The following is a 48,317-nucleotide window of genomic DNA, read 5'->3' as shown; positions in this document are numbered from 1 at the left end:
TCGTCAGGCTCATAACCTGAAGGTCACAGGTTCAAATCCTGTCCCCGCAACCATCTTCCGTTCGCGTTTATCCGTATTCCCCTGCGTCTTTCGTGGGGGCTTTTTTGCGTCCGGAACGTAAGCGATTTCAGGACTCGCCAATGAGTGCCGAGCTGGATCCTCACGATGGTCGCCAAAGTTGCGCTGAGCGCCTGCGAGATCAGCCATCGTCTGCGGCTCTGGTCGCTTCACCAAGACTGCGGTGCAGATTCGGGAGAGCGCGGGCAAGCCCGTGATCAGGCTATCCGGCCAGGTCGCGGGCGCGGCGCTGCTCGCTGTGCGGCCGACCAGCTGGGCGGGTGCGGCGGGAGCGACAAGCTCGGCGCGGCGATTCACACCTACCACCGATCCGCGACCTCCACCGCGAGGGCGGCAACACCGCGCCGTCGCTAATTGCGGGCCAATTGCGGGCGGCCAGCTCGCCCTCAGCGGCTTGGATCGAGGAGGTACTTGGCCCCGGTCGCCTTGCGCGCATAGGCCTCCACCGTCGCCGGCTCCAGCGCCTCGGCGAGCGAGATCGTGTGGGTGTAGTGGCTGGCGAAGGTAGTCGTGAGCTCGCGCGCCACGCGGTCCTTGAGCGCCTGCACCGCGTCGCCTCCGATCTTGCCCAGGAACGGCGTGAGCAGGAAGCCGCACACGCCCCAGGACAGCCCGAAACCGCGGTCGATGATCGTCGGCCCCACGTCCAATGAGCCGTAGATATAGACCTGCTTGAACGTCGCCGACCCATAGCGGCTATAGGCGCCGGCCGTGCGATTGGCGGCCGCCTCCATCGCATGAAGGATCGTGTTGGCGAGCTTGCCGCCGCCGATCGCGTCGAAGGCGATTGTCGCGCCCGTCTCCGCCACCGCGTCGGTCAACGCCTCGCGGAAGTTCTCGGCCGTGCTGTCGACGACGTGCTTCGCGCCGATCTCGCGCAGGATCGCCGCCTGTTCGACGCTGCGCACGATGTTCACCAGCTGTACCCCGTCGACTAAGCAGATACGGTTGAGCATCCGCCCCAGGTTCGACGCGGCGGCCGTGTGGATCAACGCGGTGTGTCCCTCGGCACGCATCGTCTCGACCATCGCCAGCGCGGTCAGCGGGTTGACGAACATCGACGCGCCATCGGCCGCGCTCGCGCCATTGGGCAGGACGATACAGTCGCGCGCTCGCAGCTTGCGAAATTGCGTATACATGCCCCCGCCGAGCATCCCGACGCGCTTGCCGATCAGCGCTTGGCTGTCGGGACCTGCCGCGATCACCGTGCCCGCGCCTTCGTTGCCGACCGCCATCGGCTCGTCGAGCCGGGGCTTCATCATCCCCATCCGCTGCGGCGGGATCGTCGCGGTCAGCGTCGGCCGGTCGCCGGAGCGGCCCGCCGTCATCGTCGCGAGGTCGGCGGGCCCGAGCAGCAGGCCCAGATCCGACGGGTTGATCGGCGCGGCCTCGACCCGCACCAGCAGCTCGCTCGGCCCGGGCTCGCCGACCGCGACCTCCTGCAGGTCGAGCACCAGCCGTCCGTCGGCAAACACCGTCGAGCGTAGTTCCAGGCTTTGGTGTGGCTGATCGGACATGAATTCCTCCCCGTGCGGCGGACTCGCCGTTTCGCCGGGGAGCCTAACGCCAGGCCCCCATGTTTGTCATGCTTCATGCAGACCCGGTTTTATATGATCTATCTGCTTTGTATCGGCGGCGGTCGCCGCTATCTTCGCGTCATGCATGAAATGCGACGGTGGTTCTCGACGGCTAAGGAGCGACGCGAATGAGCGGTGACGCCCAAGGCGGCCTGCGTTCCCGCGCATGGTTCGACGATCCGACCAACCCCGACATGACCGCGCTTTATGTCGAGCGTTACCTCAATTTCGGCCTGTCGTTAGAGCAGCTCCAGGGTGGCCGCCCGATCATCGGCATCGCGCAGTCGGGCAGCGACTTAGTCCCCTGCAACCGCCATCACCTCGTGCTCGCCGAGCGCGTAAAGGCGGGGATCATCGAAGCGGGCGGGATCCCGCTCGAATTCCCGACGCATCCCCTTCAGGAAACGGGCAAGCGCCCGACCGCCGGGCTCGACCGCAACCTCGCCTATCTGGGGCTGGTCGAGATACTGCACGGCTATCCGCTCGACGGCGTGGTGCTGACGATCGGCTGTGACAAGACGACGCCGTCGGCGCTGATGGCCGCGGCGACCGTGAACATTCCCGCGATCGCGCTGTCGGTCGGGCCGATGCTCAACGGCTGGTACAAGGGCGAGCGGACGGGCTCGGGCACCATCGTCTGGCGCGCGCGCCAGATGCTCGCGGCGGGCGAGATCGACGCGCGCGGCTTCATCGAGCTGGTGGCGTCCTCCTCGCCATCGACGGGCTTCTGCAACACCATGGGCACCGCGACGACGATGAACTCGCTCTGCGAGGCGCTCGGCATGTCGCTCCCGGGATCGGCGGCGATCCCCGCGCCCTACCGCGACCGCCAGCAGGCGGCGTGGGAAACGGGTCGCCGTATCGTCGAGATGGTCCGCGCCGACCGCAAGCCGTCCGACATCCTGACGCGCGACGCCTTCCTGAACGCCGTGCGCGTCAACTCGGCGATCGGCGGATCGACCAACGCCCCCATCCACCTGAATGCGATCGCGCGCCATATCGGTGTCGAGCTGACGCTGGAGGATTGGGAGCGGCACGGGGCCGATGTTCCGCTGCTCGTCAACCTGCAGCCCGCGGGCGAGTATCTGGGTGAGGATTATTATCGTGCGGGCGGCGTCCCCGCCGTCATGGGCGCGCTGATCGACGAGGGGCTGATCGAGGGCGGAGCGCTGTGCGCCAACGGCCTGACGGTCGCCGAGAACTATACGGGTAAGCGGAGCACGGACGAGGACGTGATCCGCCCGTTCGACCGGCCGCTTAAAGAGCATGCCGGGTTGACCGTGCTGCGCGGCAATTTGTTCGACGCGGCGGTGATGAAGCTCTCCGTCGTCTCTCCCGAATTCCGTGAGCGGTACCTGTCCGACCCCGCCAGCCCCGACGCGTTCGAGGGCTCCGTGGTCGTGTTCGACGGGCCGGAGGATTATCACAGCCGTATCGACAGCCCCGAACTCGGCATCGACGAGCGCACGATCCTCGTGATGCGCGGCGCGGGGCCGATCGGCTATCCGGGCGGCGCGGAGGTGGTCAACATGCGCCCGCCCGCCGCGCTGATCCAGGCGGGCGTCCATGCGCTGCCATGCCTGGGCGATGGGCGGCAATCGGGGACGAGTGGCAGCCCGTCGATCCTGAACGCCTCGCCCGAGGCGGCGGTGGACGGCGGCCTTGCGCTGCTCGTCACGGGCGACCGGGTGCGGATCGACCTGAACACCCGGCGGGTCGACCTGCTGGCGGACGAGGCCGAGATCACACGCCGCCGCGCCGCGCTGGCGGAGGCGGGCGGCTACGTCTCCCTCGCCTCGCAGACGCCGTGGCAGGAAATCCAGCGCGGGATCGTCGGCCAGTTCGAGACGGGCGCGGTGCTCGAGCCCGCGGTCAAGTACCAGCGCATCGCCCAGAAGGGGCTGCCGCGCGACAGTCATTGATAAACGGCACGGGCGATTTGAACGCCCGGCCGGGACGGGAGATTAGGATGACGGGCAGGTTTCTTCTCGGGTTGCTGGTGGGAGTGGGGGCCATGATCGCGACTCCGGCGGCGGCGGCGACCGCCAAACGGTCCAGCTTCGGCCGGCTGCCCGACGGGCGCGAGGTCGCGGCGGTGACGCTCGCCAACGGCCAGGGCATGTCCGCGACTTTGATCGCCTACGGCGCGGCGATCCAGTCGGTGATCCTCCCCGACCGCACGGGCAAGCCCGCCGACATCGCCATCGGCCATGCGACGATCGCTGCCTATCTCGCCAAGCCGCAATATTTCGGCGCAACCGTCGGCCGCTTCGCCAATCGCCTCGCGCTCGGGCGCTTCACGCTCGACGGGCGGACGTATCAGACGCCCGTCAATAACGGCCCGAACGCGCTGCATGGCGGCACGCAAGGCTTCGACAAGGTGCTGTGGACGGTGCGCGACTTGAAGTCGGGTTCGACCGCATCGGTCACCATGCGCCATGTCAGCCCCGACGGCGACCAGGGCTATCCCGGCGCGATGACCGTGGACGCGACCTACAGCCTCGACGAGCGCAACCAGCTCACCATCGAATATCGTGCCACGACGACCAAGCCGACGATCGCCAACATCACCAACCACGCATACTGGAACCTGGCCGGTGAGGGCGCGGAGAGCGGCGCGATGGGGCATGTCGTGACCATCCCCGCCGACAGCTTCCTCCCCACCGACGCGGGCGCGATCCCGACCGGTGAGCGCAAGTCGGTCGCGGGTACGGTGTTCGACTTCCGCCGCCCGACCGCGATCGGCGCGCGCGTTCGCGACGCGTCCGACGAGCAGATCGTGTTCGGCCGCGGCTACGACCATAACTGGATAATCGGGCGGGAGGTGACGCGCGACCTGCACCTGATGGCGCGGGTCGAGGACCCGGTATCGGGGCGCGGTTACGAGCTGCACTCCAATCAACCCGGGCTGCAGTTCTATTCGGGCAACTTCTTCGACGGGACCAGCATCGGCAAGAACCGCCGCCTCCACCGCATGGGCGACGCGATCGTCATGGAGCCTCAGCTGTTCCCCGACACGCCCAACCAGCCCGGTTTTCCGTCGGCGCGGCTCGCCCCCGGCCAGACGTATCGCAACGTCATGGTCTATCGCTTCACGACCGGCCGCTGATCCGTCGTTCCCAGGAGTATTCGCGCATGAACAAGCTTTCCCTCGCGCTCGCCGCCGCGACGTTGACGATCGTCGCCTCGCCCGCGCAGGCGCGCGACCAGTGGACCAAGGGGACCGCGAACGACTGGTACGCCGGCCAGCCCTGGCTCGTCGGCGCGAACTACGCCCCCGCCACCGCGATCAACCAGTTCGAGATGTGGCAGGCCGAGACCTGGGATCCCGCGACGATCGACAAGGAGCTCGGCCTGGCGCGCGGCATCGGCATGAACACGATGCGCGTCTATCTTCACAACATGCTCTGGGAGAACGACCCGGAGGGGCTGAAGCGCCGCATGGACCAGTTCCTGACGATCGCGGCCAAGCACGGCATCCGACCGATGTTCGTGCTGTTCGACAGCTGCTGGGACCCGAACCCCGTCGCCGGACCGCAGCATCCGCCGATCCCGGGCGTCCATAACAGCGGCTGGATGCAGGCACCGGGTGCCGCGCGTCTCGCCGACCGGAGCGGCCACGCCAAGCTGGAGGCCTACGTCAAGGACATCGTCGGCCACTTCAGGAACGATCGCCGCATCGTCGCCTGGGACGTGTGGAACGAGCCCAACAACGACGGCGGCGGCAACTACGCGCCGACCCCGAACAAGAAACAGCTCGTCGCCGCCCTGCTCGGCCGCATGTTCGACGCCGCGCAATCCGCCGACCCGATCCAGCCGTTGACCTCGGGCCTGTGGATCGGCGAGAACTGGGATCAGCAGTCCAAGCTCGACGCGGTGGAACGAGTCCAGGTCGCGCGCTCGGATATCATGTCGTTTCACGACTATAACTGGCCCGAGCAGTTCGAGCGCCGCGCGCGCCAGATGCAGACCTACGGCCGCCCCGTGCTCTGCACCGAATATATGGCGCGCGGCAACGGATCGACCTTCGACGGGTCGCTGCCGATCGGCAAACGCATGAACATCGCCATGATCAACTGGGGCTTCGTCGACGGCAAGTCGCAGACGCGCCTGCCCTGGGACTCGTGGAAGAAGCCCTATACGATGGACGAGCCCACCATCTGGTTCCACGAGGTCTTCCGCGCCGACGGCACCCCCTACCGCACCGCCGAGACCGACCTGATCCGCCGCCTGAGTGCCGCGCCCAAGGGCGTGGTGCCGCCCGCGCCGACAATGGCGGTGGCGGGCAGGGCGGCGCGCCGCTAGTCCCTAACGTTTTGGGGAGACGGCGATTGCTCAAGCGGATGATGCTGGCGGCAGCGCTTGGCTGCTGCGCGCGGGGAGCGCACGCGGACGAACTGCAGGACCGGGTGCTGGCGGGCGCGCGCGCGACGCGGGCGGACTCCCACCTGTTCCGCCGCACCCTGGCGATCGAACGGACGGGCGCGCCGCGCCAGGTGCGCATCGAGGAACACGACCCGCGCCGACCCACCGCCCAGCGCTGGTCGCTCGTCAGCATCGACGGGCGGGCGCCCACCGCTAAGGAACTGGCCGATGCGCGCAGGCAGCGGCGCGGGCCCGTTCCCTCCTACGCCGACATCGCCCGCTGGTTCGGCGCGCCGGCCGTGCGCGTCGCCGCCGCGCCGGGTTACGCCGCCTACCGGTTCGCGCGCCTGCCCAAGGGGGCGCTGAAGCTCGGTCCCTTCGACGCGTCGGAGAATGTGACGGCGGAGGCGGTCGTCAACGTCCAGGGTTCTCGCCCGTTCGTGGAACGGGTGCGCTGGACGGCGACCAAGCCGTTCCGGATGATGCTGGTCGCGTCGGTACGGAACATGGCGGTCAACGCGCGCTACCGCTTGTTGCCGGACGGCTATCCGGTTCCGCAGGATCTGAGCAGCGACACCTCCGGCTCGATGCTCGGCAGGTCCGGGCGGTTGCGGACGGCCGCGACCTACGCCGACTTCCGACCGGCGCGGTAGCGCGTCGCCCCCCGGCGTCAGCCGCGCAGCTTCTGCGCGATCAGCGCGCGCATGGAGGTCGGCGTCCGGCCCAACAGCCGCGCGAGCGTCGGGTCGGCGGGTGCGAACTCGCCCGCCCGGCTCGCGGTGTGGAGCCCCGACACCATGGCGACCGCGCCCTCCGGTGCGCCGCGCGCTGTCATCTTCGCGCGCAGCAGTTCTTCCGTGATCGTCTCCCGGCGGACGGGACGGCCCAGCAGGTCCGACGCGATCCCGGCCATGTCGCCCAGGTCGAGCGCCTCCGCCCCGGTGAGCGGCGGGGTTGGCCCCTCGAACCGTTCCCCACCCGCCAGAACGATCGCGGCGGCCTCGGCCAGGTCGGCATGCGCGGTCCAGGCGACCTTGCCGTCCGCCGGAGCCTCGATCACCCCCGTCTCCAGCGCGTCGCCCATCAGCGCGATCCCGCTCGCCGCGTAGAATCCGTTGCGTAGCGCAGTCCATGCCGTCCCGCACGCCGCCAGCATCCCCTCGGTCGCGGCGTGGTCGAGCATCGGCGGAAAGGCGGATGTCCCATTCGCGGCCATGTGGCTAGTATAGATGATCCGCCGGACGCCGACGGCGCGCGCCGCCTCGACCGCCGACCGGTGCTGCGCCAGCGGATCGCCCCCGGACGCGCGCGCGTTGGAGGAGACGATCAGCAGCTGTTCCGTACCCTCGAAGGCGTGTGGGAGGCTGTCCGGGTCGCCGAAGTCGCCGCGCCGCACCCGGACGCCGAGCGCTTCCAGCTCCCTCGCCTTGCCCGGATCGCGGACGCTCGCGCCGACCTGGGCCGCCGGGACCAGGCCGACGAGCTTTTGGACGATGGCGCGGCCGAGTTCGCCCGTGGCTCCCGTAACGACGATCATGAACGGCTCCCACGGTCCCGGCTCCGGGCATAGCGACATCGGCCGGATCGGTGAATATGACGTCTCGCAACGAGCGGGCGATATGCGCGACGCACGTTCATCCCGCCTCCTCCTCTGCGCGCGCCATCAGTGCGAGCACGTCGGCGATGATCTTGCGCATCGCGCCGCGTGCCGCGTCGGCGTCGCGCGCTTCGATCGCGCCCAGCACCGCGCGGTGGTCGGCGATGTTCGCCGAATGACCCGTCAGCCGGTTGGTGAAACGGATGGAGGTGCGCAGCGCGGTCGTCACCACCTCGCGGAACTGCCGATAGAACGGATTGCCCGACGCGCGCAGGATCGCAACGTGGAACTCGATGTCGGCCTCCAATATCTCGTCCTCGCCGCGGTCGGCCGCCGTCATCCGGTCGAACCCGGCCTGGATGGCGTCCATGTCGTCTGCACCCGCATGGCGCGCGGCGAGCGCGGCGGCCTCCGGCTCGATCGCGATGCGCAGTTCGTTGAAATGCTGGAGCAGCTCGACCGAGAATTTCCGCTCGAGCAGCCAGCGCAGCACGTCGGTGTCGAACAGGTTCCACGACGTGGTCGCCTGAATGATCGTGCCCTGGCGCGGACGCGCGCTCAGCAATCCTTTGGCGGTCAGCATCTTCACCGCTTCGCGCGTGACCGAACGGCTGACGCCATGCTGCTTGGCGAGCTCACCCTCCGTAGGGAAGCCGCGCGCCTCGAAGCGGCCATGCACGATCGCGCGCCCCAGACTGTCGAGCAGGCCGTAGGTCAGGTTGCGGCCCAGCTGCGTACGCACACCGCCCGGGTCGGGCCGGTATCCCTCTTCGCTCATGATCCTCCGGTCGCGATCCCCATTCGACACAGGGGTTTAACGACGGTCGACGTACGGGCAAGTCGGATCGATAGACGTTAGTCAGATTGATCGCACTTGCCTGCATTTGGCGGCAGGACGTACCATGTCGGGGTTCCGATTGGAGTTCACGATGATGATCGTGCGCGCGCTGCTGCTCCTCGCCGCCCTCCCGCTACTCGCCTTCGCCCCGCCGCAAGCGCGCCCCGAACCGCGTAACCCCGTGATCGTCGGCGCGGACCCGCATCTGGCGATCGTGTGCGATACCTATTGGCTATACCCCACGAACGCGACCGATCCGTCGGACGGCTTCCAAGCAACACGCTTCTACGGATATGCATCGCGCAATCTGCGGCGCTGGACGCGGTCCGGCCCGCTCCTCGACATGGCCGACATCCGCTGGATCGACGATGACGGCGCAGCCAAACACTACCTGTGGGCACCTGCGCTCGCCCAGGCGAACGGCCGCTATTACCTTTACTACTCGGTCGGGCCGCAAAACCCGACGCCTAGCCGCATCGGCGTCGCGGTCGCCGATCGCCCCGGCGGCCCGTTCCGCGACAGCGGTCGCCCGCTCCTGACCGGCGGGCAAGGGTTCGAGGCGATAGATCCGGAGGTGTTCGTCGACCCCGCGAGCCGCAAGCCGTACCTTTATGCCGGCGGCAGCGCGGGCGCGAAGCTCCGCGTGTTCGAGCTCGCACCGACCATGACCGACATCCTGCGCGAGGTGCCCACGGAGATGCCCAGGCTCTTCACCGAAGGCCCGTTCGTCCATCTCCGGAACAACGTCTACTATCTATCCTACAGCCACGGCCGCTGGAACGATGCGAGCTATTCGGTCCATTACGCGACCGGCCGCTCGCCCGAGGGTCCTTGGACCTACCGCGGCCCGATCCTGAAAAGCGACCGGATGCGCAAGGGTCCCGGCCACCACTCGATCGTCCGCAATCCGACCAGCGGCGACTGGTTCGTCGCCTATCACCGGTGGGACCGCCCGGCGGGCGCGGGCCCGTTCCGGGGCGTCCGCGTCACGGCCGTCCAGCGATTGGAGCATGACGAGCGGAACGGCCTCCGGACCATACGCATGACCGACGCGCCGCCGCCGCCCGCGCCGATCGACGCGCGCCCCTGCTGACCATCGTGGGTGCCGGTAGGTCGCGACCGTTGCGAAAAAGTTACAACATCTAATTTATGCGATAAATCTGTTATCCTATGACTTGATGCTCTATGCCGACCTTGCTCTAGGTAAGCGACGATGAACCGAGCGGGTTCTAACCCGCCGTCGATAGACCGGGAGGACGTCATGAAGGCCACTACGCGGCTACGCGCCACCAGCTCCGTCGTCGCCCTGCTTCTGGGTGCCGCGCCGGCCCTGGCCCAAACCACCGCTTCCGACCTGCCGACCCGGACCCCGGCGCCCGAGACTCCCGCGACGACGACTCCCGCGACCGTGCCCGACACGGCCCAGGGCACCCCTGTCGATGCGACCGATCCTGTCGGCGACGACGCGGTGGGTGAGGACATCGTCGTCACCGGCATCCGCGCCAGCTTGGCATCGTCGCAGAACCTGAAGCGCAACGCCCCGCAGATCGTCGACGCCGTCGTGGCCGAGGATATCGGCAAGCTTCCCGATATCGCCGTGTCCGACACCGCCGCGCGCATCCCCGGCGTCCAGGTCGTGCGGCTCGGCGGCGAAGCGGCGCAGGTGCTGATCCGCGGGCTTCCCGAGGCATTCTTCGGAACGCTCTATAACGGCCGTGAAATCTTCACCGCCGAACGCCGGGAGGTCGCGCTCCAGGATTTCCCGTCCGCCGGTATCGCCGCGCTTGAGGTATTCAAGGCGAGCACCGCCAACCTCGTCGAACCGGGCGTCGCGGGTCTTACCAACGTTCGGTCGCGCCGGCCGTTCGACTTCACCGGCTTCGAGCTGTCGGGCACCGTTTACGGTCTCCACACCGTTCAGGCGGGCGAGGTCACGCCCAACGGCAATCTCCTCGTCTCCAACCGATGGGACACGGGAATCGGCGAGATCGGACTGCTTGTGAACGGCTCCTATACCGAGCTCCAGTTCCTCGACTCCGAGCCGTCCAACACCGACTTCGTCGCCGATCCCGTCATCAACGGGCAGCGCGTCCGCTTTCCCGACATCCAGCGGCTATTCTACCGGTCGGGCAACCGCTCGCGTCCGTCGGGCAACGCCTCGCTGCAATGGCGGCCCAGCCCCGATCTCGAATTCTACGCCGAGGGTTTGTATCAGGGCTTCCGCAACCGCATCGACGACCGGCTGATCGAGGCGACGTTGTTCGGCAACGCCGCAAGCAACACGAGCTACGGCAACCTCGTCCTCCGCCCGGGCACCAACCTGCTCGAAAGCGGCACGGTGACCAACTCCGCCGGTGCGCTGTTCGCGGTCCAGGGCGGCACCTTCAACAAAACCGACACTTATCAGTTCGCGGTCGGCGGCATCTACGATGCAGGGCCGCTCCGGATCACCGCCGACCTGGCGCGCACGAAATCGACCTTCACCGGTTCGACCGAGTCGGTCGACCGCACGCTCGCGGGTGGGCAGACGGTGAACTTTGATCTCCGCACCCCGCAATTCAGCATCCCAAGCTTCAACGCCGCCGATCCCGCGAACTATTTTTTCGACGGGTTTTATGAGGAGGCACAGGAGTCCAAGGGCGACGACTACCAGGCGCGGGTTGACGCCGAGTACAAGCTCGAATCGGGCTTCATCCGCAGCCTGCAGGTGGGCGGACGCTATACGACCCGCGACGCCCGCCGCGAGTTCGGCAACCGGTTCGCCGGCTTCCGCGGCCAAGGCATTCCGCAAAGCGCGCTGCCGCTCGATTTTCGTTCGGTCCCGTCCGGCTTCAAGGGCACGGACGTCCAGGGCTTCCGGACCTTTCTCGCGCAGACCTACGACAGCATCCGCGCGAACCGCACTGACCTGCGTCAGTTCGTGCGCGCGCGCGGTGCCGCTGCCTTCACCGACGAGGCGGTCGCGGCCAATCCGTTCGAGACGTTCGACGCGACGCTCGAGACGATCGCGGGCTACGGCCAGGTCGGTTATGCGGTCGGCGATGTGCTGGATGGCGTGGTCGGCATCCGCGCCGTCCGTTCGACGATCGGGATCGATGGAACCTCGTTCGTCGATCCGACCGGAGAAGGCGCGGCTGCGGCGACGCCCGTGTCACTCGACGACCGGTTCACCGATTATCTGCCCAACGCCAGCCTCCGCTGGCGGATCACTCCCGAACTGCAGCTTCGCCTGTCGGCGACGCAGACGCGCACGCTGCCCAGCTTCGCGCAGCTCAACCCGTCCCAAAGCCTCGGGCGGCCCGGCACCCAGCCGCCGAGCGCGTCCAACCCGTACATCAATGCGCGCGTCGGCCGGGGCGGTAATCCCGCCCTTCAGCGTGTCGAGTCGAACAACTACGACGCGTCGCTCGAATATTTCTTCTCGCGGGCGGGCTTCGTGTCGGTGGCGGTGTTCCGACGCGACGTGGACAATTTCATCCAGACGCAGACCAACCGCTTCATCGACCCGGCGCTCGGCCCCGTCATCATCACCGATCGGCCGATCAATACGGATAACGGACGCATCGACGGCGCCGAGGCGCAACTGTCGACCTTCTTCGATTTCGACTTCGTCCCCGAATTCGTCCGCAGCTTCGGGGTGCAGCTCAACTACACCTACCTCGACGCCAAGACCGATTTCCCGGTCCAGAACGATGCGGGCGCGGTGACGATCGTCCGCGACCGGATCCAGGAGGTCTCCAAGCACACCTATAATATCGTCGGTCTGTTCGAGCGTGGGCCGGTGTCGGCGCGGGTCACCTACAACAAGCGCAGCCGCTATCTCGACCGCCGCGACGTGCGCGGTGACGAGGAGGGCGGGCTCTTCCGCGAGTTCGCCGAGCCCGCCGGACGCCTGGACCTGTCGACCAACCTGCGCGTCACCGAGCGCGCGACGGTGTTCTTCGACGCCACCAATCTGACGGGCGATCCGTTCAGGGTGACCTTCAGCTCGGCCCGTGCCGGCGCGCCGCGCGCCGAGTTCGTGCGCTTCCTGCGCTTCGACGAGCAGACCTTCTCGCTCGGCCTGCGTTTCCGGATCTGATGCGGCGTTGACCAAGCCCCGCGTGATCCCGCGCGGCGGCCAGCGCGACCGGCTCGGCGAGGGGCTGTTCTGGTCCGCGCGCGAAGGCGCGCTCTACTGGACCGACATCCTCGCCCCCGCGCTGAACCGGCTCTCGCTTGAGGACGGCGCGGTCACGCGCTGGCCGATGCCCGACATGATCGGCTGGGTCATTGAGCGCGCGCACGCCCCCGGGTTCATCGCGGGTTTCCGCGGCGGGTTCGCCGAGCTCACGCTCGACCCGCTCGTCATCACCCCGATCACCGGCCCCGAGCCCGACCTGCCCGGCAACCGCCTGAACGACGCCAAGGCCGACAGGCACGGCCGCATCTGGGCGGGCACCATGCCCATCGGCGCGGACCGGCCGAGCGGCTCGCTCCACCGTCTCGACCCCGACCGCACCACCGGCCGGGTCGACACCGGCTACACCGTCGCCAACGGCCCGGCGATCAGCCCGGACGGCGCATGGCTCTACCATACCGACACCGTACCCGGTCGCGTGTACCGTTTCGCGCTGGACGAGGCGGGCGTGCGCGACCGTGAGCTGTTCATCCAGTTCGAGAGCGGCTGGGGCCGACCCGACGGGATGACCATCGACGTCGACGGCGGGTTGTGGATCGCGCATTGGGGCGGGGGCCGCGTCAGCCGGTTCACCCCCAACGGCGCGCTCGATCGATCGATCGCGCTTCCCGCCTCGCAGATCACCAACGTCTGCTTCGCGGGCGAGGCGTACGACCGAATGTTCGTCACCTCCGCCGCCGACGGCGCGGAAGCCGAACCGCACGCCGGCGCGCTATTCGAACTCGACCCCGGGATCCGCGGCCTCCCGCCCCACCTATTCGGCGGCTGACCCCGCCACCGCGGTGGGAGAGGGCGCTCCCCGCTCGTACCGCTTGAACCACGCCAGGATCGCTCGCGCCTTGGCACCCGACTGCGACGGCCGCGCCGCCAGCCCGCCGTGGCTCGCGCCCGGCACCTTGATCAGCGCGGTCGGCACCCCGCGCAACTGGAGCGCGGTGTAATACTGCTCCGCCTCGCTTACGGGCGTGCGGTAATCCTCCGATCCGACCACCACGAGCGTCGGCGTCGTGACGTTCCCGACCAGCGATAGCGGCGAGCGCGCCCAATAGGCCTGCGGGTCCTCCCACGGGAACTTGCCGAACCAGTAGCGCGAGAAATAGGCCGGATTGTCCGCGACCAGCACTTGGCTCGTCATGTTGACCACCGGCTTCTGCGTCGCCGCCGCCTTGAACCGGTTCGTCTTGCCGACGATCCAGCTCGTCAGCACGCCCCCGCCCGATCCGCCGGTGACGAACAGCCGGTCGGGATCGGCGACGCCCGACGCGATCACCGCGTCGACCGCGCTGATCAGGTCGGCATAATCGTCGCCGGGATATTGGTGATGGATCAAATTGGCGAACTCCGCGCCATAGCTCGTCGACCCGCGCGGATTGACCGACAGCACCGCATAGCCGTCGGCGGCGTAGAGTTGGTTGTCCGTCGAGAAATGCGGGCCGTAGGCGGCATGCGGCCCGCCATGGATCTCCAGGATCAACGGCACGCGCGCGCCCTCCGCATATCCGGGCGGCAGCGTCAGCCAAGCGTCGATCGCCCGGCCGTCGTGGCTCGACTTGGCCGACACGCGCCGCACTTCGCCCATGCGCTTGCCCGCGCGCAGGCTGTCGTTCAGCCGCGTCAGCATCCGCCTCGCGGTCCCCCGCGCCAGTCCTACATCCGCCGGAGCCGACGCGTCGCCGCCGGTGAACGCGACCGCGCCGTCCCTCGCCACCGAGAACTCGCCGCCGCTATACGGCCGGTCGAGTGGCGCGCCCGTCAGCCCCTCGGCCACGGTACGTACCGATCCGTCGAGCCCAACGCGCGCCACGCGTACCTCGCCCTTGTCGGCGTACGACACGTACACGCTGCGCCCATCCGCCGCCCAGACCGGCCGCTCGACGCTGCGGTCGAGCGCGGTCGTCAGTGCGCGTGGGGAAGCGCCGTCGCGGTCCATCACGTAGAGGACGACGTTATGATAGCCCAAGTCGCGGTCGTCGAACCCCGTATAGGCGATCCGCGCGCCGTCGGGCGACACGACCGGCTCGCCGTCCGGCCCTTTGCGCGACGTCAACGTCCAGATCGCGCCCGTCGCCACATCCAGCGCATGCACCTCCGACTCCTGCGCGTTCCGCTCCCACCCGGGCGTTCGGTCGGCGGAAAAGTGGATCGTCCGTCCGTCGGGCGACCAGGATAGCGGCCCGTCGTCGTGATACCGCCCGAACGTCAGCTGCCGTGCCGCGCCGCCGTCGGCAGGTACGATGAAGATCTTGGAATAACCGGGTTTCAGCACCCCGCGCCCATCCGACCGGAATGTCACTTGGCTTGTGATCTGCAGCGGATCGGCCCATTTCGCGCCTTCGGGCTTGGGGTCGGCCGCGCCGAGCTTGGGCCCCTCATCCGGCACGAACAGCGTATAGGCGATCCGCCGCCCGTCGGGCGACCAGGACAGCGAGCCGGGCGTATCGGGCAGGTTCGTCACCCGCGCCGCCTCGCCGCCGTCGATCTGGCGCACGAACAGCTGCGCCGACGCGCCCCCGTCCGTCATTGGGGTCGCGGAGACGTAAGCCAGACGACGGCCGTCGGGCGACCAGCGCGGCGACGTGTGCGCGCCCGGCCCGGCGACCAGCGGCGTGTGCTCGCCGGTGCGCGTATCGATCAGCCAAATGCTGGGCACCGCGCGATCGGTCATCAGGTCGTTCTGCCGCCGGACATAGGCCACATATCGCCCGTCGGGGCTGATCCGCGGGTCGGTCGCCACCTCCAGCCCGAACAGGTCGCGCACCCCGAACCGCGAGGATGCCTGGGGTGACTGCGCCCCCGCCGTTCCGCCCATGAGCGCCAGCACCGCCGCGATCGCCACCCGTTTGCCCATCGAACGCCTTCCTTATTTGTCCGCATCATCGCGGACCGGGAAAGCGCCGTCCAGTCTCACCGATAGATGGGATCCGGCCTCGGCTTCGCTCCGACCGAGCGACCATTAGGTCGGATTATTCTGGTTCTCGTCCTCACGGCCGCACCGCGATCCGGTACAGCTCGGTCTTCAATCGCGGTCCCGCGCCCGGCTTGAACCAGGCCGAGTCCTGGATGTGCGACGCCGTGACGTACAGCGACCCGTCGGGTCCCTCCGCCAGGCTGTCGGGCCAGCGCAGCCGCCGGTCGGTCACGAACGGCCGCATGACGCCGTCGGCGCCCCGCACCCGCACCGCATAATCCTCGGGCGCGGTCGAATAGAACGCCCCGGCCTTGCTCCACCAGATCGCGTCGGCGACCCGGTTCTCGCCCACCCGCTCCACCGCTCGCTCGATCAAATAGAGGCTGGCGGTCGGGTCGGTCAGCACGGCGACGGGCACCCGGTACAGCGTCTTGCCCGTCAGCGCCTGATAGTGGACGTACCCGTCGGGCGATACCGCGATCCCGTCCGACGCGAACTCCGGCCCGCGCCCGTCGGGTCGCCTGAGCGGCTTGCCGTCGAGCGTGACGGTCACGTCGCGCTCGATCTGCGTCGACGGATGCCCGTCTAGTACCCGCCGCGCCGTCCCGCTGGCCAGATCGACCACGATCAGCGCCCCTTGCGCCCCCGAGTCGGTCAGGAACGCGTGCCGCCCATCGGCCGAGAAGCGCACGTCGTTCATATAGCTCGCCGCCGGCGCGACATACTCGTCGAACCGGATCACCTGCACGACCTGGTTGGTGGCGAGGTCGATCTTGATGAGCTTGGGCGCGCCGGGCACGACCTTCTCCGCATTGGGCGCACCCGGATCGACCACCCACAAGCCCCCGCGTCCGTCGGCGACCACGCTCTGGACGCACACGAAGTGCGTCGCCGGATCGAGCCCGTTTTTGTTCGCGTTGCGCCACCCGTTCCACCGCGCGTCCGGGTAGGGCCGGATCGACCCGTTCGGCAGCACCTCGGCGACCGAGGTCGGCACATCGTTCGTCCAGCGCGGAAAGTTGACGAATGTCCGCCCTGTCTCGGTCACGGCCACCCCCGTCACCTGATCGGGGAAGGAGGCCACCAGCTCCGGCCGGCCGCCGCCCCGCTGCGCGTCCGCAGGGATCGCGATCGCAAGCGCGAGCGCCGCGCCGCCGAGAAGAAGTGTGAGCCGCATCGCGCCGTTTCCCTGTTCCGTGATGGAACGGCAAAGCGCGAACGGCGGGCGTGGTTCCCGTCATCGAACTCGGGTCGCCCGGCGGCTTCAGGGCGGGCTATCCGACCACAGCCGCTCGCCCGCGCGCGGCGGTCGCGCGCCGACCGAATGGCAAGCGGCCTGCCCTACCCGGTCGGCCGCCCTCCCTTGCCCTGCCAAGGCCAGCGCCCCTCGATCTCCACCTCCAACGAAAAGCTCAGGAACGTCCGGATCAGGACGATCCCGGCGAGCACGGCCAGGCTGTCCAGCGTCGGCTCGATCGCGACCGTGTTGACGATGTCGGCCGCGACCAGGAACTCGAGCCCGAGCAGGATCGATCGTCCCAGGTTCGACCGGAACCGGTCGATCAGCGCCTCCCTCCCGCCCCGCCGCCCTACCAGACCCAGCGCGAACGCCGCGAGCGATCCGAACGCGCCGATTACGATGATCGCCACCCCCGTTACCTCGACGGCGCGGGTGACCCACTCGATCCATGCCATCGTGGAATCCTTCATCGCGGTCCAACGCGCCGACGTCCCGGTCGTGTTCCGACGGCCGGAAACAACGATCCCAACCACTTGGCCGGAACCCCCGCAGCCGTTCACGCGCTGGACACCGCGCACGGCGGTCAAGGGGTCCGGTCATACTCATATTCGAACTCCTGCTCGGGCTATTGGCGCTGTGCCTGCTGCTCGCGCATCTGGCGCGCCGCTTCGACGTGCCGTTCGCGGTGCCGCTGGTGCTCGCGGGCATGGCGCTCGCCTTCGTTCCCGGCCTGCCGCCCGTTGAGCTCGAGCCCGAGCTGGCGCTGGCGCTGTTCCTACCACCGCTGCTGCAGTTGAGCGCCTACCGCACCGACTTTTCCGCCTTCAAAAGCCACCTGAGGCCCATCCTTCTGCTCGCGGTCGGCGCGGTGCTGTTCTCCGCCTTCCTCGTCGCGGTCGTCGCCAAATGGCTGGTGCCCGACCTTCCCTGGGGTGCGGCGATCGCGCTCGGCGCGATCCTGGCGCCACCCGACGCGGTCGCGGCCGCGTCGGTGCTCCGCGACCTGAAACCGCCCAAGTCCGTCGTGACGGTGCTGGAGGGCGAAAGCCTCCTCAATGACGCATCCTCCCTCGTCCTGTACCGCGTCGCGGTGGCGGCGACGATCGCCGGGACGTTCGAGTGGGGAGAGACTGCTCTCGCATTCGCGGGCGGGGCGATCGGCGGCGCGGTGATCGGGTATGTGGTCGGACGGCTCGCCATGTGGGTCTTCGTCGCGCTGGACGACACGCTCCACGACATCACCGCCGCCATCCTGGCCGGGTTCGCCGCCTATTTCGCGGCGGAAACGGTTCACGCCTCGGGCGTGATCGCGGTGGTCGTCTGCGGTTTCGTGCTCGGCCGACAACAGCACCACATCTTCACCGCGCGCACCCGGCTGGAGGCGAAGGCGGTCTGGTCGTTCGTCGAGTTCGTGCTGACCAGCCTCGTCTTCATGTTGATCGGCCTACAGCTGAGTGGCATCGTTGAGCGGCTGGAGCGGTACGACTGGTCGCAACTCGGGCTGCTCGCGCTCGCCACGTCGGCGGCGTTGATCGTCAGTCGCTTCGCCTGGGTCTTCTTCATCGCCTGGGCGCCCCGCCGCCTGTCCGCTCGCCTGCGCGAGCGCGATCCGATGCCGCCCGCGGCGCATCTGACCGTCATTTCCTGGGCGGGAATGCGAGGCGTCGTCAGCATGGCGGCGGCGCTGGCGTTGCCCGTGAACTTCCCGGGGCGCGACATCATCCTGTTTCTCGCCATCTGCGCGATCTTCGTGACGTTGGTGGTGCAGGGGACCACGCTCGGCCCGCTCATCCGCCGCTTGGGCGTTACCGAGCCCGAAGCCGAAGGGCCTGCACCCGAACAGATGGCCGCGCGGCGTCAGGTCGCGGAGGCCGCGCTGGAAGCGGTGGAGGACAACCTCCACCATCCGGAGCACGGCGCGGCGGCGGTTGATTTGATTCAGGAATATAAGGAGCGCGTCGACGAGGCGGTCGCGGTGGAAGACGGTCGCGAGCCCGAGCGCGAACATGCGACGCAGAGGCTCCGTCTACGGATTGAGGCTCTGGAGGCCGCGCGTGCGAAGCTGATCGACGGACGTGAGGAGCATGACGTAGCGGCGCTGACGCTGCTGACGGAGGAGCTCGACCTGCAGGAGGAACAGATCCGCCGCGAAATGGGCGAGACCACCGCCTGAACCTAATCCTCCCGGAGAGCCTCCGCCGGACGGACGCGCAAGGTGGCCAGATTGCCGAGCACGCCCACCGCCATCGTCACCCCGGTCGCGGCCGCCAGCGTTCCGGCGATCGCCCAGGCATCGGGCGCGAAGGGCAACTCGAACACCCGGGTCACGGTGAACCATCCCGCGCCGAGCCCGACCGCCAGCGCCACCCCGGCGAGGAGCAGCGACAGCAGCCCATATTCGATCGCCTGCGCGCCCAGCACCTGCGCGCGCGTCGCCCCCAGCAGCTTCAGGATCACCGCGTCGGCGCGCCTGGCGCGCGCGGAGGCGGCGACCGCGCCGACGAGCACCGCGATCCCCGCCGCGATCGTCGCCGCCGCCGCGATCCGGATGGCCAAGGCGATGCGGCCAAGCAGCTCGCCGATCTGCCCGATCACGTCGCCGACCCGCACCAGCGTCACCGACGGCAACGCCTGCGCCACGACGCGCGCGACCCGGCCGTCGTTCGCGGGCTGCGAATAGACCGACGCGAGCAGGCCGTGCGGCGCTTCCTCGATCAGCCCGGGGGAAAAGACGATCGCGAAATTCAGCCCCAGCCCGCCCCAGTCGATCGTGCGCAGCGCGGCGATGGTCGCCGGCACCTCGACGCCGAGCACGAGCACCGTGATCCGGTCGCCGACCTTCAGCCCCAACGCCTCGGCCGCGCGGCCCTCGAGCGAGACGAGCGGCGGGCCCCGGTAGTCGGCAGGCCACCAGCGGCCCGCGCTGACCGCGTTGCGCGGGGGGACGGTGGCCGACCAGGTGATGGTGCGGTCGCCGCGCAGCACCCACGCGCCCTCGGGCAGGTCGCCCATCTCGTCGACGCGGCGGCCCTTCAACGCGACGATCGAACCGCGCAAGGAGGGCGTGACCTCGATCCGCCCGCCGCCGGCTTGCGTCACGGCGGTGCGGAAGGCGAGCGCATCGTCGGGCTGGAGGTCGAGCGCGAAGAAGCGCGGAGCCTTGGCGGGGGCGGTCGATCGCATCGCGTCGCCCAGCGAGGAATTGATCGCCGCGAGCGCCACGAAGATCGAGAAGCCCAAACCCAGCGCCACCACCAGCCGGTCGGTCTGCGCGCCGGGTCGGTGCAGGTTCGCGAGCCCCAGCCGAAGCAGCGTACCGCGCGGACGCGGCGCGCGGGCGGCCAGCCATTTGACGCCCAAGCCGACGAACCAGAGCGCGACGATCAGCCCCGCCACCCCGGCCGTGAACCAAGCCGCCAGCCGCCGGTCGCTCGCGGTCAGCACGGCGAGCGCGACGAGTCCCGCCGCCAGCAGCGCCATCGCGCCGAGCGTGCGGAGCGGGGGCAGGCGGCGCTGGGCGACCGCGCCGCGAAGCAGCGTCGCGGCGGGCACCGCGCGAGCGCGGGCGAGCGCAGGGAGCGCGAACAGCAACGTCACGATGACGCCGAGCGCGGCGGCGAGCAGGAGCGGAGCGGGGTACAGCCCAGCGCGCGGCGCGATCGGCAACGCGTCGCCCGCCAGCGCGGTGACGATCGCCGGGGTCGCCGCGCCGATCAGCAGCCCCGCCCCGATGCCCGCGCCCGCGACCAAGCCGAGTTCGATGAGGAAAGTTGTCGCGATCAGCCCCGACTTGGCCCCCAAGACCTTCAAGGTCGCAATCACGCGGGTTTTGCCCGCCAGGTAGGCCGACACGCCGCTGCCCACTCCGACCCCGGCGATGGCGAGCGCGGCCAGCCCGACGAGCAGCAGGAACTGCCCGAGCTGGCCGATGCCTCGCCTTAAGCCGCCGCCGGCGTCCTCGGACGTGCGCGCCGACCAGCCCGCATTCGGAAAGCGCCGCGTCGCCGCCTCGCCGAGTGCGCTCGCGCGCTCTGGGCGGGGCAGGACGACGCGGTAACGGCTGGTGTAAAGGCTGCCGGGCTGGACCAGTCCCGTCCGGTCGAGCGCGGGCAGGTCGACCAGCACGCGCGGCCCCAGGCTGAAGCCCTCGCCCAGGCCGTCGGGCTCCGTCGCGATCACGCCCGCCACCCGGAAGCGCGCCACGCCGATGCGCAAAGGATCGCCGACGCGCAGACGCAGGCGGTCGGCGAGCGCGCGCCCGACGATCACGCCGTCGCCGCTCGGGCGCGGCGCGCTCGCGCCGGGCTCGACGGCGAAGCGCCCGACCAGCGGCCAGCGCGCATCCACCGCCTTCAGGTCGATCAGCGCCGGTTCGCCGTCCGAGGGTTCGGCCATGGCGCGCATCGACACCGACTCCGACATGCGGCCGAGCGACGCGAAGGCAGCCGCTTCCTCGACGGTGGCGCGGCGTTGCGACACGCGCAGCTCCAGGTCGCCGCCCAGCAACGTGCGCCCCTGCGTCGCGAGCGCGGCCAGCATGCTCGCCGACACGCTGCCGATCCCCGCCAGCGCGGCGGTGCCCAGGAACAGGCATAGCCCCAATAGCACCAGCCCCCGGCCGCTTCGCCGCAAATCGCGGAGCGCCAGCGTCCAGGCCAGCCTCATCGGGCGGTCGTATCCGACACGATCCGCCCGTCGCCCAGCGTGATCACCCGCGCGCACCTCGCCGCGAGGTTCGGATCGTGGGTGATGACGAACAGCGTCGACCCCGCGTCGCGACCGCGCGCGAACAGCAGGTCCATCACCTCCGCGCCCGTGGCGGTGTCGAGATTGCCCGTCGGCTCGTCGGCGAAGAGGAGGGTGGGGCGGGGTGCCAGCGCGCGCGCGACCGCGACGCGCTGCTGCTCGCCGCCCGAAAGCTGCGCGGGATAGTGCGTCAACCGGTGCGCCAGGCCGACCGCGTCGAGCTCCGCCTCCGCGCGCGCCCACGCGTCCGGCGCGCCGCCGAGTTCGAGCGGCACCGCGACATTCTCCAGCGCGGTCATCGTCGGGAGCAGGTGAAACGCCTGGAGCACGATGCCGATGCGCCCGCGCCTGGCCACCGCCAGCGCGTCCTCGTCGAGCGCCGCGAAGTCGAGCCCCGTCACCTCGACCGATCCGCCGGTCGGCCGCTCGAGCCCCGACAGGACGGCCATCAAAGACGACTTGCCCGATCCCGACGGGCCGAGCAGCGCCACCGTCTCTCCCGGGTCGACCGACAACGTGACGCCGCGCAACACCTCCACGCTGGCGGGCGGACGACCGAGCGTGAGGGTGACGTTGCGCGCGTCGATGACGGCGCTAACTGGGGGCAATGGTCGGAACGGGGAGGTCACTGGTGACGCGATATGGGACGTGGGGCCGGCTTGTCCACTTGGCGGCGCTGCTGATGCTTCCGGGCGCAGCATTGTTTGCGCTGCCGAGCGCGGCGGCGGCCTCGCCCGAGCGGCCGCTGATCTGGGCGTTCGGCGACAGCCTGTTCGCCGGATACGGCTTGCGGCCGCGCGAGGGCTTCGCGCCGCAGCTCCAGGGTGCGCTCCGCCGCGCCGGGGTCGCCGCCGAGGTGCGCAACGGCGGCGTGTCGGGCGACACGGCGGCGCAAGGGAGGGCGCGGCTCCTGTGGGGTCTGCGGGGGTTGGGCGTACGGCCCGACCTCGTGCTGGTCGAGTTGGGCGCGAACGACATGCTGCGCGGGCTGCCCCCTGCGCAGGTCGAGGCCAATCTCGACCGCATCGTCGTCGAGCTCAAGCGGCGGCGCATTCCCGTGCTGCTGGTGGGCATGCGCGCGGCCGCTAATCTCGGCCCCGACTACCGTCGCCGTTTCGACGGGATCTACGCGCGCGTCGCGCGGCGGCACGGTGTCCCACTCTATCCGTTCCTGGGCGAGGGCGTCGCAGGGAACCGCGCGCTGTTCCAGGCCGACGGCCTCCATCCCAACGCGCGCGGCGTCGGGCTGGTGGTCGCGCGGATGCTGCCGGCCGTCCGGCGCGCGCTGCCCTGACTCCTATTCCTCCCCCGGAGGGGGAGGGGGACCGTTCGCGTTCTTCACGCGAATGGTGGAGGGGTAGCTCTCGACGGGGTCAGGCTTAGCTATGTCGAGAGCTACCCCTCCGTCACGCCTTCGGCGCGCCATCTCCCCCCCCCGGGGGAGGACAAGCCTCAGAAGTTCACCCGGCCCGTAAGCCCGTAATACCGGTCCGCCTCGCGCGGGATGATGTAGCGGTACGCGCCGCCCGGCCCGCCGCTCGTGATCGACGCGGCGAAGCTTTCATCGAACAGGTTGCGGACCTGCGCGGTCAGCTTGAACCGGTCGTTCGCCTCGATCACCGAGGCGGCGAGGTTGACCAGGCCGTAGCCGCGGATCGTCGTCGCCGCGCGGATGGCCGGGTTGGCGTCGAACTGCGCCAGCTGGCTCGACTGGTACGCCGCGTCCGCACCCAACCCGAAATCGACCGCGCCGCCGGTGCGGATGCGGTAGTCGGCGGCCAGCGACCCCTTCCATTTGGGAGCGTAGCCCAGCCGCGTGCCGGCCGGGATCACGCCCGTCGTAACGCCGTTGGTGGGGACACGGAACCGGTCCACCCTGGCGTCGGTATACGCGACGCCGCCCGACAGGTTCAGGTCGGGCACGGGCCGGAACAGCAGGTCGAGCTCGCCGCCGCGCGTCGATATCTCGCCCGCGTTGGTGAAGCGCGTGACGAGCACGCCCGCGACGAGGTCGGGGTTGTTCGCCTGGAAATTGTCGTACTTCGCATAATAACCTGCGACGTTCAGCACCAACCGTCCGTCCAGGAAGGTGGTCTTGAGCCCGCCCTCGTAGCTGTCGGCCGTTTCCGGCTCGATCGGGTTAGTGCCCGTCGCGTTTAGGTTGAAGAACACGTTGAAGGCGGGACCCTTATAACCGCGCGTCCAAGAGGCGTAGGCGGTCGCGGCCGGCGCGAGGTCGAACTGCGCGCCCGCCTTGCCCGACCAGTTGTCGTTGGTGGTCTTGCCCCGGAACGGCCCGAAGCCGGCCTGGATGCCAGGCCCCGCCAGCGTGGTCACGCGCTGGTGGAAGACGGACAACTCGTCGTTGGTGTAGCGGACGCCGCCGATCAGCCGCAGCCGATCGGTCAGGTTCAGCTCGCCCTGGCCGTAGAAGGCAAGGTTCTTGAAGGTCGACCCAAAATTCGCCGTGCCGCTCGGGAAAGTCGAGGGCGGCGCTCCCGGGGAGCCGCAAGGTACCAGCATCGCGGGGCGTGGATCAGCGTCGCACACCACGTCGCGGCGCGTGAAGGTCCGCTCGGTGAAGGCGCGCGAATAGAACGCACCCACGGTATAGGTGAAGAACTGGTTCGCCGGCGAGGTGATCCGCACCTCTTGCGTGAAGGTGTCCGATACCTGCGGGCCATCGTCGTGCAGCTGATTCAGGTTCTGACGACCCGGCACCGGCGGCATTCGCGGCACCTGCAACTGGTCCACGAACGCCTGCGGCAGGAAGTCGCCGTCGCGGATCTCGCGGTTATCGTATTCGCGGTACGACGTGATCGCCGTCACCGTCTGTTCGCCGAGCGTCGCGTCGACCTGAAACGACCCGCCCCAGCTCTTCTCTGTCGTGCGGGTGATCAGGTCCTGCGCGAGCCGCCGCGTCCGGTCGCCGCGCGGGGTCGGCAGCGCGCCCGCGACCGGCCCGGCGGGCGCAGTGCCGATCACCTCGCCGCAGCAATCGTCGTCCGACTCGCGGTAGTCGCCGATGAAGGTCAGCGTCAGGTCGGGCGTCGGCTCGACCAGGACGATCCCGCGCACGCCGTAATGTTCGTATCCGTTGACGCGGTTGCCATACACGTCGTTGCGAATGTTGCCTTGATACGTCCCGTAAAAGCCGGTGAAGCGGCTGCGCACGATGTCGCCCAATGGTAGGTCGAGCGCCACGCGCGTGCGGTATTCGTCGCCGTTGCCGGTGAAGAAGCCGCCCTCGACATAGCCGCCGAGCGTCTCGCCCGGGCGCTTGGTGACGATGTTGACCACGCCCGCCGACGCGTTCTTGCCGAACAGCGTGCCCTGCGGCCCGCGCAGCACCTCGATCCGCTCGATATCGATCAGGTCGCTGAACGCTTCGCCCGCGCGGCTGAAAACGACGCCGTCGACCACCGTCGACACCGACGGCTCGCCCGCGATCGAGAAGGTCGAGGTGCCCACCCCGCGCAGGAACAGCGATTGGTTGATCGCGGTGCCCGATTTGCGGAAGTTGAGGGTAGGGACGAGATACTGCGCGTTCTCGATATTGACCGCGCCCGACGCCGCGATCGCCTCGCCCGAGATGACGGTGACGGCGATCGGGACGTCCTGCAGCCGCTGCTCGCGCTTCTGCGCGGTGACGACGATGTCGGCGGGTGTGGTCGAGGTGGTCTCGTCGGGCGCGGTGGTCGGCCCGGTCGCCTGCGTCTCGGCGGCCGATTGCGCGACGACCGGCGCGGCGGTCGTGGCCAGCAGCGCCGCGATCAGGCTCGTGGTCGTTTTCATGCTCTCTCCCCGTCTGACTTGCGCGTCCTAGCTCCCCACCTGTCGCGGGTGAACAAAGAAGCGCTACCCCACCGCCAACCTGGATGCGGGGCCCGAACGCGGCATGACCAGCCGAAACCATCCATATGCCAACAGGTACGACACCGCCGCGAAGGCGAATAGCGGTTGATAGCCGAGACCCGCCGTCAGCACGAGACCGGTGGCGTACACCACGCCCATGCCGCCGATATTGCCGCAGAACGACCCGAAAGCGGTCACCCGCCCGACCTTGGCGCGCGGCACGACGTCGGTGATGACGGAGAACAGGCTGAGCGAAAAGCCCTGGTGCCCCGCCAGGACGAGCCCCATCATGATCGACACCGGCCAGAAGCTGTCAAGCCGAAGCACCAAAGGCACGGGCAGCACGATCAGCGCGGAGACGAGCATGACGGTGCGCCGCACCCGCGCCGGCGCCCAGCCGCGCTCGATCAGCCGGGTGGAAATCCACCCCGCCAGGAACGCGCCGCCGCCCGAACCGGCGAACGCGATCGCCAGCGGCACCGCAAGCTCGGCGGTGGAGAGCCCATATTCGCGCCGGTAGAAGTCGGGCAGCCAGAAATTCAGGAGCCACCAGGTCGAGTCCGAAATCGCCTTGGCGATCACGATCGCCCAGGTGCGCCGATCGGACAGGATGGGGCCATAAGGCCGGCCGTCATCCGAATAGTCGGCATCCGCGAGTTCGGCGCGGTCGTCGAACCGGATGCCGCGCGCGGCGACCAGCCACGCGCCCAGCGTCACGAACCCGCCGACGCCCGCGAACACCAGCGCTCCCCGCCAGCCGACCGTCGCCGCCAGAACGGGCACGCCGAACGGCATCAGGATCGTGCCCGCGCCCGCGATCGCGGTGCCCAGCCCGATCGCGAAGGAACGGCGAGCGGGTGCGAACAGGGTCGCCACGGTCTTGATCGACAGCGGCGTCTGCACCGCCTCCGTCGCGCCCAGCCCCAGGCGGGCGGCAACCACTTGGGCGCCCGACCGCGCCCAGCCATGCGCCATCGCCGCAATGCTCCAGGCAGTGACGCCCACGATCACCGACCGGAGGACGCCTAGCTTGTCGATCATCCAGCCAGTAAACAGGAACGACAGCGCGGCGGCGAATTGGGTGACGGCAGCCAGCTCGCCGAACTGCGCGTCCGTCCAGCCCAGATCGGCGGAGATGTCGGGTTTCAGGATGGCGATGACCGGGCGGTCCATCGCGTTGAATATTCCGGCGACACACAGCAGGCCATAGAGCGTCCAGCGCCGCGCCGGGGTGATCGTCACAGGAGGCGGGCGATCACAGGATCAGCGGTCCATGCTCGATCCGGGGGAGCACGTGGCGCGCGAACAGGTCGGCCTCGGCGGCGTGCGGGTATCCCGACAGGATGAAGGCGTCGATGCCCTCCGCGCGGTAGGCGTTCAGCTTGGCGAGCACCTGGTCGGGATCGCCGACGATCGCCGCGCCGCAACCCGATCGCGCACGGCCGATGCCGGTCCAGAGGTTGTCCTCGATATACCCCTCGTTCCCGGCCGCCTCGCGCAACTCGGCCTGGCGCGCTACGCCCGCGCTGGCCGCATCGAGCGACCGCGCGCGGATCGCCGCGCCCTCGGCATCGTCCAGCTTGGACAGCAGCCGGTCGGCGGCCGCCCGCGCCTCCGCCTCCGTGTCGCGGACGACGACATGGACGCGGTAGCCGAACTTCAACGTCCGGCCGTGCTTCGCAGCGCGTTCGCGGAGGTCGGACATGATCGCGCGCACGCTCTCCATCGTGTCGGGCCACATCAGATAGACGTCACAGCCCTTGGCCGCAGCTTCGCGCGCGGCGGGCGAAAGGCCGCCGAAATAAAAGGGCGGGCAGCGGCCCGACACCGTGCCGATGCGCGGTGGATCGACGTTCAGCTTGTAGAACTCGCCGTCGAGATCGAGATGCTGGCCGTCCAGCAATGTCCGGAGCGCCCGCATCGCCTCCACGGTCCGGCGGTAGCGCGGTTCGCTGTCGAGCTTCTCGCCGGGTAAGTCCGACGAGATGATGTTGACCGTCAGCCGTCCCCCTAGCATCCGGTCGATCGTCGCCAGCTGGCGCGCGAGCTGGGGCGGCCAGCTTTCCCCGATCCGAACCGCCATGAGGAGCCGCATGTGCTTGAGCATCGGCGCGATCGCGGCGGCGAAGGCGGTGGTGTCGATGCCCAGCTGATAGCCCGACGGCAGCAGGATGTTGTCGAACCCGCCCGACTCCGCCTGCATGGCGATGTCACGGCAATGCTCCCAGCTGGATTTCAGCTTATCGTCGGGGACGCCCAGAAACTCGTAATCGTCATCGCACAACGCCGAGAACCACGACATTTCGCAAGGCGTCACGGCAGCTTCTCCCCCGTGCCCGCCTGCATCACCGCGTACCATTGCTCGCGCGTCCATTCGACCTTGAACGCGTCCGCCGACGCGCGGACGCGGGCGGGGTTCTGCGACCCGACGATCGGGATCACCCGCGCCGGGTGCGCCATGACCCACGACAGCGCCGCCGCCGTCCCGTCCACCCCGTAGGTCGAGCCCTGCTCCGCCAGCAGGCTGCCCGCGGGCGTGTCGCCCCCGACCAGCCGCCCGCCGCCGAGCGGGGACCAGGCGAGCACCGCGACGTCGTCCGCCATCGCCTGGTCGAGCGTGCCGTCATACAACGACGCGACCTGGAGCGCCGAGAACTCCGGCTGCGTCGACACGATCGGCACGTCCAGGAACCGCTGCAGCGCGGACAGCTCGGCCGGGGCGTGGTTCGACACGCCGAGCGCCCTGACCTTGCCCCCCTCGACCGCGCGGGTCAGCGCGCCCGCGACCTCGTGCGGATGCGTCAGGAAGTCGCGGCGGTGGATCTGGTACAGGTCGATCACGTCGATCCGCAGCCGCCCGAGCGACGCGTCGATCGCCGCCGTCAGATATGCCGCGCTCGAATCGTAGGGCGCGGGCGGCGTGATCCCGCCCTTGGTCGCGATCACCATCCGGTCGCGCAGGGACGCGTCCTCCGCCAGCGCCCGCCCGAACAGCGCCTCCGCCGTCCCGAAGCCCGGCCCGCCGAAACCGTATATGTCGGCGGTGTCGAAGAGCGTGATCCCCGCCTCGAACGCAGCGTCGATCAGCGCGCGGACGGGGGCGGTGTCCGTTCCCTCCAGCCGCCACATGCCCCAGGAGATGGGCGATACGGTCAGTTCGCTCTTGCCGAGCGGGCGTGGTTCGCGTGAAGGGCGGATCGTCGTCATGGCACGGGTCATGACATAGGGCGAGTAACGATGGTAGCTCCGATCAGGTACGGCGTGGTGGGGACGGGGATGATGGGGGTCGAACACCTCCGCAACCTCCTGATCACGCCCGGCGCGGAGATCGTCGCGGTCGCCGATCCGACTCCCGCTTCGCTGCAATGGGCGACGACGGCGCTCGGCGACCGGGCGGAGGGCGTCGCGCGGTTCGACACGGTCGAGGCGTTCGCGGATGGGGCGCAGGTCGACGCGGTGGTCGTAGCCTCGCCCAACCACACCCACCGTGCGGTGCTGGAGCGGTTGTTCGACAAGGATGTCGCGATCCTGTGCGAAAAGCCGCTCGCCACCACGCTCGCCGACGCGCGCTGGATCGTCGAGCGCGCCGCGACCCATCCGCGCCCGTTCTGGACCGGCATGGAATACCGCTTCATGCCCCCCGCCGCCGAGTTCATCGCGCAGCTGCATGGCGGCCGCATCGGGACGCTCCGCATGCTCGCTATGCGCGAGCACCGGTTCCCGTTCCTGCCCAAGGTCGGCGACTGGAACCGGCTGAGCCGCAATACCGGCGGGACGATGGTGGAGAAATGCTGCCATTTCCTCGATCTGATGCGGCTTATCACCCGGTCGGAGCCGGTGCGGGTCCATTGCTCGGGTTCGATGGACGTGAACCATCTGGACGAGGAATATGGCGGAGAGCGGCCCGACATCATCGACAACAGCTTCACCACCGTCGACTTCGCGAACGGAACGCGTGCGATGCTCGATCTGTGCATGTTCGCCGAAGGCGCGGCGCACCAGGAGGAGATGTCGGCCACCGGCGACCGTGCGCGGTTGGACGTGCTGATCCCGCCGGGCGACCTCGTCTTCTCGCCGCGCGTCGACTGGCGTGGGCCCAAAGCGCCCGAGCGTACGCATATCGAGGTCGACCGCGCCGCGCTCGACGCCGGATCGCACCACGGCGCGACCTTCTACCAGCACCGCGCCTTTGCCGCCGCGGTGCGCGGGGACGGGCCGGTCCAAGTGACTGCGCATGATGGGCTGATGGCGGTCGCGATCGGTATCGCGGCCGAGTTGAGTGCGCGCGAGCGCCGCGTCGTCGAGATGAGCGAGCTCGATCTGTGAACGCGCCGGTATGCATAGGGGCGCGCATCGCCCCCCGCATCGCGAAGCCGGGCGATCACGTGCTGATCGTCGGCGGCGGCTTTTCCGGCACGCTGCTGGCGATCAACCTGCTGCGTCACGAGGGACCGCGCGCGACGCTGATCGAGCGCCGCCCGTTGCAGGTCGCGCGCGGCGTCGCCTATAGCGCCGCGCATCCGAGCCACCTGCTCAACGTCCGCGCGGGCAACATGAGCGCGCTGCCCGACGAGCCCGACCATTTCGTCCGCTGGCTGGGGGCGCGGGGCGAAGGCGGCCGAACCAGCTTCGTGCCCCGGACCACCTACGGCGCTTATCTGCACGAAATGCTCGGCGCGGCGTGCGAGCGCGCGCCCGGCCGGCTGCGACTGATCGAGGGCGAGGCGGTCGATCTGGCGCATGACGGCCAGGGGGTGGCGGTGACGCTGGCCGACGGTGCCGCGATCGCGGGCGACGTGGCGGTGCTCGCGGTCGGCAACCTGCCGCCGCACGACCCGCCCGGCCTCGGCGCGGACGCGCTGCCGTCCTCCTGCTATAGCGCGGATCCGTGGGCTGCCGATATCGGCGACGGATTGACCGATGACGACACGGTGGTCCTCGTGGGCACGGGCCTGACCGCGGTTGACGCCGCGCTGCTGCTCGATGCGGGCGGTTTCGGGGGGCGCATCCTCGCGCTCTCGCGCCGTGGCCTCGCGCCGCATCGTCACCAGGACGGCCTGCCGCACTGCGATCCCGTGCTAGAACGTCCGTCCGGCCCGCTGTCGGGGGTCGTCGCGCATGTCCGCGCGCGCGCGGCCGCGTCGGGCTGGCGCACCGCGGTCGACGAGCTGCGCCCGATGACGCACATCATGTGGGGCGCGGCGACCGGGCCCGAGCGAGCGCGCTTCCTGCGCCATGCCCGTCCCTATTGGGACATACACCGCCACCGGCTGGCCCCCGCCATCGCCGACCGGATCGACGCGCTGGTGAGCGAGGGGCGGTTGACCTTCGCGGGCGGCAAGCCCGTCGGGATCGAAACGCAAGAGCGCGGCGCGACGCTGCGCTGGCGTCCGCGCGGGACGAACGAGGTCGTCGAGACCCGCGCCGCGCGGATCGTCAATTGCACCGGACCGCAGGGCGACCTGCTCCGCTCCCGCGAGCCGCTGCTCCGCCGCCTGCTCGATGTCGGCGCGATCCGGCCCGACCCCCTGCGGCTCGGCCTGGATGTCGACGCGCAGTCGCGGATCGTGGGCCGGAGCGGGGACGTGTCCGACCGCCTCCACGCGATCGGCCCCATGACGCGCGGCGGCGTGTGGGAGATCGTCGCGGTGCCCGACATCCGCTGGCAGAGTTGGAACCTGGCGCGCAGGCTGTCGAACGCGCAGTGGGTCGGCGGGGAGGGGCTCTAGCTCGCCATCGCCAGTCGCGGTCCGCGGTGCGGCGGATAGCGCGCCGCCACCGGCAGCGCGCTCGGCCAGCGGTCCGCTTCCAGTACCGGGAGAGCGGCGAACTCGGCCGCCGATAGCTGCGCCACCACCCCTCCGGGCGTCAGCTCGACCGCGTCCGGGTCAAGCGGGTGCAGCTCCTCGCCCAAGCCGCCGACGCCGCCCCGGCTTGCCACCAAATAGACGATACCCCGCCCGTCGCGGCTCAGCATCACGTCCACCACCGATCCGATCCGATCGCCGTCGAGGTCGGTGATGGGCGCGGACACCAAGGTGCAGGCGGATAGGAGGCTTGGCCCCTCCGTCCGCTCCGACCGCTTCATCGCGCGCCTGCCACCGTCGCCGAACCTGGCCTGTCGCCCCAGCCACCGCCAGATCCCGAGCAGGTTCACCGCCGTCAGGAACACGTTCGAAAGCAGCAGCTGCTGCTGGCCGGTGACCATCCCCAGGATCGACCAGCTGATCGAGCCGACGGTGAATACCACGAAGCCCCAGCCGGTGATGCGCGCGCCGAGATTGGCGGCCGTCATCAACGCCGCGGTGCACGTCGCCACGAGCGCGACCCAGCCGGTAACATCTTCCATCACGTGCCTAACGTGACCCGTGCGGCGTGCGTTCCCTCGCGCGCCGTCTGGCGCTGGCGAAACGGGCCGTTAGGCTCCGGCCCGACCTTCGGAGGAGCACACCCATGCACGTCCTGCGTACGCCCGACCACCGCTTCGCCGACCTGCCGGGCTATCCCTACACGCCCCGCTATCACGAGGTCGGCGAGGGCTTGCGGCTCCACTATCTCGACGAAGGTCCGGCGGACGCGCCGGTCGTGCTGATGATGCACGGCCAACCCAGCTGGTCGTATCTGTACCGCCGCATGATCCCGCCCGTCGTCCACGCGGGATCCCGCGTGCTCGCGCCCGACCTGATCGGCTTCGGCCGGTCGGACAAACCTGCCGACCGGAACGCCTACACTTACGAGAACCATGTCGCCTGGATGCTCGAATGGCTGGATGCCCGCGACCTGTCGGACGTCGTGCTGTTCTGCCAGGATTGGGGCGGGTTGATCGGGCTCAGGCTCGTGGCGGCGCGGCCCGATCTGTTCGCGGGCGTAATCGCGGGCAATACCGGCCTGCCCGACGGCCAGGGCATGTCCGACGCGGTCGCGTCCTGGATCCGGTTCAGCCAAGCCGTGCCGGAACTGCCGATCGGCGGCATCCTGCAGGGCGCGTCCGGTCGCACACTCACGGACGCGGAAGTCGCCGCCTACGACGCGCCGTTCCCGGACGAGACCTACAAGGCGGGCGCGCGCGCCTTTCCGCTGCTCATCCCGCTCACGCCGGAGCACGCGTCGGTCGCGGAGAACAAGGCCGCTTGGGCCGTGTTGGAGCGTTGGACCAAGCCGTTCGTCACCTGCTTCAGCGACGCCGACCCGATCACCGCGGGCGGCGAGCGCGTGTTCCAGACACGGGTTCCCGGCTGCGCGGACCAGCCGCACCGCACGATCGCAGGCGGTGGGCACTTTCTTCAGGAGGACGCGCCGACCGAGTTGGCCGAAATGATCATCGAGCTTCGCCGCCGCGTCTAGAGCGGGTCGGGCTGGCATCCCAGAAGCGGATCGAAGCGTGCGGTCCTGCTCACCAGAAGCGGCACCGACGCCGTAACAGCTTTGGCGGCGGGATCGTCGGTCAGTCGGATCAGCTCCATGCCGGGCTCGAAGTCGGCGGGGCAGCCGCCGATCGCGCGGCCGCCGATATACCGGCAGGCGCACCCGACCCGCGCGGCGTAGCCCACGCCCAGTTCCAGCTGCGGCCGCATCCGGTCGGCATAGGCGACCGCGCCGCCTAACGTCGCCAGCAGCGCCACCGGCCCCCCGATCCCGATCGCTCGTCTTGCTTTCATAAAACCGAAGTTTAGGCTCCGTGCATGCGCAAGGGAAGCGTCCTCCTCGCCGCCATTCTGGCGTGGCTCGCTACCGGGTCGAGCGCCGATATCCCGCCGCGAGCCGACCCGATAACCGCCCCGTTCTTCGCTCCCGGACAGGGCGACACGCGCGCGGTGTTGATCCTTGATAACGGTCGGATCGCCGCCAAGCGCTACGCACCGGGCTATGGGGACGGAAACCGCTTCATCAGCTGGTCGATGAACAAGACCGTGACCGCGATGCTCGTGGGCGCGCTCGTCGCCGACGGGCGCCTGACGCTCGACGCGCCCGCGCCGGTTGCCGAATGGCGCGGTGCGGGCGATCCGCGCGGGGGCATCACGCTCCGCCACCTCCTGACCATGTCGTCGGGGCTGCATCATACGGAGGTCGGCCGGCCGGTCGAGAATTCGGACACCAACCAAGTGCTGTTCGCCGGCGGCACCGGGAACATGGCCGCGCGCGCGATCGCGCAGCCGCTGGAGGTCCGCCCGGGGAGCAGGTTCGAATACAGCTCGCTCACCTCGGTCATCCTGTCGGAGATCGTCACCTGCGCGCTGACGCCCAGCCCCGATCCGCGCGCGCGTGCCAAGGCCTATCGCCGCTTCGCGACCGAGCGCCTGTTCGCGCCCGCGGGCATCCGCAGCGCGTTTCTGGAGTTCGACGGCGCGGGCACGCAGGTCGGCGGCTCGCTCCTCCATATGACGCTCCCCGATTGGGGACGGTTCGGGACCCTGCTGCTCGACGGGCGCAGCCTCGCCGGACGCCGCGTGATCGCGCCGGATTGGCTCGCCTTCATGAAGACACCGTCCGCGACCGACCCCGGCTATGGCGGTCAGACTTGGCTCAACCGCGCGCGTCCGGGCACCCGCCCGATGTTTCCCGGCGCGCCCGCGACCGTCGCCAGCGCGGAGGGGCATCTGGGCCAGCACGTCACCGTGTCCCCCGACAGCGGCTCGGGCCGCGGCGTCGTGATCGTCCGGCTGGGCAACACGCCCGACACCCCCGTCCGCCCCGACACGCTGCTGATCGCGCGGACGCTGGCGCGGCACTTTCGCCGGGGGCGAAAATAGGCCTGTCCTACAACGGCGCGAGCTGCCACCCGATTCGCTCCACGAGACTGGGCGACGTCGGAGCCGCGATCACGTGTCAACCAGTGTCAACTTTTCGAGATCGGAGCCGCCATGCCGTATGTCCCGAAAGGCCGGATCGCGGCTCGCATCGAGCGCGGTCTCGACCATTGGAACTCGGCGCGGCGCTCTGCCCGCTTCTCCTGACCGCCCTGGTCGCCGTCGCGGGACCGGCCCTCGCGCAGGCCGTCGCGCCGCGCGACGTAACGATCACCCGCGACGATTGGGGCATCGCCCATATCCGGGGTCGCACCGACGCCGATACGGTGTTCGGCATGATGTACGCGCAGGCGGAAGACGACTTCCCGCGGATCGAAGCCAACTATCTGACCGCGCTCGGCCGCACGGCGGAGGCGGAGGGCGAGGCGGCGCTGTGGGCAGACCTGCGCGCGCGGCTATGGAACGACCCGGACGAACTGCGCCGCGAGCACGACCGTGCGCCCGCCCGGCTGCGCCGCCTGACGATCGCCTGGGCCGATGGGCTGAACCATTATCTCGCCAAGCATCCGGAGGTGCGCCCGCGCGTCCTCACCCGGTTCGAGCCTTGGATGGCGCTGTCCTTCACCGAGGGGAGCATCGGCGGCGACGTCGAGCGTGTGCCGCTGTCGCAGCTCCAGGCCTTCTACGACCGCCGCGAGGTGGCCTGGACGCCGCGCGAGCGCGGGCTCGTCGCCGCCGAGCCGAGCGGCTCCAACGGCATCGCCATCGGGCCGACGCTGTCGGCGAGCGGCCATCCGCTGCTGCTCATCAACCCGCATACCTCCTTCTTCTTCCGCGCGGAGCAGCAGGTGACGAGCGGCGAGGGGCTGAACGCCTATGGTGCGGCGACCTGGGGCCAGTTCTTCATCTATCAGGGCTGGAACGAGACGGCGGGCTGGATGCACACCACCAGCGGCGTCGACGCGGTGGACGAGTTCGCCGAGGAAATCGTGCGCCAGGGCGGCCGCATATCCTACCGCCATGGCAGTGCCGAGCGCGCGGTCGAGACTCGCCCCGTGACGCTGCGATACCGCGCCGCCGACGGCACGCTCGCCACGCGCAGCTTCACCACGTATCGGACGCACCACGGGCCGATCACCCGCGCGGAGAACGGCCGCTGGATCGCCACCGCGCTGATGCACAAGCCGGTCGCCGCGCTCACTCAAAGCTACGAGCGCACCAAGGCCCGCGATTACGACGCCTTCGTCCGCGTCGCGCGGGCGCAGGCCAACTCGTCCAACAACACGTTGTTCGCCGACGCGCGGGGGACCACCGCGCTCCTGCTGCCGCAGTTCGTGCCCCGCCGCGACGTGCGCTTCGACTATACCAAGCCCGTGGACGGCACCGACCCCGCCGCCGACTGGGGCGGACTCCATGCGCTCGGCGAACTGCCGCGCATCGTGAGCCCGCGCGCAGGCTGGGTCGTCAACACGAACAACCATCCCTGGAGCGCTGCGGGAGCCGACTCGCCGCGCGCCGCCGCATATCCCCGCTATATGGACGGCTTCGGCGAGAACCCGCGCGGCCTGCACGCGCTGGCGCTGCTGGGCCGGGCCAAGGCAGTGACGCTGCCCGGCCTGATCAACCTGGCCTACGACCCCGCGCTACCCGCCTTCGACATCCTGCTGCCCGCACTCTTCGCCGCGCACGACGCGCTCGTGCCCGATGACCCCCGCCGCGCGGGGCTCGCCGATCCGGTGGCGTCCTTGCGCGCCTGGGATCGCCGCTGGGCCGCCGCCTCGACCGAGACCTCGCTCGCGGTATTCTGGGCCGAGGCGCTGTGGGCCGCGACCGCCGCGCCCGACCCGCCCGTCGGCCTCGCCCGGTACGAGCTCGCGGCGCGCGCACCCGCCGACGTCCAGCTCTCAGCGTTGCAGGCGGCGGTCGACCGGCTCACGCGCGACTTCGGCGGGTGGCGCACACCCTGGGGCGAGATCAACCGATTCCAGCGCCTGACCGGCGACCGCCTCCAGCGGTTCGACGACGCGGAGCCGAGCATCCCTGTGCCCTTCACCTCCGCACAATGGGGGTCGCTCGCCGCGTTCGGGGCGAAGGCCTGGCCGGGAGCCAAGCGCTATTACGGCACGCTCGGCAACAGCTTCGTCGCGGCGGTCGAGTTCGGCCCGCGCGTCACCGCGCGCGCCGTCTCGGCGGGCGGGCAGAGCGGCGACCCGGGCTCGCCGCACTTCGCCGACCAGGCCGAACGCTATGCGGGCGGCCGTCTGCGCCCCGTCTATTTCCACCCGGAGGAATTGTGGGGGCATGTGACGCGCCGCTATCGGCCCGGCGACTAGAGCGCGTGCAGCGCCGCGACCAACCGGTCCACCTCGTCCGCGGTGTTGTAGTGGCACAGGCCCACCCGCACGAGCCCGCCCGCGTTTTCCAGCCCTAGTCGCCGCACCGCCTCGACCGCGTAGAAATGCCCGGACCAGGCGAAGATGCCGCAGGCCGCCAGATGCGCCGCCACCGCCTCGGGCCGGTGCCCCGCGATCGTAAAGGCGAAGGTCGGCACGCGTCCCTCGATTCCCGGCGGGCCCCACGGTCGCAGGCCCGGAACGCTCGCCAGCCCGTCCAGCATCCGCGCGCTCAGCCCCTCCTCATAGCCCGCGATCCCGCGCATCGCGGCGAGCAACCGTCCGCGCCGCCCGTTCGCGCCGGGCGCGATCTCCTCGCCCAGCCATTCCAGATACTCGATCGATCCGAGCACGCCCGCCTGCCCCTCGAAAGACGGCGTCCCCGTCTCGAACCGGTGCGCGGGCGGATCGATCGATGCGGGGCGGACCTTGTACGCCTCCAGCCCGGCCATCAGCTCGGCTCGACCCCACAGCACGCCCTGATGCGGCCCGAACAGCTTGTAGGGCGAACAGGCGAGCAGGTCGCACCCCAGCTCGCGCACGTCGATGGGCAGATGCGGCGCGAGTTGCACCGCATCGACGAACACCAGCGCATCCGAATGGGCGCGCACCGTGCGCACGACCTCCGCCACGTCGTTGACGGTGCCCAGCGCATTGCTCGCACCGCCGACGGCCACCAGTCGGGTGCGGTCGCTCAGCAGCTCCGGAAGGGTGTCCAAACTCAGCCGTCCGATCGCCGGGTCGAAGTCGATCCAGCGGACTTCCATCCCACGGTCGGCCGCGACCTGCAGCCACGGCGCGACGTTGGCGTCGTGATCGAGCCGCGTCACCACCAGCTCGTCGCCCGCCGTCCAGCACCGTGCCAACGACCGGCTCACCGCCAACGTCAGGCTCGTCATGTTCGCCCCGAACGCGATCTCGCCCGGCTCGCCGCCCAGCAGATCGGCGACCGCCGCGTGCGCCTCGTCGCTGAGCTCGTCGGTGTCGCGCGAAGTGGCGAAGCACCCGCCCGAATTGGCGGTGCCCGTCTCCAGATGCCGCACCATCCGCGCGATCGCCTGTCCGCAGACCTGCGTGCCGCCCGGCGCGTCGAAATACACCCGGTCGGGGACGGACAGGGCGGGAAAGCGCGCGCGGACCGCGTCGATGGGAAAAGGCATGCCGTCCCTAATGCCGCTTCCGCGCGCCACGGTCACCTCGTCCGCTCAAGTTTTTCAGGCGCGGACGGCACCGCCCGTGCGGGTCGACCGTTCAGGAGGTCATCGTTCCAAGGAGCTTCCCCATGCCCGTCGACGTCATCTACAAGACCAGCGCCACCGCGACCGGCGGCCGCGACGGCTCCGCGCGTTCCGACGACGGATCGGTCGACGTCAAGCTCGTCGTGCCCAAGGAGATGGGCGGTCCGGGCGGCGACGGCGCGAACCCCGAAAAGCTGTTCGCCGCCGGCTATTCCGCCTGCTTCCTGGGCGCGATGAAGGCGCTGTCGGGCAAGGTGGGCGTGCCCGTCCCCGCCGACGCCACCGTATCGGCCCAGATCGGCTTCGGTCCGCGGTCCGAGGGCGGATACGGCATCACCGCCGACCTGACGATCGCCATGCCCGGCACCGATCGCGCGGACGCCGAGCGACTGGTCCATGCCGCGCACGAGGTCTGCCCCTATTCAAACGCTACCCGGGGCAACATCGATGTCGGCCTGACGGTCGCCTGATCGATGCCCAGCGCCGCCAGCGGCTACGCCGCCCATTCCGCCCAGACGCCGCTCGCGCCTTTCTCGTTCGAGCGTCGCGATCCGGGGCCTCGGGATGTCGCGATCGACATCCTGTTCTGCGGCGTCTGCCATTCCGACCTGCATACCGCGCGCAGCGAGTGGGACGGCACGCTGTTCCCGTGCGTCCCGGGCCACGAGATCGTAGGGCGGGTGACGGCGGTGGGCGGGGAGGTCGCCGACCTTTCGCCCGGTGACACGGTCGGCGTCGGCTGCATGGTCGACAGCTGCCGCACCTGCGCTTCGTGCCGGGACGGCGAGGAGCAATATTGCGAGGGGACGGGGTTCGTCGGCACCTATAACGGCGACGATCCCGTCATGGGCGGCCATACGCTGGGCGGCTATTCGGACCGGATCGTCGTGGACCGCGATTTCGTGCTCAGGGTACGGCATGATGAGGCCGACCTGGCGGCGGTCGCGCCGCTGCTGTGCGCGGGCATCACCACCTACTCGCCGCTGCGCCACTGGAAGGTCGGGCCGGGCCACAAGGTCGGCGTCGTGGGGCTCGGCGGCCTGGGACATATGGGCGTCAAGATCGCCCGCGCGATGGGGGCGGAGGTGGTGGCGTTCACCACCTCGCCCGGCAAGCGCGACGACGCGTTGCGGTTGGGCGCGCACGATGTCGTGGTGTCGAAAGACGCGGAGCAGATGGCGGCTCAGGCGAACAGCTTCGACTTCATCCTGAACACGGTCGCGGCGTCGCACGATCTGGACCGGTTCATGCGCCTGCTGAAGCGCGACGGCACCATGACGCTCGTCGGCGTGCCCGCGACGCCACATCCGTCGCCCGCGATCGGCGAGCTCGTCTTCCGCCGCCGCCAGTTGGCGGGATCGCTGATCGGCGGGATCGCGGAGACGCAGGAGATGCTCGATTTCTGCCGCGAGTACGGGCTGACCGCCGATGTGGAGGTGATCGCGCCCGACCGGATCAACGAGGCGTTCGACCGCATGGAGCGCGGCGACGTGAAATACCGCTTCGTGATCGACATGGCCCCGCTGCGCGCCGGATAAGCGTCAACCAGTCAGGGAGGCAGTCACCGCGCGCAGGAACGCGGACAAGGGCTCGCGCAGGATCAGCACCGCCGCGACGAAGGCGATGGGCCACCGCAGCACGTCGATCATGCTGACGACGAACTGCTTGCCGTCCATCCCGCGTCTGTCGTCCATGCGTCGTCCCCTTGAACCGTGTTCATGCCAACGCGCGGGCAACGCGAAAGGCGGCGCGGGGCGTAACTATGGTTACCGGCATAAGGGAAAAGGGCCGCTCGCGCGACGAAGCACGCGAGCGGCCCTTAGCCATCTAACCGTCGGGACGCGTCAGGCGATCGCGCCTACGGGATGTCGACGACGGCGCAGCGCGGCACCCATCAAACCGACCCCGGCGATCATCATCGCCCAGGTGCCCGGCTCCGGCACCGCGGCGGCGAGATCGGCGGTGGTGATTCCGCGAATGTTGCCCACGCCGATCGCGCCCCGGCTGGTAGCGACACCGCTCGTAAGATCGACCGAATAGAACAGGTCGTTCGCCGCCAGATAGGCCTGGTTCGTCCCGCCCGAGAACAGGATGTCGAAGCCGACCTGCGACGCGCCGGTCAGCGCGACGCCGAGCGGGGAGAACGGCATGTCGGCCAAGTTCGTACCTACATAGGTGCCGTCGTTCGGGCTGAGGCTACGGACCAGAGAAGACGATAACGCGTCGATTCCGTACAGCACCGTGCTCGTCGCGCCGGCGAAGCTGTTGGTGTAGGCCGCGCCGATCAGATCGTAGGTCGCCGGGCCCGTCATCGCGGGAGGGCTTTTGATCGTCCCGTCAACGATGGTCGCACCCGTCAGCGGATTGATGCGCAGGTTTTGATCGGTGTCGCTCACCAGCCGGATGCGGTCGGGCACCGGGTTGAAGTCGATGCCGAAATTACTGCCTGAAGGTACGGACATCGATCCCGCCGCCCCGGTCGATCCGAGCAGCGTCGCCGCATAGCCGGTGCTCGTCTGGTCGAGCCGGAATACGGAGCCCGTGGTGCTGACGCTGTAGATGATCCGGTCCACCGGGCGAAAATCAATTCCCGTCAGGATTTGGCCCGTTCCAAGGCCGGTGATGGACTGGTCGGACTTGATGACGCCCGGCTGCAGCGGGCTGAAGGTGACGATCCGGTCGTTGCCGACGAGGCCGAAGACCGTCTGCGCGCCAACCGGCGCGGCGGCGATGATGCCCGACAGGAGCAAGGCCGTACCGAACTTCGTGATGAACATCATGGGTTCCCCTTTTCGGCGACCGTCGGGCGCTGGCCGGACGCATTATCTGCCAAGGGTATGTACGGGGGCATCTCCCGCAGGGATGCGGCGTTCGACCGAATTGACGTCATGGTCCCATTTTAGGACGGATCACGGTATTCGCGTCGATCCGCACAGGGTCGTTAAGCCGCTGCTTACCGGTCGGGAGCTACGACCCGCGCATGACGCCGTATGATCCGACCCGCGCCGCCGAGCTGGTGGCAAGCATCCACGCTCCCTGGCGCGCGACGGTGGGCGAATGCCTGTCGCGCTGGGCGGGGCTCGATCCTGCGACCCGCGCGGGCAGCTACCTCATCGTGCACAGCGACGAGCCGGGCAGCCGTCGCACGTTGAACGGCGCACGCATCGCCGAGCTCGCAGCCAACGTCTGAATATCGGACGCGGACCCGGGCGGAGCCGGCCACGACGCATCGCGAATGTCATAAAGCAAGGCTAGGAGCCCGGGATCGACGGACCGCGCCCAGGCGCCTCGTCCGCATTCGAGGGAAATCGCCATGCCTGCCAACGTCTTCTTCAACGAGCTGCATTACGACAACGCGGGCACCGATACGCAGGAAGGCTTCGAGCTCGCGGGCGTCGCCGGCACCGACCTGACTGGCTGGCGCGTCTTCTTCTACAACGGCACCGGCGGCGTCGTGTACGACCAGCTCGCGCTGTCGGGCGTGATCCCGAACGCGCAGAACGGGTTCGGCACGCTTTCCTTCCTACGCGCCGGCATCCAGAACGGCTCGCCCGACGGCATCGCGTTGGTCGACGGGGCGGGCGTCGTGGTGCAATTCCTGTCTTACGAGGGTCCGCTGACGGCGACCAATGGTCCCGCGTCGGGCATGACCAGCACCGACATTGGCGTGTCGGAGGCCGGCACGGAGCCGGTCGGCTTCAGCCTGCAGCTGCGCGGCAGCGGCCGGCAGGCAAGCGACTTCACCTGGACCGCGCCATCGGCGAGCAGCCCGGGGGCGGTGAACAACGGCCAGACCTTCACCGCGGCCGCCGCCAACGGCGCGCTGTCGATCGCCGACGCTCAGGCCGTCGAAGGCAACGACGGCGCGTCGGATATCGTTTTCACAGTCACCCGCACGGGCGGCAGCGAAGGCGCGGTGTCCGCTAGCTACCAGGTCATGTTCGGCTCGGGTACGGGCCAGGCGGCCGCCGACGATTTCAGCCCGGCCTTCGCCGCGACCGGCACCGTCGCCTTCACCGCCGGCCAGACTACCGCCGAAATCCGGCTACCTGTTCGGGGCGACACCGCATTCGAGGCGGACGAGGCGTTCACCGTGACGCTTTCCGCTCCGCAGGGTGGCGCGACGCTGGCCGACGCGGTCGCGACCGGGACGATCGCCAACGACGACGCCACGCCTCCCACCGCCCCTGCCAACGTGTTCATCAACGAGATCCACTACGACAATGCCGGCACGGACGTCGGCGAGGCGATCGAGGTCGCAGGCGTCGCGGGCACCGACCTGACCGGCTGGACGCTGGTCCTGTATAACGGCAACGGGGGCGCCGTGTACGGCACGCTCGCGCTGAGCGGCGTCATCGCCGACCAGGCGGGCGGCTTCGGCACGGTGTCCGTCGCTGCGGTCGGGCTGCAGAACGGCGCGCCCGACGGCGTGGCGCTCGTCGATGCGGGCGGGCGTGTGATCCAGTTCCTGTCTTACGAAGGACAGATGACCGCGACAAACGGACCCGCCGCCGGGCTGACCAGCACCGACATCGGCGTGGCGGAAGAGCCCGCTCCCGGCGTCGGCCTGTCGCTCCAGCTGAAGGGCAGCGGCTCGAGCGCCGCCGACTTCACCTGGACGACCGCATCCGACGACAGCTTCGGCCAGGTCAACGCCGGCCAGACCTTCCTGTCGCCTACCGGCACCGGCCAGCTCCGCGTAGGCGACGCGCAGGTTACCGAAGGCGACAGCGGCACGCGCGCGCTGACCTTCGTCGTCAGCCGTGCCGGCGGCACGGCGTCGGCCGCCAGCGTAGATTATCAGATCACGTTCGGCACGGCCGACGCGGCCGACCTCATCGCCGGCGCGGCGCTCGCCGGCACCGTCCAATTCGCGGCCGGCGAGACGAGCCGCCCGGTCATCGTTTCTGTCCAGGGCGATACGGTCGGCGAGCGCAACGAGACGCTGTTCGTGACGCTGGGCGCGACCACCGGCGACGTGGTCGTGACGCAAGGGTCCGCGACGGGCACGATCAACAACGACGACCCGGTACAGGCGACGATCGCCCAAATCCAGGGAGCGGGCCACCAGTCCGCCTTCGTCGGCCAAGTGGTCTCGACCACCGGCATCGTCACCGCCGTCGACTCCAACGGCTTTTATCTGCAGGACCCGACCGGCGACGGTGACGTCGCCACGTCGGAGGGCGTGTTCGTCTTCACGAATACGCGGCCCGCGGTGACGGTCGGCGACGGGACCACCGTGCGCGGCACGGTGAGCGAGTTTCAGGGTGGCCCGACCGGGCTGTCCGTCACGCAGATCGCCGCCCCCACCGTGACGATCGACAGCCGCGGGAACGCGCTTCCGACCGCGGTGCTGATCGGCGTAGGCGGACGGACGCCGCCGCCCGAGACGACCGAAGACGACGGGCTGACGAGCTTCGACCCTGCGACCGACGGACTGGATTTCTACGAGTCTCTGGAGGGGATGCGCGTCACCGTCGACCGGCCGATGGCAGTGTCCAACACCAACAATTTCGGCGAGACCGATGTGGTCGCTTCGTTTGGCGCGGGCGCGACCGGCGTCAACGCGCGGGGCGGGATTACCGTCTCGCCGAACGCCACGGACGGCTTGGGCGACTTCAACCCGGAAAAGCTCCAGATCGACAACGACGCGGACGTATTCGCCGGTTTCACCCCGGCCTACACGATCGGCGATCAGTTGAGCAGCGTGACCGGCGTGCTCAACTACGCGTTCGACAATTACGAGCTGGTGGTGACCGCGCCGGTGACCGTCACCCGCGACGCGACGCTGGAGCGCGAGACGACCGCGCTCCGGGGCGACGGCAACAGGCTGTCGATTGCGACCTACAATCTGGAAAATCTCGACCGTTCGGACAACAAGTTCGATATCCTCGCGAGCGACATCGTGTTCCGCCTGCGAGCGCCCGACATCCTGGCGGTGCAGGAGATCCAAGACGCCGACGGCGCTGGCATGGGTTCGAACTTGTCGGGTGTCGTGACCGCGCAGGGGCTGATCGACGCGATCCGCGCGCAATCGGGCCTGCGCTACGCATATGTCGAGATTGCGCCCGACGCGCCCAACTCGACCGGTGGCGAGCCCGGCGGCAACATCCGCAACGGGTATTTCTATAACATTGACCGGGTCGCCTATATCGAGGGCAGCGCGTCGCTGATCACCGGTTCCGCCTATAACGGCACCCGCAAGCCGCTGGTCGCGCAGTTCGCCTTCGCGGGCGAGACGCTGACCGCGATCAACGTCCATCTCACCTCGCGCCTAGGCAGCGATCCGCTGCAGGGTGACCGTCAACCGCCGATCAATGCGGGCGACGCTGCCCGCACCGCGCAGCTCGCTGGTGTGAAGGCCTACATTAACGCCCAGCCCGCGAGCGACCCGGCGTTCAACGTCGCGGTGCTTGGCGATTTCAACGGCTTCTATTTCGAGGAGGAGCAGCTGCAGCTGACCGATCCGGGACGGGGCGGCGTGCTCGTAAACCTGAACGGGTTATTGCCCGAGCAGGAGCGCTACAGTTTCGTGTTCAACGGCAACGCGCAGGCGCTCGACAACATCCTTGTGTCGGGCGGCCTGACGGCGGGGGCGGCGTTCGACGCGGTCCATCTGAACGCCGAGTTCTCGGGCACGCGGCCGACCGATCACGATCCGCAGCTGGCGCTCCTGCAACTGGGCCGCGCGCCGACCAACCTCGTCCTCAGTAACGCGAGCATCAAGGAGAATCTGCCCGCAGGCAGCGTGGTAGGCAGTCTGTCGGCGAGCGATACGTCGAACGACCGGCTGACCTTCGCGCTCACCGACAATGCGGGCGGGTTGTTCGTGGTCGATCCCGCGACCGGCGTGGTCACCACCACCGCGCCGCTCAACGCGGAGAGCGTGGGAAGCTACGCGATCACCGCGACCGCGACCGATACGGGTGGCCTGGCGACGACGGCGGGCTTCACGCTGACCGTCGTCGAGGTGAACGAGGCTCCGACCGCGCGCGCCGATACGGCCGCGGTAAACGAGGACATGGAGGCGGGCGATCTGTATGCCGCGCTACTCGCCAACGACGCCGATCCCGACGCGGGCCAGACGCTATCGATCGCATCGGTCGACACGGCCGGTACGTTCGGCACCGTTCGGTTCGACGCCGGCGCGCGCAGACTGGTCTATGTCGCCGACGACGACTCGTTCGACGCGCTGGCGCCGGGCGAGACGTTCGTCGACCGCTTTACCTACACCGCGACCGATGCGGGCGGGCTGACCAGCACCGCGAGCGTGGCCGTAACGGTCACGGGCGTCACCGACGGCGTCACGCGAATCGGCGGCGCGGGCGACGACACGATCGACGGCACGAACGACGAGGACGCGCTGTTTGGCGGCACGGGTGCCGACACGCTGAATGGGCGCGGCGGCAACGACCGGCTCGAGGGCGGGTTGGGCGCGGACCGGCTCAACGGCGGCGGTGGCCGCGACCTGCTATATGGCGACGCGGGCGAGGATACGTTGTCGAGCGAGGGGGGCAACGACGCGTTGTTCGGCGGGCTCGGCAACGACCGGCTCACCGGCGGCGCAGGGAGCGACGCGTTCCATTTTGGCCGGCGCGAGGGCGCGGACGTTATCACCGACTTCGACACGAACGCGGACTTCATCGTCATCGACGGCGGCGGCACCCTGCTGCGCAGCCGAGTGCGCGACGTGAACGGCGACGGCGTTGACGACCTGACGCTGACGCTGGGGCTCGGCACGACCGTCGATCTGCTGGGCGTGAGCGACGTCGCCGCGGTGCGTTTCGGCCCTTCAAACCAGACATCGACCGCGATGGCCTTGCAGCAGCCCGGCGGCGCTCTCGACTTGACGCAAAGCGGTTTCGCGCACGCGGAGCTCGTTTTCGGGGTCTGACGGAGCGGCCGTACCCGCATTTGGGTGCGGCCGGACTAGTGCCTCGTCACTCCGGACGGCTGCGCGTCGGTTCGGTCGCTACTGCTTGAACCCGAACCGCTTTGCCAGCTGGTCGCGGGTGAAATGCCGGGCGGCCGATCCATCGCGCAGGTTGCCGGTCTCAAGCCTGAATAGGCCCGGGCTAACCTCCCGGTACCACGGCCGGTCCATCGGCCCGGCATAGTCGCGCAGATGGGCGAGATACTCGTCGAGCGTCTCAAACTCGCGCCCGCGTGCGTGCGGCAAGCCGCCGGGAAAGGCTGCGCTGGGCCGTGTCGTCGGCCGAGCCGCAGCCGCCTGTGTGACCACCTCTCCTCGAGACGGTGCGGCTGCTTGTGCGTGGCCCGTCGCCGCCAGGAACATCACCGGCCAGACGAGACCTGCCGTCATAACGTCGCTCATCGTTCGTCTCCGCGCGATTTACTCGAACATAGCTATTGTATCGTGGTTAAGTTCATGTTTTTTAGCAATACGAGAACTTTTTCGGGAACGCCCGGGCGGACCGAAAACCAAAAGGGGAATATCGAATGACTACCGATAGCTACTTGGTCGGACAGTTCACGGCTGGCTTCGGCGAAGCGGCCGGCGACCGGATCGACATCATGCCCTGCGGCTGCATGATGTGTCAGGGCAAGGAGCTGGTCACCCGCGAGCGCACGCTCGACGTGTCCGCCGGCGTGACCGCCACCGTTCCCAGCAGCATCCAGTTTCCGTCGGACGTCAGGTTCACGGGCACGATCTCGCAGGGCGAGGCGTTCGACACCTTTTCCTTCTCGGTCGTTGCGGGTCAGACCTATTCCGTCGCGCTGCGCGGCGCGGGCACGGGTCCCAACTCGCTCGCGGACCCGCTCTTGTTCGTGTTCGACACGACCGGCGCGGTCGCGGAGTTCGACGACGACGGCGGCGTGTCGACCACCTCGCTGCTCACCTTCACCGCCGTCGCGACTGGCACATATACGCTGACGTCCGAGCCGTTCGACGAGGGCGACGTTGGTGACTACACCGTCGACATCTGGCAGCAGCGCGCGACGGACCGGGTGCCCGCGACCTTCGAGGGCGCGGTGACGATCGGAACAGGTACCACGTTCGGCCATGTCGAGACCGGCGGCGACGTTGACCGGTACAAGGTGTTTCTGGAGGCGGGCAAGCTCTATACCTTCCAGATGGCGGGCGGCACCGACGCCAACGACACCAAGGCGGCCGTTACGCCGGGCGAGCTCGACACGGTGCTCGGCATCTACCGACCCGACGGCACATTCATCGGGCGCAGCGACGATCTCGGCGCGAGCGATCTGAGTTCGGGCTTCAGCTACACTGCGCCCACGACCGGCTTCTACTATCTCGATGCATCCGCGGCGGGCGCTACCCAGACGGGCGGCTATACGCTCGACGTTACCGCGATCGATCCAACCCAGTTCGACCCGCTCGACTCGATTAACTGGCGCAACTCGACCACCATCCCGACCACGACGGTGAACGGCAGAGAAACCGCATACGTCTATTTCGGCGACTCGGACGAGAATTTTGGCCAGACCGCGGACGACGGTACCTCGCCGATGGTGACGATTGACTGGAACCCCTTCGAGAAGCAGCAGGTCATGCTCGCCCTCGATGAGTTCGAGCGCATCCTGGGCATCGATTATCAGGTAACGGAGGACTCGAGCCAGGCGACCTTCCGTTTGCTGAAGACCGTATCGACCCAGTATGGCGCGTACTTCTTTCCGCAGGACCCCGTTTTCGGCGGGGATCAGGGCGTTGGCGTGTTCAACGTCGCGAGCGGCGGCTGGCGCTTCCAGCAGCAGCAGAGTCTTGAGCGAGGCGGCTTCTCCTATGCGGTCATTCTGCATGAGTTCGGCCACGCGCACGGCCTGGCCCATCCGCACGACCGGGGCGGCGGGTCGGAGATCATGCTGGGCGTGGCCGGTTCTTCGGGTCCCGGCACCTACGGCCTGTTCGACCTGAACCAGGGCGTTTACTCCGTCATGTCATACAATGACGCGAACCCGCGCGGCGCGAACGGTCCGTCGCCTTTTACCGGCGCGACCATCGACCGGGGCTGGTCGGGGACGCTCGGCGCGTTCGACATCGCGGTGCTTCAGGACAAGTACGGCGTCGTCGACCGTGAGACCGGGAACAACGTGTACGAGCTGCGTGACGCCAATGCCCGCGGCACCTTCTATTCAACGATCTGGGACATGGCGGGTACCGACGAGATCCGCTATAACGGTGCGCGCGCGTCACAGATCGACCTCACCGCGGCGACACTCGACTACACCGCCACCGGCGGCGGCGTGGTGTCGTTCGTGGGCGGCATCTTCGGTGGATACACGATCGCGAACGATGTCGTCATCGAGAACGCGACCGGCGGGTCGGGCGCGGACGTCCTGCTCGGCAACGCAGCCGGGAACGTGCTGACGGGCAATGCGGGTGACGACGTCCTGCACGGCCGGGTCGGCGCGGACACGTTGATCGGTGGCGACGGCGCGGATGTGCTGGTCGGCGGGGCGGGCGATGACCGGCTGCAGGGCGGCTTCGGCGTCGACCGCTTCGTGTTCGAGGCGAATGGCGGTATCGACACGATCGTCGACTTCCGGCGTGGCGACAAGATCGACCTCACCGCGT

36 protein-coding genes and 2 pseudogenes (1 of these 38 running past the window's edge) are annotated in these 48,317 nt (G+C 69.2%); 19 read left to right on the top strand and 19 right to left on the bottom strand.

Features of this window, described 5'->3' with window-relative positions; translation table 11 throughout:
* Positions 1–464: 464 nt before the first annotated feature.
* A complete protein-coding gene (locus ACFE7F_RS01310; protein ID WP_375402018.1) occupies positions 465–1,595 on the bottom strand; it encodes a zinc-binding dehydrogenase in 1,131 nt (376 codons plus the stop codon).
* 188 nt (positions 1,596–1,783) lie between these two features.
* Here ACFE7F_RS01310 and ACFE7F_RS01305 point away from each other — a divergent pair, with 188 nt between their 5' ends.
* The 4 genes from ACFE7F_RS01305 to ACFE7F_RS01290 are packed head-to-tail and all read left to right on the top strand — an operon-like array spanning position 1,784 to position 6,673.
* The gene (locus ACFE7F_RS01305) at positions 1,784–3,577 is read left to right on the top strand and encodes an IlvD/Edd family dehydratase (RefSeq protein WP_375402017.1); all 1,794 of its coding nucleotides are present in this window, start codon (positions 1,784–1,786) and stop codon (positions 3,575–3,577) included.
* 47 nt (positions 3,578–3,624) lie between these two features.
* Positions 3,625–4,764 carry an aldose epimerase family protein gene (locus ACFE7F_RS01300; RefSeq protein ID WP_375402016.1) on the top strand — a complete coding sequence of 380 codons (1,140 nt, stop codon included), beginning with the start codon at positions 3,625–3,627 and terminating at the stop codon, positions 4,762–4,764.
* A gap of 26 nt (positions 4,765–4,790) precedes the next feature.
* Positions 4,791–5,960, top strand: coding sequence for a cellulase family glycosylhydrolase (locus ACFE7F_RS01295; RefSeq protein WP_375402015.1), 1,170 nt, complete (start codon positions 4,791–4,793; stop codon positions 5,958–5,960).
* Positions 5,961–5,986: 26 nt separating this feature from the next.
* Positions 5,987–6,673, top strand: coding sequence for a hypothetical protein (locus ACFE7F_RS01290; protein ID WP_375402014.1), 687 nt, complete (start codon positions 5,987–5,989; stop codon positions 6,671–6,673).
* 17 nt (positions 6,674–6,690) lie between these two features.
* Here the strand turns inward: ACFE7F_RS01290 and ACFE7F_RS01285 are convergent, their stop codons facing one another.
* Positions 6,691–7,557, bottom strand: coding sequence for an NAD(P)H-binding protein (locus ACFE7F_RS01285; RefSeq protein WP_375402013.1), 867 nt, complete (start codon positions 7,555–7,557; stop codon positions 6,691–6,693).
* A gap of 97 nt (positions 7,558–7,654) precedes the next feature.
* Complete coding sequence (locus ACFE7F_RS01280) at positions 7,655–8,395, bottom strand: FadR/GntR family transcriptional regulator (protein ID WP_375402012.1); 741 nt, start codon at positions 8,393–8,395, stop codon at positions 7,655–7,657.
* A gap of 151 nt (positions 8,396–8,546) precedes the next feature.
* Between ACFE7F_RS01280 and ACFE7F_RS01275 the strand changes: the two genes are divergently transcribed.
* From ACFE7F_RS01275 to ACFE7F_RS01265, 3 genes are all read left to right on the top strand, one after another.
* Positions 8,547–9,548: a family 43 glycosylhydrolase gene (locus ACFE7F_RS01275; protein ID WP_375402011.1), complete on the top strand. Its 1,002-nt coding sequence runs from the start codon at positions 8,547–8,549 to the stop codon at positions 9,546–9,548.
* 168 nt (positions 9,549–9,716) lie between these two features.
* Positions 9,717–12,536 (top strand): TonB-dependent receptor, encoded by a 2,820-nt coding sequence (locus ACFE7F_RS01270; protein ID WP_375402010.1) that lies wholly within the window; start codon positions 9,717–9,719, stop codon positions 12,534–12,536.
* A 7-nt stretch (positions 12,537–12,543) separates the two neighbouring features.
* Positions 12,544–13,404, top strand: a complete 861-nt coding sequence (locus tag ACFE7F_RS01265) for an SMP-30/gluconolactonase/LRE family protein (RefSeq protein WP_375402009.1) — start codon at positions 12,544–12,546, stop codon at positions 13,402–13,404.
* Here ACFE7F_RS01265 and ACFE7F_RS01260 read toward each other — a convergent pair.
* The 3 genes from ACFE7F_RS01260 to ACFE7F_RS01250 form a co-directional block, all read right to left on the bottom strand.
* On the bottom strand, positions 13,390–15,483 hold the full coding sequence (locus ACFE7F_RS01260) for a prolyl oligopeptidase family serine peptidase (RefSeq protein ID WP_375402008.1): 2,094 nt from the start codon (positions 15,481–15,483) through the stop codon (positions 13,390–13,392). The two genes, ACFE7F_RS01265 and ACFE7F_RS01260, sit on opposite strands and share 15 nt — an antisense overlap.
* Before the next feature lie 133 nt (positions 15,484–15,616).
* The gene (locus ACFE7F_RS01255) at positions 15,617–16,720 is read right to left on the bottom strand and encodes an SMP-30/gluconolactonase/LRE family protein (RefSeq protein ID WP_375402007.1); all 1,104 of its coding nucleotides are present in this window, start codon (positions 16,718–16,720) and stop codon (positions 15,617–15,619) included.
* Positions 16,721–16,884: 164 nt separating this feature from the next.
* Positions 16,885–17,238 carry a DUF1622 domain-containing protein gene (locus ACFE7F_RS01250; RefSeq protein ID WP_375402006.1) on the bottom strand — a complete coding sequence of 118 codons (354 nt, stop codon included), beginning with the start codon at positions 17,236–17,238 and terminating at the stop codon, positions 16,885–16,887.
* 173 nt (positions 17,239–17,411) lie between these two features.
* Here ACFE7F_RS01250 and ACFE7F_RS01245 point away from each other — a divergent pair, with 173 nt between their 5' ends.
* Entirely contained in the window at positions 17,412–18,956 is a 1,545-nt protein-coding gene (locus tag ACFE7F_RS01245; protein ID WP_375402005.1) for a Na+/H+ antiporter, read from the top strand.
* Positions 18,957–18,958: 2 nt separating this feature from the next.
* On the opposite strand, the gene ACFE7F_RS01240 is transcribed toward ACFE7F_RS01245, so the two are convergent.
* Both ACFE7F_RS01240 and ACFE7F_RS01235 read right to left on the bottom strand, forming a co-directional pair.
* Complete coding sequence (locus ACFE7F_RS01240) at positions 18,959–21,448, bottom strand: ABC transporter permease (RefSeq protein ID WP_375402004.1); 2,490 nt, start codon at positions 21,446–21,448, stop codon at positions 18,959–18,961.
* Positions 21,445–22,137 (bottom strand): ABC transporter ATP-binding protein, encoded by a 693-nt coding sequence (locus tag ACFE7F_RS01235; RefSeq protein WP_375402003.1) that lies wholly within the window; start codon positions 22,135–22,137, stop codon positions 21,445–21,447. The genes ACFE7F_RS01240 and ACFE7F_RS01235 overlap by 4 nt, the downstream gene beginning before the upstream one ends.
* 74 nt (positions 22,138–22,211) lie before the next feature.
* Here ACFE7F_RS01235 and ACFE7F_RS01230 point away from each other — a divergent pair, with 74 nt between their 5' ends.
* Positions 22,212–22,823 carry an arylesterase gene (locus tag ACFE7F_RS01230; protein WP_375402033.1) on the top strand — a complete coding sequence of 204 codons (612 nt, stop codon included), beginning with the start codon at positions 22,212–22,214 and terminating at the stop codon, positions 22,821–22,823.
* 158 nt (positions 22,824–22,981) lie between these two features.
* On the opposite strand, the gene ACFE7F_RS01225 is transcribed toward ACFE7F_RS01230, so the two are convergent.
* The 4 genes from ACFE7F_RS01225 to ACFE7F_RS01210 all read right to left on the bottom strand — a co-directional run bounded on the left by ACFE7F_RS01225 (position 22,982) and on the right by ACFE7F_RS01210 (position 28,591).
* Complete coding sequence (locus ACFE7F_RS01225) at positions 22,982–25,324, bottom strand: TonB-dependent receptor (protein ID WP_375402002.1); 2,343 nt, start codon at positions 25,322–25,324, stop codon at positions 22,982–22,984.
* A 63-nt stretch (positions 25,325–25,387) separates the two neighbouring features.
* The gene (locus tag ACFE7F_RS01220; protein WP_375402001.1) at positions 25,388–26,626 is read right to left on the bottom strand and encodes an MFS transporter; all 1,239 of its coding nucleotides are present in this window, start codon (positions 26,624–26,626) and stop codon (positions 25,388–25,390) included.
* Positions 26,627–26,639: 13 nt separating this feature from the next.
* Positions 26,640–27,686, bottom strand: coding sequence for an LLM class flavin-dependent oxidoreductase (locus ACFE7F_RS01215; RefSeq protein ID WP_375402032.1), 1,047 nt, complete (start codon positions 27,684–27,686; stop codon positions 26,640–26,642).
* Positions 27,687–27,697: 11 nt separating this feature from the next.
* Positions 27,698–28,591, bottom strand: coding sequence for an aldo/keto reductase family oxidoreductase (locus tag ACFE7F_RS01210; RefSeq protein WP_375402031.1), 894 nt, complete (start codon positions 28,589–28,591; stop codon positions 27,698–27,700).
* Between the two features lie 30 nt (positions 28,592–28,621).
* On the opposite strand from ACFE7F_RS01210, the gene ACFE7F_RS01205 reads away from it, so the two are divergent.
* The gene (locus tag ACFE7F_RS01205) at positions 28,622–29,710 is read left to right on the top strand and encodes a Gfo/Idh/MocA family protein (protein ID WP_375402000.1); all 1,089 of its coding nucleotides are present in this window, start codon (positions 28,622–28,624) and stop codon (positions 29,708–29,710) included.
* Positions 29,707–31,113, top strand: a complete 1,407-nt coding sequence (locus ACFE7F_RS01200) for an FAD/NAD(P)-binding protein (protein WP_375401999.1) — start codon at positions 29,707–29,709, stop codon at positions 31,111–31,113. The genes ACFE7F_RS01205 and ACFE7F_RS01200 overlap by 4 nt, the downstream gene beginning before the upstream one ends.
* Here ACFE7F_RS01200 and ACFE7F_RS01195 read toward each other — a convergent pair.
* A complete protein-coding gene (locus ACFE7F_RS01195; protein WP_375402030.1) occupies positions 31,110–31,733 on the bottom strand; it encodes a PRC-barrel domain-containing protein in 624 nt (207 codons plus the stop codon). The genes ACFE7F_RS01200 and ACFE7F_RS01195 overlap by 4 nt on opposite strands.
* Positions 31,734–31,837: 104 nt before the next feature.
* On the opposite strand from ACFE7F_RS01195, the gene ACFE7F_RS01190 reads away from it, so the two are divergent.
* The gene (locus ACFE7F_RS01190; protein WP_375401998.1) at positions 31,838–32,728 is read left to right on the top strand and encodes a haloalkane dehalogenase; all 891 of its coding nucleotides are present in this window, start codon (positions 31,838–31,840) and stop codon (positions 32,726–32,728) included.
* Here the strand turns inward: ACFE7F_RS01190 and ACFE7F_RS01185 are convergent.
* Positions 32,725–33,042, bottom strand: coding sequence for a hypothetical protein (locus ACFE7F_RS01185; RefSeq protein WP_375401997.1), 318 nt, complete (start codon positions 33,040–33,042; stop codon positions 32,725–32,727). The two genes, ACFE7F_RS01190 and ACFE7F_RS01185, sit on opposite strands and share 4 nt — an antisense overlap.
* 24 nt (positions 33,043–33,066) lie before the next feature.
* Here ACFE7F_RS01185 and ACFE7F_RS01180 point away from each other — a divergent pair, with 24 nt between their 5' ends.
* Both ACFE7F_RS01180 and ACFE7F_RS01175 read left to right on the top strand, forming a co-directional pair.
* Positions 33,067–34,134: a serine hydrolase domain-containing protein gene (locus tag ACFE7F_RS01180; protein WP_375401996.1), complete on the top strand. Its 1,068-nt coding sequence runs from the start codon at positions 33,067–33,069 to the stop codon at positions 34,132–34,134.
* A gap of 167 nt (positions 34,135–34,301) precedes the next feature.
* Positions 34,302–36,464: a penicillin acylase family protein gene (locus tag ACFE7F_RS01175; protein WP_375401995.1), complete on the top strand. Its 2,163-nt coding sequence runs from the start codon at positions 34,302–34,304 to the stop codon at positions 36,462–36,464.
* Here the strand turns inward: ACFE7F_RS01175 and ACFE7F_RS01170 are convergent.
* Positions 36,461–37,684 carry a cysteine desulfurase-like protein gene (locus ACFE7F_RS01170; protein WP_375401994.1) on the bottom strand — a complete coding sequence of 408 codons (1,224 nt, stop codon included), beginning with the start codon at positions 37,682–37,684 and terminating at the stop codon, positions 36,461–36,463. The two genes, ACFE7F_RS01175 and ACFE7F_RS01170, sit on opposite strands and share 4 nt — an antisense overlap.
* A gap of 122 nt (positions 37,685–37,806) precedes the next feature.
* Here ACFE7F_RS01170 and ACFE7F_RS01165 point away from each other — a divergent pair, with 122 nt between their 5' ends.
* Positions 37,807–38,232 (top strand): organic hydroperoxide resistance protein, encoded by a 426-nt coding sequence (locus tag ACFE7F_RS01165; RefSeq protein WP_375401993.1) that lies wholly within the window; start codon positions 37,807–37,809, stop codon positions 38,230–38,232.
* A gap of 3 nt (positions 38,233–38,235) precedes the next feature.
* Positions 38,236–39,300 (top strand): NAD(P)-dependent alcohol dehydrogenase, encoded by a 1,065-nt coding sequence (locus ACFE7F_RS01160; RefSeq protein ID WP_375401992.1) that lies wholly within the window; start codon positions 38,236–38,238, stop codon positions 39,298–39,300.
* 3 nt (positions 39,301–39,303) lie between these two features.
* Here ACFE7F_RS01160 and ACFE7F_RS01155 read toward each other — a convergent pair whose 3' ends face one another.
* From ACFE7F_RS01155 to ACFE7F_RS01145, 3 genes and pseudogenes are all read right to left on the bottom strand, one after another.
* Entirely contained in the window at positions 39,304–39,456 is a 153-nt protein-coding gene (locus tag ACFE7F_RS01155; RefSeq protein ID WP_375401991.1) for a hypothetical protein, read from the bottom strand.
* A 150-nt stretch (positions 39,457–39,606) separates the two neighbouring features.
* Positions 39,607–39,711: pseudogene (locus ACFE7F_RS01150) on the bottom strand (PEPxxWA-CTERM sorting domain-containing protein); the annotation flags it as partial.
* Between the two features lie 30 nt (positions 39,712–39,741).
* Positions 39,742–40,539 (bottom strand): annotated as a pseudogene (locus ACFE7F_RS01145) (DUF4394 domain-containing protein); the annotation flags it as partial.
* A gap of 203 nt (positions 40,540–40,742) precedes the next feature.
* On the opposite strand from ACFE7F_RS01145, the gene ACFE7F_RS01140 reads away from it, so the two are divergent.
* Together ACFE7F_RS01140 and ACFE7F_RS01135 are read left to right on the top strand one after the other, a co-directional pair.
* Entirely contained in the window at positions 40,743–40,952 is a 210-nt protein-coding gene (locus ACFE7F_RS01140; RefSeq protein WP_375401990.1) for a hypothetical protein, read from the top strand.
* Between the two features lie 123 nt (positions 40,953–41,075).
* On the top strand, positions 41,076–45,656 hold the full coding sequence (locus ACFE7F_RS01135) for a Calx-beta domain-containing protein (RefSeq protein ID WP_375401989.1): 4,581 nt from the start codon (positions 41,076–41,078) through the stop codon (positions 45,654–45,656).
* Between the two features lie 78 nt (positions 45,657–45,734).
* On the opposite strand, the gene ACFE7F_RS01130 is transcribed toward ACFE7F_RS01135, so the two are convergent.
* On the bottom strand, positions 45,735–46,097 hold the full coding sequence (locus ACFE7F_RS01130; protein WP_375401988.1) for a hypothetical protein: 363 nt from the start codon (positions 46,095–46,097) through the stop codon (positions 45,735–45,737).
* Positions 46,098–46,222: 125 nt separating this feature from the next.
* Here ACFE7F_RS01130 and ACFE7F_RS01125 point away from each other — a divergent pair, with 125 nt between their 5' ends.
* On the top strand, positions 46,223–48,317 hold the 5' portion of the coding sequence (locus ACFE7F_RS01125) for a M10 family metallopeptidase C-terminal domain-containing protein (protein ID WP_375401987.1). 236 nt of this gene lie beyond the right edge of the window; only the first 2,095 of its 2,331 coding nucleotides appear in the window; the start codon lies at positions 46,223–46,225; its stop codon lies beyond the right edge, outside the window.

This window comes from uncultured Sphingomonas sp. (assembly GCF_964235535.1).
Taxonomy (GTDB): Bacteria; Pseudomonadota; Alphaproteobacteria; order Sphingomonadales; family Sphingomonadaceae; genus Sphingomonas.
This window is presented reverse-complemented; position numbering and strand designations above follow the sequence as displayed.

Coding starts and splice junctions, on each gene's coding strand:
- ACFE7F_RS01305 (WP_375402017.1), top strand. CDS start 1,784: ATGAGCGGTGACGCCCAAGGCGGCCTGCGTTCCCGCGCATGGTTCGAC.
- ACFE7F_RS01240 (WP_375402004.1), bottom strand. CDS start 21,448: ATGAGGCTGGCCTGGACGCTGGCGCTCCGCGATTTGCGGCGAAGCGGC.
- ACFE7F_RS01185 (WP_375401997.1), bottom strand. CDS start 33,042: ATGAAAGCAAGACGAGCGATCGGGATCGGGGGGCCGGTGGCGCTGCTG.
- ACFE7F_RS01300 (WP_375402016.1), top strand. CDS start 3,625: ATGACGGGCAGGTTTCTTCTCGGGTTGCTGGTGGGAGTGGGGGCCATG.
- ACFE7F_RS01190 (WP_375401998.1), top strand. CDS start 31,838: ATGCACGTCCTGCGTACGCCCGACCACCGCTTCGCCGACCTGCCGGGC.
- ACFE7F_RS01205 (WP_375402000.1), top strand. CDS start 28,622: ATGGTAGCTCCGATCAGGTACGGCGTGGTGGGGACGGGGATGATGGGG.
- ACFE7F_RS01210 (WP_375402031.1), bottom strand. CDS start 28,591: ATGACGACGATCCGCCCTTCACGCGAACCACGCCCGCTCGGCAAGAGC.
- ACFE7F_RS01180 (WP_375401996.1), top strand. CDS start 33,067: ATGCGCAAGGGAAGCGTCCTCCTCGCCGCCATTCTGGCGTGGCTCGCT.
- ACFE7F_RS01250 (WP_375402006.1), bottom strand. CDS start 17,238: ATGGCATGGATCGAGTGGGTCACCCGCGCCGTCGAGGTAACGGGGGTG.
- ACFE7F_RS01255 (WP_375402007.1), bottom strand. CDS start 16,720: ATGCGGCTCACACTTCTTCTCGGCGGCGCGGCGCTCGCGCTTGCGATC.
- ACFE7F_RS01195 (WP_375402030.1), bottom strand. CDS start 31,733: ATGGAAGATGTTACCGGCTGGGTCGCGCTCGTGGCGACGTGCACCGCG.
- ACFE7F_RS01140 (WP_375401990.1), top strand. CDS start 40,743: ATGACGCCGTATGATCCGACCCGCGCCGCCGAGCTGGTGGCAAGCATC.
- ACFE7F_RS01155 (WP_375401991.1), bottom strand. CDS start 39,456: ATGGACGACAGACGCGGGATGGACGGCAAGCAGTTCGTCGTCAGCATG.
- ACFE7F_RS01230 (WP_375402033.1), top strand. CDS start 22,212: ATGCTTCCGGGCGCAGCATTGTTTGCGCTGCCGAGCGCGGCGGCGGCC.
- ACFE7F_RS01170 (WP_375401994.1), bottom strand. CDS start 37,684: ATGCCTTTTCCCATCGACGCGGTCCGCGCGCGCTTTCCCGCCCTGTCC.
- ACFE7F_RS01135 (WP_375401989.1), top strand. CDS start 41,076: ATGCCTGCCAACGTCTTCTTCAACGAGCTGCATTACGACAACGCGGGC.
- ACFE7F_RS01260 (WP_375402008.1), bottom strand. CDS start 15,483: ATGGGCAAACGGGTGGCGATCGCGGCGGTGCTGGCGCTCATGGGCGGA.
- ACFE7F_RS01160 (WP_375401992.1), top strand. CDS start 38,236: ATGCCCAGCGCCGCCAGCGGCTACGCCGCCCATTCCGCCCAGACGCCG.
- ACFE7F_RS01130 (WP_375401988.1), bottom strand. CDS start 46,097: ATGAGCGACGTTATGACGGCAGGTCTCGTCTGGCCGGTGATGTTCCTG.
- ACFE7F_RS01270 (WP_375402010.1), top strand. CDS start 9,717: ATGAAGGCCACTACGCGGCTACGCGCCACCAGCTCCGTCGTCGCCCTG.
- ACFE7F_RS01165 (WP_375401993.1), top strand. CDS start 37,807: ATGCCCGTCGACGTCATCTACAAGACCAGCGCCACCGCGACCGGCGGC.
- ACFE7F_RS01225 (WP_375402002.1), bottom strand. CDS start 25,324: ATGAAAACGACCACGAGCCTGATCGCGGCGCTGCTGGCCACGACCGCC.
- ACFE7F_RS01295 (WP_375402015.1), top strand. CDS start 4,791: ATGAACAAGCTTTCCCTCGCGCTCGCCGCCGCGACGTTGACGATCGTC.
- ACFE7F_RS01285 (WP_375402013.1), bottom strand. CDS start 7,557: ATGATCGTCGTTACGGGAGCCACGGGCGAACTCGGCCGCGCCATCGTC.
- ACFE7F_RS01215 (WP_375402032.1), bottom strand. CDS start 27,686: ATGTCGTGGTTCTCGGCGTTGTGCGATGACGATTACGAGTTTCTGGGC.
- ACFE7F_RS01310 (WP_375402018.1), bottom strand. CDS start 1,595: ATGTCCGATCAGCCACACCAAAGCCTGGAACTACGCTCGACGGTGTTT.
- ACFE7F_RS01275 (WP_375402011.1), top strand. CDS start 8,547: ATGATGATCGTGCGCGCGCTGCTGCTCCTCGCCGCCCTCCCGCTACTC.
- ACFE7F_RS01280 (WP_375402012.1), bottom strand. CDS start 8,395: ATGAGCGAAGAGGGATACCGGCCCGACCCGGGCGGTGTGCGTACGCAG.